Source organism: Burkholderia sp. JKS000303, assembly GCF_002563755.1.
Taxonomy (GTDB): Bacteria; Pseudomonadota; Gammaproteobacteria; order Burkholderiales; family Burkholderiaceae; genus Burkholderia; species Burkholderia anthina_B.
Map to the genome: position 1 here is coordinate 56,951 of NZ_PDBZ01000001.1, position 56,680 is coordinate 113,630.

Below are 56,680 nucleotides of genomic sequence, written 5' to 3' on the forward strand. Positions count from 1 at the left end.
TTATAAGTCGACCGCGCGATACCGTTTCCGATCCGTTCGGCCCTGCGCCGCAACCGTGCCGCCATCGCGCGCGAACCACGTTGCGACAGGCCCGCATGGGCCGGGCGATGGCTGGTCGATGTGCATCCATTTATAATTGTCAGATTCGGCATCCAATTCACGCATTTTTCGGCAGATTTCCAACCATGAGCGACAGCACGCTTGCGAAGAGTTTCGAACCCCACACCATCGAGTCCCAATGGGGGCCGGAGTGGGAAAAACGCGGCTATGCCGCCCCGGCATTCGACCCGGCGCGCCCCGATTTCGCGATCCAGCTGCCGCCGCCGAACGTCACCGGCACGCTGCACATGGGCCACGCGTTCAACCAGACGATCATGGACGGCCTCGCCCGCTACCACCGGATGCTCGGCGAGAACACGCTGTGGGTGCCCGGCACCGACCACGCGGGGATCGCGACGCAGATCGTCGTCGAGCGCCAGCTCGATGCGCAGGGCGTGTCGCGCCACGACCTCGGCCGCGAGAAGTTCGTCGAGCGCGTGTGGGAGTGGAAGCAGAAGTCCGGCTCGACGATCACCGGCCAGGTGCGCCGTCTCGGCGCGTCGACCGACTGGTCGCGCGAATATTTCACGATGGACGACAAGATGTCGGCCGCCGTGCGCGACGTGTTCGTCACGCTCCATGAACAGGGGCTGATCTACCGCGGCAAGCGCCTCGTGAACTGGGATCCGGTGCTGCTCACCGCGGTGTCGGACCTCGAAGTGGTGAGCGAAGAGGAAAACGGCCACCTGTGGCACATCCGCTACCCGCTCGTCGACGGTTCGGGCTCGCTGACGGTCGCGACCACCCGCCCGGAGACGATGCTCGGCGACGTCGCGCTGATGGTCCACCCGGAAGACGAGCGCTACGCGCACCTGATCGGCAAGCTCGTCACGCTGCCGCTGACGGGCCGCGAGATCCCGGTGATCGCCGACGACTACGTCGACCGCGAGTTCGGCACGGGCGTCGTGAAGGTCACGCCCGCGCACGACTTCAACGACTACCAGGTCGGCCTGCGCCACAAGCTCGCGCCGATCGAGATCCTGACGCTCGACGCGAAGATCAACGACAACGGCCCGGAGCAGTATCGCGGCCTCGACCGCTTCGACGCGCGCCGTGCGATCGTCGCCGACCTCGACGCGGAGGGCTTCCTCGACTCCGTGAAGCCGCACAAGCTGATGGTGCCGCGCGGCGACCGTACGGGCGTCGTGATCGAGCCGCTCCTGACCGACCAGTGGTTCGTCGCGATGACGAAGCCGGCACCGGAAGGCACGTTCCATCCGGGCAAGTCGATCACCGAGGTATCGCTCGACGTCGTGCGTGACGGCCAGATCAAGTTCGTTCCGGAAAACTGGACGACCACCTACTACCAGTGGCTCGAGAACATCCAGGACTGGTGCATCTCGCGCCAGCTGTGGTGGGGTCACCAGATTCCCGCGTGGTACGGCGAGAACGGCGAGGTGTTCGTCGCGCGCAGCGAAGAAGACGCCCGCGCGAAGGCCCACGCGCAAGGCTACACGGGTGCGCTCAAGCGCGACGAAGACGTGCTCGACACGTGGTTCTCGTCGGCGCTCGTGCCGTTCTCGTCGCTCGGCTGGCCGAACGAAACGCCCGAACTGAAGCACTTCCTGCCGTCGTCGGTGCTCGTCACCGGCTTCGACATCATCTTCTTCTGGGTCGCCCGGATGGTGATGATGACGACGCACTTCACGGGCAAGGTGCCGTTCCACACCGTGTACATGCACGGCCTCGTGCGCGACGCCGAAGGCCAGAAGATGTCGAAGAGCAAGGGCAACACGCTCGATCCGATCGACATCGTCGACGGCGTCGACCTCGAGACGCTGGTCGCGAAGCGCACCACCGGCCTGATGAACCCGAAGCAGGCCGCCACCATCGAGAAGAAGACGCGCAAGGAATTCCCGGACGGCATTCCCGCGTTCGGCGCCGATGCGCTGCGCTTCACGATGGCGTCGATGGCGACGCTCGGCCGTAACGTGAACTTCGACCTCGCGCGCTGCGAAGGCTATCGCAACTTCTGCAACAAGCTGTGGAACGCGACGCGCTTCGTGCTGATGAACTGCGAAGGCCACGACTGCGGCAGCGACAAGCCGGAAGTGTGCGGCGCGGGCGACTGCGGCCCGGGCGGCTACCTCGACTTCTCGGCGGCCGACCGCTGGATCGTGTCGCTGCTGCAACGTACGGAAGCCGACATCGCGAAGGGCTTCGCCGATTACCGCTTCGACAACATCGCGACCAGCATCTACAAGTTCGTGTGGGACGAGTACTGCGACTGGTACCTCGAACTCGCGAAGGTGCAGATCCAGAACGGCACGCCGGAACAGCAGCGCGCAACGCGCCGCACGCTGCTGCGCGTGCTGGAAACGGTGCTGCGCCTCGCGCATCCGATCATCCCGTTCATCACCGAAGCGCTCTGGCAGAAGGTCGCGCCGCTCGCCGGCCGTTATCCGCAAGGCAACGCGGAAGGCGAAGCGTCGCTGATGACGCAGGCGTATCCGCTCGCGAACCTGCAGAAGATCGACGAGGCGTCCGAACAGTGGGCGGCCGACCTGAAGGCGATCGTCGACGCATGCCGCAACCTGCGTGGCGAGATGAACCTGTCGCCGGCGACCAAGGTGCCGCTGCTCGCGGCCGGCGATGCCGAGCGCCTGCGCTCGTTCGCGCCGTACGTTCAGGCCCTCGCCCGCCTGTCGGAAGTGCAGATCCTCGCGGACGAAGCGACGCTCGACAAGGAAGCGCATGGCGCGCCGATCGCGATCGTCGGCCCGAACAAGCTGGTGCTGAAGGTCGAAATCGACGTCGCGGCCGAACGCGAGCGCCTGTCGAAGGAAATCGCGCGCCTGACGGGCGAGATCACGAAGTGCAATGCGAAGCTCGGCAACGAGGCGTTCGTCGCGAAAGCGCCGCCGGCCGTGGTCGAACAGGAGCAAAAGCGCGTCGCCGACTTCCAGAGCACGCTGGACAAGCTGCGCGCGCAGCTCGATCGGTTGCCTGCGTAACAAACGGTAAGGTCGTTTGCGTTCACTATAATGGGGACGTGAACATGGACTGTCTGACAAGCCGATTACAGGAATAAAGGTTCGATCATGTTGAAAGTCACCAAGGCGGTATTCCCCGTTGCCGGCCTCGGCACGCGGTTTCTGCCGGCAACGAAGGCGAGCCCGAAGGAAATGCTGCCGGTCGTCGATAAGCCGCTGATCCAGTACGCGGTCGAGGAAGCGATCGCCGCGGGCATCACCGAAATGATCTTCGTGACCGGGCGCAGCAAGCGCGCGATCGAGGATCACTTCGACAAGTCGTACGAGGTCGAGGCCGAACTCGAGGCGCGCGGCAAGGAGAAGCTGCTCGAGCTCGTGCGCAGCATCAAGCCGAGCCACGTCGACTGCTTCTACGTGCGTCAGCCCGAAGCGCTGGGCCTCGGCCATGCCGTGCTGTGCGCGGAAAAGCTGGTGGCCGACAACCCGTTCGCGGTGATCCTCGCCGACGACCTGCTCGACGGCAATCCGCCCGTGATGAAGCAGATGGTCGACGTGTTCGACCACTATCACAGCTCGGTGATCGGCGTGGAAGAGATCCCGCCGTCGGAAACGAAGTCGTACGGGATCGTCGACGGCAAGGAGTGGGAAGAGTCGATCGTCAAGATGTCGGCGATCATCGAGAAGCCCGCACCGGAAGTCGCGCCGTCGAACCTCGGCGTGGTCGGCCGTTACGTGCTCAAGCCGCGGATCTTCGAACACCTGCGCGCGCTGAAGCCGGGCGCAGGCGGCGAGCTGCAGCTCACCGATGCGATCCAGGCGCTGCTCGCCGACGAGCAGGTGCTGGCCTACAAGTATCAGGGCACGCGCTACGACTGCGGCAGCAAGCTGGGCTATCTGAAGGCGACGGTCGAATTCGCACTGCGCCACCCGGAAGTCGGCGCCGAGTTCGACGCATACCTGCGCACGCGCGGCAACGGCCAACCGGCCGCCTGAACGCGCACGGGCCGGCCTCGCCTCGCGGCGGGCCTGCTCGCTTTCCTGTTACGGCCGCCGCGTCAGTGCGCGGCGGCCGGCTTCACCGAGACGACGCCCGGCATTGCGCCCGCGTCGTCTTTTTTCGTCTTGACCAGCCAGCCACCGCCCGGCTCGAACGGCACCTTCGCGAGCGCGCTCTTCACGAGCGTCGGCGCGGCCTCCTGGGTGCCCGCATCGCGGTCGCGCAGCGACGCCGACACGCGGTAGACGTCGGCCCCCGACTTCGCATCGACGAAGCGCAGCGTCAGCACGTGGCGATACACCTTGCCCGCGAACGGCAGCGCGAACGGCGCCGGCCCGTCGACGCTCACGCACGCACTGCTCGCGGCGCCGCAGCGCTCGGCGGTCGCCGCGACCGACGCCGGTTGCGTGGCGTAGGCGATCGACAGCCGGTAGCGCGCGTCGTTCGTCGACTGCGCGTCGAAGCCGCGGCGCGCGAGTTCATCGCGCACGAGCGTCTCGATCCGCCCGTATTCGGGATCGCCGGCCTGAGCGGCCGTGCGGACGAAATCGTAACCGTGCGCACCGGATGCGAACGCATTCGGCTGCCCGAGCGCGCTCACGCCGGTCGTGACGCCAGCGCACCCCGTCAACAGCGACGCCGCCAGCGCGGTCGCTGCCCATTGCTTTCTCATGACTTTCCCCAAATGCTGCCGTCGTGCCCGGCCCTGTCAGGCGGACGGCTCGTCGATCGCGGGCAGCGACACCGTCACCGCGGTGCCCACCCCCACTTCGCTGTCGACCGTCACGCTGCCGCCGTGGCGCGTAACGACCGTCTTCACGAATGCCATGCCGAGCCCGGAACCCGAAATCTCGGGCCGCTCGCCGGCATGGAATCGCTTGAAACGCTCGAACAGATGCCGCTGATCTTCCGGCGCAATGCCGTACCCCTGATCGCGAATCGTACAGAACATCCGCTTCGATGCGTGCTCAACCGTCAGCGTACACGTGATCACCGTGTCGGACGGACTGTATTTGACCGCATTGTTCAGCAGGTTGACGAACGCGCGCGTGATCAGCGAGCGATCGGCGCGCATCCAGCACATGTCGGTGCCGACATCGGTATCGATGCGGATGCGCTTGGCCTGCGCCTGCGGCCAGACCTCGTCGCTCGCGTCGATCAGCACGTCCACGAGCCCCGTCGCTTCGAGCTGGTACACCTGCGACTCCGCGCGCGCCAGCTGCACGAACTCGTCGGCAAGCGACAGCGCGCGATGCGCATAACGCTCGATCCGTGCAAGCAGCCCGCGCATCGTGTCCGATTCGACGCGATCGCGCTCGATCTCGACCAGCGCGAGAATCGACGACTGCGGCGAGCGCATGTCGTGCGACAGCAGGTGCAGCGCCTCCTCGCGCTGACGCTCGGCCGCGTGCAGTTCCGTCACATCGACGAGGCCGGCGATCCAGCCCGTCACACGGCCCTGCGCATTCGTACACGCGGCGTAGCGTAACAGATGGTCGAGCCCGTCGCGATCGCGCACCTCGATGCCGCGCGCCATCGCGTCGTGTTCGGCCTCGAGCGTCGGGTCGAGCGCGGCCGGCCAGTGTTCGCGGATCGCGACGTCGTGTTCGGGATTGCCGTCGACGGTCTTCATGAAGATCAGCTCGCCGAGCGCCGCGCGCAGCGGCCGCCCTTCCGGCAGCGGCAGCGAGAGCCGCGACCCGTAGCGCTTCGCCGCGTGGTTCGCGATCAGCACGGTGCCGGCCAGATCGGTGACGAAGATCGGCTCGGGCATGCTGTCGAGGCTGTCCCACACGAAGCGCTTCATGTCCTGCACGCGCTGCGCGGCCTGCGCCATCAGCGCCATCTGGCGTTCGAGCACGTCGCCGCCGACGCTGCGCGTGCGCGGCGCCTCGGGCAGCAGGTGCGGCTCGTCGGCGAGCCGCTGCAGTTCGCGGCGCAGGTACGACATCGTCATTTCGAGGCGCCGCCAGTTCCAGATCGGGTACACGGCGATCAGCCCGAAGATCGCGGGCGCGGGCGACAGCCATATGCGCGCCTCGAACAGCAACGCCATGCTCGCGACCACGGCCAGCCCGGCCAGGCTCAGCGTCAACAGCAGCGCGCGCCACGGCGACAACATCAGGAAACCGCCCAGCAACGCGGCGAGCGGCAGCAGCGACGCGGCAAAGATCCCCGCGGGCGACGCGGGCGATATCGCGCTGCCGGTCGTCAGCATGTCGAGCACGTTTGCATGGATGTACACGCCGGCGAGCGGACCGAAATCGCCGGACACCGGCGTCGCGAAGCGATCGTAGAGCCCGGACGCCGTCACGCCGACGACGACGATCTTGCCGCGCAGCGCGTCGGGCTTCACGCGCCCTTCGAGCACGTCGTCAAACGACAGCGTCGGATATGCGGGCGTATTGCGGCTGAACGGGATCAGGTAACGGCCTTCGCCCGTCGCATCGCGCGACAGGTCGTGCGCGTTCGGGCCCGGCGCGCCGCCAACCGGATGCAGCCGGCCGGCCTGGATCGCGCGGTACACGGGCACCATCAGCTGCGGCCAGCGCACGCGGCCATCGCTTTCGAACAGCGCGACGCTGCGCACGATGCCGTCGGGATCGACTTCGAGATTGATGTGGCCGAGCCCCATCGCGCGCGCCGAAAGCTCCGGCACCGGCGGCTCGACGGTGCGCGTGCCGTCGGCCTGTTCGGGGCTCAGCAGCACGGGCAGGAAGGTCGGCACGTGGGACATCGCGTCCGCGAACGTGCGGTCCTCGGCCGACGGCTCGGTAAACAGCACGTCGTAGACGACGGCCGCAGGCTGCGCGCGCGCCAGCGTGTCGAGCAGCCGCGCATGAATGCTGCGCGGCCACGGCCAGCGGCCGAGCGCCGACACGCTCTGGTTGTCGATATCGACGACGACGACGTCGGGCGACAGCGGCAGGCTGCGCAGCATCAGCAGCCGGTCGTAGATCAGCCCGTCGACGCTCGACGACATCCGGCCGAGCGCGCATCCGAGAATCACCGCGATCCCGAGGCAGCCGATCGCGATCCACTCGATCAGAAAGCGGCGGCCGAGGCGCCGCCGCGGAGAAACGGAGTCGGGTTTCATGCGCCGCGGATCAGCGCGACAACGTGAACGCGCCGACCGGACTCGTCTTCTGATAGAACTTGCCGCCCTCGAACTCCTCTACCGTCACTGCCCAGTAGTAGTCGCCGGGCGGCAGGTGCGCGACCGTGATCTTGCGTGCCTGCAGGCCGACCTGGTCGACGACGGGCGCGCTCAGGTCCTTCGAGCGCGACAGCACGAACCGGTAGCGCGCGTCCTTGCCCGAACCGTTCGGCGACCAGCGGAATTCGTAGCCGGCGGCGCCGGGCGATGCGCTCGCGTCGAGCCCCATCTGGCGCCGCTCGAACGCGTAGGTGCGCGGCATGCCTTCGAGGCCATTGGCGTCGATCGCGGCGACCCGCACGAAATACGTGCCGTTCGGCACGTCGCGGAACACCGCGCGCGGCGCATCGGTGCGCGTTTCGCGGAACAGGTCGAGCATCCCCGCGTCGTGCGCGAGCTGCAGCCGATACGCGTGCGCATCGGCCTGCGGTGCGACCTCGAACGACACGTCGGGCTCGTCCTGCACCTTGTCGGGATGCGCGAGCGCCGGTGCCGGCAGCAGCTGGACCGGCGCACCGACCGCACCGGACGACGTCGCGACGCTGCCGAAGTTCGCATGCACGAGCGTCGGGTCCGGCTGCCGCTTGCCCGCGACGCCGACGGTGCCGTCGAGCACTTCGACGCGCGTCGACTCGTTGCCGGACGCGTCGTAGTTCACGCGGAACCGCGTGCCGCGCACGCCGGCCACGACCGACGGCGAGCGGATCTGGAAGCGGTCGTCGCGTTTCTTCAAATGCGTGACTTCGCTGTCGACCGAGCCGCGCGTGAGCTCGAACTCGCGGTCGAGCGTGCCGGTCAGCACGGTGCGACGCAGCGTCTTCAGGTCGAGCTGGCTGTCGGGCGGCAGGCTCATGTGCGTGCCGTCGGCCAGCTCGAGCGTCAGGAACCCGTTCGGGCCCGTGCGCACGCGATCGCCTTCGGCGAGCGTCGCATCGTCGGCGAGCGGCGCGTAGGTGTCGCCGGACGCGCGTTCGGCCGTACCCTGCACCGCGACGACGCGCGCGGTCAGCTTTTCCTTGCGCAGCCGGGCGGCGGGCAGCTTCAGCGCGACGCCGGGCTGCAGGTGCTTCGGCGCGGGCACGCCGTTGATCTGCTGCAGCAGTTGCCAGTCGTCCGGACCCTGCAGGTAGCGTGCGGCGACGTCGTACAGCGTGTCGCCGGCATGCGTGCGGTAGACGACCATCTTGCCCGCGGCAGCAGGCGGCTGCGCGCCGGCGTGCTGTGCCGCGAACGCAAACGCGACCGCGCAAGCCGCGCGCAGCGCCACCGTGCGCACCGCGGCCGTGTGCTGCGTGATTCGCGTGGTCACTCCGGTTCCCCCTGGCCGACCCGTTCGAGCCGGTAGCCGTAGCCGTAGATCGGCGCGAGGCGATAGCCGTTCTCCGGGCGCAGGCCGAGCTTCGTCCTCAGCATCGAGATGTGCGTATCCATCGTGCGCGACGGAATGTCGGTCGCCTGCTTCCATACGAGGTCGAGGATGTGCGCGCGCGACAGCGGCCGGTCGAGGTGCTGGAACAACAGCAGCGCGAGTTCGAATTCCTTCTGCGTGAGGCTCACGGCCTTGTCGCCGACGTAGGCCTGCTTCAGGTTCACGTCGAAGCGGAACTGGTCGAATTCGCGCACCGTCGCCTCGGCGTTGACCGGATACGCACGGCGCAGCAGCGAGCCGATGCGCGCGCGCAGGATCGGGCCCGACACGGGCTTGACCACGTAATCGTCGGCGCCGGCGTTCAGGATCTGCGTGATCCCCGCCTCGTCGTCACGGCTCGTCATGAAGATGATCGGCAGGCTGTGCTCGGTCTGGTTGGCACGCACCCACTTGAGCACTTCCTCGCCGGACATGTCCGGCACGTTCCAGTCGAGCACCAGCAGATCGAACGTCTCGCGTTGCAGACGCTTCTTCAGGGCCTTGCCTTCCTTGAACGCATAGCACGTATGGCCGACGGCCGTCAGCGTTTGACTGACGAAATCCGTCTGGGCCGGATCGTCATCCAGTACAGCAATTCTCATAGCACCCCGCAAATCGAAATCGATTCGTCCTGTAACAGCCCCGCATGCTCAACGCGCCGCGCGCGCGACCTCCGACATCGGCCGGGAGCCGTCGTTTGCCGCCGCGCAACGGGCGCGATACGGCGCCCCTGGCAAAATATCTCAAAAACGGGGCACGGACGAACCGGCGATTTCATCATAGTAGTATGAAATACGCCAAGAAATTGCGCGCACTACGGCACTTCCTTCGAATAATCCTTCCGTCGCGCGATCGCTCGCCTAGTCTGCACCGGCCATGCCGGCCACCGGCTCGGCCAGATCATCGGCCGCCGCGCGCCGCCGCAACCCGGGCTGGCGCGGTGCCGGCTGCGTCAGCATGCGCGCCAGCTGGGTGCGCACGCGCTCCCACGCCGTCGCCGCATAGTCGGGCTGGCTCGCCGCCCAAGCCTGCGCGAGATCGAACACCCGCTCGACCGTCGCATTGCAATAAGTGAAGCCCGAGCCGTCGTGCTGCGCGGCGTCGCGCAGCCGCTCGTCGAGCGATTCGGCCAGCCACGGCATCTCGGCTGCCGCCGAATCGGCATACGCCTCCAGCGCGGCACGCGCGTGGCGATCCCGTTGCGGGTCGAGCTCGATCCGGCTCAACCCCGCCGCGCGTGCGGGCGCAATGCATTCCGCTGCGGACGGACTTCGAATGGTCCCTGGTCTGAAGGACATGTCCTCTCCCCGTTTGTACGACGGCAGCGTCAGGCATGGCCCCCGAGCCCGCCCATATGACGTACCGTGGCCGGCGCATCCGTCGAGTACGGACGACCGGCCGGGTCAGTATACGCAGCAGGTGGCACAACGAGGTTTAAGAATTGTCAGAGGCGGCCAAGGCTTTCGAAGCGCGGCCGGCATCGGGCCGGCCGGGTGCCGCAAGGGACGCGTGATGCGGGCCGTCAGCGGCGGCGCATCAGGAACACGAAGGTCTTGTCCTGGGTCGTCACTTCGACGATCTCGTTGCCCGTCTGCTTCGCGAACGCGGCGAAGTCGCGCTGCGAGCCGGGATCGGTCGCGAGCACCTTGAGGATCTGCCCGCTCTCCATATCAGCGAGCGCTTTCTTGGCGCGCAGGATCGGCAACGGGCAATTGAGCCCGCGCGCGTCCACTTCCTTGTGAATCTGCATCGGCTGTCGACCTTCGAATGACGCGCCACACGGGGCGCGGGAGGAAGCGGCGATTTTACCGCAGCACGGGCCCGCCTGCCCGCGCGGACCGCGGCGTGGTGCGGCCGCGGGCCGCGGGAGCCGGGCCGCGAAGAAGGCGCACTCACCGGCGGGACACCGCGCGGGCGGAAGGCAAACGAAAGGCCGACGTCAGCCGGCCTTCGTGCCGTGTGCACCGTCGACCGTCGGCAGGTACGACAACTCGAGCCGGTACGCGAGCGCGACGAACAGGCTCTGCGCGAGGCCCATCGTCGCGGTCAGCGCGCGGAATCCGAACGTCGCGCTCTCCTGCACCATCAGCGTCACCTCGGCCTCCCGCGCGAGCGGGCTCATCCGGCTGTCCGTGATCGCGATCAGGCGCGCGCCGCGCTGCACGGCCTGCTGCGCGACCTGCACGGTCTCGTCCGCATACGGCATGAACGAGATCACGATCATCACGTCGCCCTCGCGCACCGAGCGGATCTGCCCGAGATGCATGCTGCCGAGCGCGCTGAACAGCCCGATGCGCTTGTCGGTGTGCTGCAGCGCGTAGTCGAGATAGGCGGCGATCGGAAAGGCGCGGCGCGAGCCGGCAATCCAGATCGCCTGCGTGTCGGCGAGCAGGTCGACGGCCTGCGCGAGCGCCTGCGAATCGAGCGTCTGCCGCAACTGCTGCATCCCGGCAATGCTGCCCTTGATGAATTCGTCGGCGATCTGCTCGGGCTGCAGGCTCGACGACCCCGATTCGATCACGTCGCGCAGCCGCAGGTTGTACGCGCGGCCGGGCGCGATCTGCTGCGCGAGCCCTTCGCGGAACAACCGCTGCATTTCGGAGAAACCGGAGAAGCCGAAGTGCTTCGCGAACCGCACGACGGCCGACGGCTGGACGCCGCACGCCTCCGCAAGCGACTGGATGCCTTCCAGCCCAAGCTGGTCCCGATGCGTTTCCACGTGACGCGCAATCACCTTCAGGCGATTGCTGAGGCCGTCGTACTCCTGCGTCAGATGCTGCAGGAATTGCTCGACGGTGGCGGGAGGTTTCTCGGATGAACTCATCGGATAGCGCGAAGTTGACGGCCCCGCTGCGCGCGCGATGCTGACCGACGCGGCCCGGGACTCACCTGGAAACATGCATGAAGGGCGAATTTAATCACGTTTGCGGCACGGGCCGTGCCGCACGCTCGCTCCCACGCGCTCGATCATCACCTGCACACGCTCCACTGCACGGCTGGAAACGATTTTCCAACGGCCTTGCGACGCCGTAAAGATTAGGGCGTCTACCGAGGCCGGCGCCCGGCAATCGCCGCGCCGGCCTGCGCTGCTCAACGATAGTCGACCCACACGCCGCCCGCGTCGGCCGAGCGCACGCAGTGCTCGACCCAGCGCACGCCCTCGACGCCCGCATGGATGTCGGGAAAGCGGATCTGCTTCAGCGCGTCGGTGTCGCCGCGATCGGCCGCATCCATCGCGAGCGCGAAACGTGCATAGAGGTTCGACCACGCTTCGAACAGCCCTTCCGGATGCCCGGCGCCGATGCGGTCCTCGCGCAACGCATCCGGATGCAGATAACCCATCCCGCGATCGAGCACCTGCGCGGGCTGCCCCTGGATCTCGTAGCGCAACTGGTTCGGGTGCTCGTCCCACCATTCGACGCTCGCCTTCGAGCCGATCACGCGCACCTTCTGCCCGTGCATCGAACCCGCGTTCACCGCGCTCGACCAGACGTAGCCGATCGCGCCGGTGTCGTACTCCATGATCGTGAACGCGTTGTCCTCGAGCGGCGCGCGGCTCTTCACGAAGCTCTGCCGCGAGCACATCAGCCGGCGGATCTTCAGCGCCGGCGCCATCACTTCCGAGATGTACAGCGGATGCGTGCCGATGTCGCCGAGCACGTAGCTCGGCCCCGCGAACTTCGGGTCGACACGCCAGCGCGCGGCCGCGCTCGCGGCCTCGACGCCTTCGCTGTGAAAACCGTGCGCGAACTGCATCTGCACGATGCGGATCTCGCCCAGATCGCCGCGCGCAATCATCTCGCGCGCCTGCTCGATCATCTGGTGGCCGGAATAGCCGTACGCGACGCCGACGACCCGGTTCTTCTCGACCGACAGACGCTGCAGCGCTTCGGCCTCCCCGGTCGTGAAGCACAGCGGCTTCTCGCAGACCACGTGCAGCCCGGCGTTCAGCGCGGCGCGGCAGATCTCGAAGTGCGTGTTGTTCGGCGTCGCGATCGACACCGCGCGAATGCCGTCCGCGCGGCTCGCCTCGGCTTCGAACATCGCCCGGTAGTCGGCATAGCAACGCGCGGCGTCGACGCCGAGCTTCACGCCGAACTGCCGGCCGCGTTCGGCGTCGATGTCGAACGCGCCGGCAACCAGCCGGAAGCTGCCGTCGCGCAGCGCGGCCGACCGGTGGCTGTAGCCGATCTGGCTGCCGAGCCCGCCGCCGACCATGCCCCACGGAATCGAATGTCCCAGCAGAATCTGTCCGTCGATCATGATTGTTCGTGTTCCTGGTTCGTCTTCATGTGTTCAGGTATCCGTACTGTCCGTCGCTCGGGAAAAACCGGCCGACGCGAGAAACGCGCGGCTCGCCGCCACGTCGCGCAGGCTCGTGCCGGCGTTGCGCGGATCGCGCCCCTGTTCGATCGTGATGCAACCGGCATAGACGATATCGTCGCGCGCGCGGCGGATCGCCGGGTAGTCGAGCGCGCCGGCACCGATCGGACACATCGCGCCGCGCGCGCAGGCCTTGTACGACGCGCGACGGGCTCGCCCATCACCGCGTCGTACAAGGCCGCGTCGATGTCCTTGAAATGCACGTAGTCGACGGTCATTCCCGCAGGCAGGCGGCGCGCGGTCGCGGGCGTGGCGACGGGTTCAGCCGCAATAGAACGCGGGACGTTCGGCCATCGTGATCGGCTCGACTGCCCCGCTCTGCTGTGCACGCACGCAGGCATCGGCCGCGACCGCCGCCGCGTAGCCGTCCCATGCAGACGGGCCGGTGAGCGTGCCCTGCCGCACGCCGTCGATGAACGCCTGCAGCTCGACGTCGTACGATGCGATGAAGCGCTCCTTCCAGTCGGTCATGATCTCGACCGAGCGCCGCGCCGCGTGCTTGAGGCCGACGGCCGGCGGATCGGGCAGCTTCGCGATGCCGTTCTCGCCGACCACCTCGCACTGAATGTCGTAGCCGTACTGGCAGTTGACGAAGATCTCGACGTCGATGCGCACGCCGCTCGCGGTTTCGAGCAGCACGATCTGCGGATCGGCAAGATGCGCGCTCGCGTGGCGCGTCTTCCTCGGATAGACGACCTGCGCACTCACATAGTCCTCGCCGAGCAGCCAGCGCAGCACGTCGAGTTCGTGGATCAGCGTATCGGTAATCGCCATGTCGGTGGTGTAGCGCTCGCCGACCGACTGATTGCGGTGCGCGCAATGCAGCATCAGCGGCGCGCCGATCTCGCCGCTGTCGATCACGCGCTTGAGCGCGCGATAGCCTTCGTCGTACGGACGCATGAAGCCGACCTGCACCAGCCGCTTGCCGTGCGCGCGCTCGGCCTCGACGATCCGCATGCAGCCGTCGGCCGTCACCGCGAGCGGCTTCTCGCAGAACACCGGCTTGCCGTGCGCGATCGCATCGAGCACGAACGCTTCGTGGGTCGGCCCCCATGACGTGACGAGCACGGCCTGCACGCCGGCCGCCGCGACCACTTCATGGCCGTCGCCATGGATTTCCGCGTCGAGCCCGTATTTCGTCACCGCGTCGCGCGCCTGCTGCGCATCGATGTCGGTGACCGCCACCACGCGCGCGCCGGACAGCGTGCGCGTCAGCCTGCGAATATGGTCCTGGCCGATCGCGCCGCAGCCGATCACGCCGATTTGCAAGGTCATCCGGATATCTCCCGTCGTTCGTTCATCAGCGGCGCGGCCCGCGCCGCGCTCGTCAGTCATGCGTCCGTGCACCGCCGCCGATCGCGAAACCGGCAGCCGGCGCTCAGCGACGCGTCTTCTTGTTGCGATACTGGTCGGCGATCACGGCCGCGACGATGATCGCGCCCTTGACCATCTCCTGGTAGTACGCGTCGATCCGGATGAACGTGAAGCCCGACGTCATCACGCCGAGGATCAGCACGCCGATCACGGTGCCCGTCACGCGCCCGAGGCCGCCCGACAGCGACGTGCCGCCGATCACGACCGCCGCGATCGCATCGAGCTCGTACATCACGCCCATGCCCGACTGGCCGGAGATCGCACGCGCGGCCGTCACGGTGCCGGCGATCCCGCTCAGGAGGCCGGCGATCGCATAGACGAACACCAGGTGACGCGTGACGTTGATGCCCGACACGACGGCCGCATGGCGGTTCGCGCCGATCGCATACGTGTACTTGCCGAAGCGCGTGTAGCGCAGCACGACGTGGAAGATCGCCGCCACCACCAGGAAGATGATCACCGGATTCGCGCCCGCGCCGATCGCCGCGAACTGGTCGGTCAGCATCGACACCGGCATCCCGTTGGTGAACCACTTCGCGAAGCCGCGCGCGGCGACCATCGTGCCGAGCGTCGCGATGAACGGCGGGATGCCCGTCAGCGCGATCAGCGAACCGTTCAGCAGGCCCACCAGCAACCCGACGCACACGCCGGCCAGCACCGGCCAGATGATCGGCAGGTCGGTCAGGTGCGGGAACACCGCGCGCGGAAAATCGGACACCTGCGCGAGGCTGGCCGACACGACGGCGGCGGCCGCGACGACCGACCCCGACGACAGGTCGATCCCGCTCGTGATGATCACGAGGTTCACGCCGACCGCGATGATGCCGATCACGGCCATCTGCAGCACGATGATCTCGAGCCGCTCCGCGTTGAACAGGAAACTCTGGCCGACCACGACCCAGCCGATCACCTCGAAGAACAGGCTGATGCCCACCAGCACGAGAAAGATGCTCAGTTCGGGCGGCCATTTGGCGTGCCGCGTCTTGATCGCCATGGACTGCGCGTCCGCGACCGGATTCAGATTGCTCATTGCCTTGTCTCCATGCTTGTTTCGGCTCAACGCGACGCGAGGTCCATGATGCGGACCTGGTCGGCATCCTTGCGCTCGACGATGCCGGTCATGCGGCCTTCGTGCATCACCATCACGCGGTCGCTCATGCCGAGCACCTCCGGCATCTCCGACGAAATCATCAGGACTGCGACACCCTTGCCGGCGAGCGCGCTGACGAGCCGGTGAATCTCGGCCTTCGCGCCGACGTCGATGCCGCGCGTCGGTTCGTCGAGGATCAGGATGCGCGGCTGCGTCAGCAGCCAGCGGCCGATCAGCACCTTCTGCTGGTTGCCGCCCGACAGGTTCTGGATTTCCTCGTGCAGCCCCGGCGTCTTCACGCGCAGCATCCGGCTCATTTCCTCGCAGTCGCGCCTGAGCTGCGCCTGCTGCACGAAGTTGAACTTCACGTAGCGGTTGCTGAGCACCGCCGCTTCCATGTTCGCGAGCAGGTCGAGATTCAGGAAGCAGCCAGTGTCCTTGCGGTCTTCGGTCAGGAACGCCATCCCGTGCTTCATCGCCTGCGCGGGCGTCGCAATCCGCACCGGCTTGCCGTCGATCAGGATCTCGCCGGAGGTGGCCGGCACGACGCCGAACAACGCCTCGGCGACGTTCGAGCGCCCCGAGCCGACGAGGCCCGCGACGCCGAGGATCTCGCCCGCGCGCAGCTCGAAGCTCACGTCGCGGAACACGCCGTCGACGCCGAGGTTCTTCACCGCCAGCACGACCTCGCCGATCGGCACGTCTTCCTTCGGGAACATCTGCGTGATCTCGCGGCCGACCATCATCCGGATGATGTCGTCGCGCGTGACGTCGGTCGATGCGTGCGTGCCGATGTACTTGCCGTCGCGAAACACCGAGAACTCGTCGGCGATCTCGAACAGCTCGTTCATCTTGTGCGTGATGTAGACGATGCCCTTGCCCTGCTCGCGCAGCTGGCGAATGATCCGGAACAGGTGCGTGACCTCCTTGTCGGTCAGCGCGGAGGTCGGCTCGTCCATGATCAGCACGTCCGAGTCGAACGACACGGCCTTCGCGATCTCGACCATCTGGCGGCTGGCGACCGTCAGCGTGCGCACGTCGGCCTCCGGGTCGATGTCGATCGACAGCCGCTCGAACAGCGCGGCGGTGCGGCGGCGCAGTTCGGCGTGATCGATCAGGCCGAAGCGGTTCTTCGGTTCGCGGCGAATCCAGATGTTCTCCGCGACCGTCATGTACGGCATCAGGTTGAGTTCCTGGTGGATCATCGCGATGCCGCGGTCGAGCGCGTCGAGCGGGCCGTTCAGCGTGACGGGCGTGCCCCTGATCAGGATCTCGCCCTGGTCGGGCGTATAGACGCCCGCGATGATCTTCATCAGCGTCGACTTGCCCGCGCCGTTCTCGCCCATCAGCGCATGCACGGTGCCGGGGCGCACGCGGAACTGCACGCCGTCGAGCGCGACGACGCCTGGAAACGACTTGCCGACGCCGCGCACCTCGAGCAGGCAATCGGAAACGGGCGCGGCGAACGACGCGGCCGGCGCGTCGTCGCTGGCCATCGCGCGCGCCATCCTGGCTGTAAACATGGACGCTCCTCGAAAATCACACGCGAGCCCGGACATGCCGGGCCGCGCAGTTCAGCCGAAAAGCCGGTCAGTGCTTCGCGTACTGGTTCATGTTCTCGGGCGTGACCAGCTCGAACGGCACGTTCACGTAGCGGTCGACGGGCTGCTTCTTCGCGAGCTTGAGCGCGGCCGCGACGGCCTGCGCGCCCTGCCCGGCCGCGTTCTGGTACACCGACACCTTCAGGTCGCCGCTCTTCATCGACGCGAGCCCGTCCGGCGTCGCGTCGATGCCGGCGACGACCGTCTTCGGCGTCCACTTGCGCGCGGCCTTCAGCGCATTGATCGCGCCGATCGCCATCTCGTCGTTGTTCGACACGATCGCGTCGAACTTCATCCCGGAGCTCAGCCAGTTCATCGTGATGTCCTGGCCCTGCGTGCGGCTCCACTTGCCTTCGCGCTTGTCAACGATCTTGATGCCGGCGCATTCCTTCGTCGCGATCACGTCCTGGATGTCCTGGGTACGCGCGCGCGCCGATTCGTTGGACAGCTCGCCCATCAGCACGAGGATGTCGCCCTTGCCGCCGAGCAGCTTGCACACCTGGCGCGCCTGCAGCGTGCCCGACTGCTTCTCGTCGGACGCGACCACCGCGACGCCGGCCGGCAGCTTGTCGAAATCGACCGGCTTGCGGTTCACGTAGACGAGCGGGATCTTCGCGGCGGTCACCATCCTGGTGATCTTCGGCGTCGCGTCGGTGTCGACCGCGTTCACGATGATCGCGTCGACCTTCTGCGCAATCATGTTCTGGACCTGGCTCAACTGCTTGCCGACGTCGTTGCCGCCGTCCTCGATCTGCACGGTCGCGCCGTCCTTCTTCGCGGCATCGCTGATGCTGTTGCGCAGGATCGTCAGGAACGTGTCGTCGAACGATGCCATCGTCACGCCGATCTTCTCGGCATGCGCGAGCGGCATCGCCAGGATCGTCGCGGCCGCGGCGGCCATCAGCTTGGTCTTCATGATCACTCTGTCTCCTCATCTCCGGGGGGCGGAAAGCGGCACGTTGCGCGCCGCCGGGCCGAGTCCGATACGGACTGAAGCATCCGGATGAAACTGTAGATCACTTCCTCGAAAATTTGGAAATTTATTTCTACGTGATTTCACCTAGGGAACTGGATTTCCAAAAAGTCTAGACTCCGTTCCGTAGCCCGACTCCTTGCGGCAGGCGCTCCCGCGTCACGCCGCGCAGGTGACGCACCATCGTCGCTGGATCGGTCCCCAAATCTGCCGGCAGGGTCGACGTGCCGGCCGCGAGCGTGATACGTGATATGAGCCCGTTGAACTTTCCGCCTGACCGCCCCATCGATCTCGCCTGCCTCGGCCGCGTCGCCGTGGATCTTTACGCGCAGCAGTACGGCAGCCGCCTGGAGGATGCGCGCAGCTTCCAGATGTATCTCGGCGGCTCGTCGGGCAACGTCGCGTTCGGCGTCGCCCGGCTCGGGTTGAAGACCGCGATGATTTCGCGCGTCGGCGACGAGCAGATGGGCCGCTTCGTGCGCGAGACGCTCGAGCGCGAAGGTTGCGACACGAGCCAGTTGCAGACCGACCCCGAGCGCCTGACCGCGCTGGTGCTGCTCGGGCTGAAGGATCGCGATACGTTCCCGCTGCTGTTCGTGCGCGAGAACTGCGCGGACATGGCCGTGCGCGCCGACGAGATTCGCGAGGACTTCATCGCCAGCTGCCGCGCGCTCGCGATCACCGGCACCCACCTGTCGACGCCGGCCACGCGCGAAGCGTCGCTGACGGCGCTGGCGTATGCGCGCCGCCACGGCGTCGTGCGGATCCTCGACATCGACTACCGGCCCGTGCTGTGGGGGCTGACCGCGCGCGGCGCCGGCGAGAACCGCTATGTGCCGGATGCGCAGGTCACGCGGCAGTTGCAGCAGGTGCTCGGCGAATTCGACCTGCTGGTCGGCACCGAAGAGGAATTCCTGATCGCGGGCGGCGTGCCGCACGACCTGATCGCGTCGCTGCAGGCGGTGCGCCGCGCGAGCAGCGCCGCACTGGTGGTCAAGCGCGGCGCGCTCGGCTGCTGCGTGATCGAGGGCGACATCCCGGCGCGCATCGACGATGCGCCGACCTTCCACGGCGAACGCGTCGACGTGCTGAACGTGCTCGGCGCGGGCGATGCGTTCCTGTCGGGCCTGCTGTCCGGGCTGCTGCGCGGGCGCAACTGGGCCGAATCGACGCGCATCGCGAATGCCTGCGGCGCGATCGTCGTGTCGCGTCACGCATGCTCGGCCGCGATGCCGACGCCGGACGAGCTCGCACACTGGTTCGGCGGCAGCCGCAATCCGCAGGTGGACGCCGATCGCACGCTCGCGCACCTGCATCGCGTGACGGTGCCGCGCCGCGAATGGGACGACCTGTGCGTGATGGCGTTCGACCATCGCAGCCAGTTCTACGCGCTCGCGGTGCAGGCAGGCACGGACGAAGCGCGGATCAAGACGCTCAAGCGCCTGCTCGTGCGCGCGGCCGAACAGGTCGAGCGCGATCGCCATATCGAAGGCCACGTCGGCGTGCTGATCGACGGCGGCGCCTACGGCAGCGACGCGCTCGCGTCGGCGACCGGGCGCGGCTGGTGGGTCGGCCGTCCGGTCGAGTTGCCCGGCTCCCGGCCGCTGTGTTTCGACGACACGCGCTCGGTCGGCTCGGCGCTCACGCACTGGCCGACCGAACAGGTCGTGAAGTGCCTCGTCCACTACCACCCCGACGACGACGTCGACCTGCGCGTCGCGCAGGAGCAGCGCGTGCTGGAGCTGTGGGAGGCGACGCGCGCGAGCGGCAACGAGCTGCTGCTGGAAATCATTCCGCCGCTCGCGGTCACGCCGGCCGGCACCGAAGACGACGCGGTGCTGCGCACGGTCGCGCGCTTCTACAACCTCGGCGTGAAGCCCGAATGGTGGAAGCTCGCGCCGATGAGCGCCGACGGCTGGGCGCGGCTCGCCGCGCTGGTGGCCGAGCGCGACCCGCACTGCCGCGGCGCGGTGATCCTCGGGCTGAACCAGCCGCTGCAATACCTGGTCGACAGCTTCCGCTCGGCGACCAACCCGATCGTCAAGGGCTTCATGGTCGGGCGCACGCTGTGGGCCGATGCGTCGCTGCAGTGGCTCGCCGGCCGGATCGACGACCAGGCGCTGATCGACGAAGTCGCCGGCAATTTCGCGCAACTGGTCGACGCGTGGCTCGGCCGCCGGGCCGCCGCGCGCGCCGCCGCCGCAGCCTGATGCCGGTGCCCGTGATGACCCACCGACTCCTCCTGATCGACAGACGATGACCACTACCGTAAGACTGACCGTCAGCCAGGCGCTCGTGCGCTACCTGGCCGCCCTGCGCGCCGAAGTCGTCCAGCCGGACGGCCGCACCGAGATCCTGCCGTACTGCGGCGGCGTGTTCGCGATCTTCGGCCACGGCAACGTGGCCGGGCTCGGCGAAGCGCTGCAGGCCGAGAAGGATCGACTGCCGACGTTTCGCGCGCACAACGAGCAAGGGATGGCGAACGCGGCCGTCGCGTTCGCGAAGGCCAACTTCCGCCAGCGGATGATGGCCGCGACGTCGAGCATCGGCCCCGGCGCGACCAACATGCTGACCTCCGCCGCGCTCGCGCACGTCGGCCGGCTGCCGCTGCTGCTGCTGCCCGGCGACGTGTTCGTGTCGCGGCTGCCCGACCCGGTGCTGCAGCAGGTCGAGGATTTCGAACACGGCGACGTCAGCGCGAACGACTGCTTCCGGCCCGTCACGCGCTACTTCGACCGGATCACGTCGCCCGAGCAGTTGCTCGTCGCGCTGCCGCGCGCGATCCAGGTGCTGACCGACCCCGCGCAGTGCGGCCCCGTCTGCCTCGCGCTGCCGCAGGACGTGCAGACCTTCGCGTACGACTGGCCCGCGGACTTCTTCGCGCCGCCGGTGATCCGGATGCGCCGGCCGCCGGCCGACGCGCTCGAACTCGCCGATGCCATCGACGTGCTGAAGGCCGCGAAACAGCCGCTGATCGTCGCCGGCGGCGGCGTGCTGTACAGCCAGGCGTGGGACGCCCTGCGCGCATTCGCCGACACGCACGGCGTGCCGGTCGCCGAATCGCAGGCCGGCAAGGGCAGCCTCGCGTGGGACCACCCGCTGAACCTCGGCGCGATCGGCGTGACGGGCTCGCCCGCCGCGAACCGCGCGGCCGCGCAGGCCGACGTGGTGTTCGCGGTCGGCACGCGGCTGCAGGACTTCACGACCGGCTCGCATGCGCTGTTCGGCCACGCGACGCTGCTGAGCCTGAACGTGCAGCCGTTCGATGCGGGCAAGAAACGCGGCCGGCAATTGGTCGCCGATGCGCGCACGGGCCTCGGCCAGTTGTCGGCCGCCCTCGCCGGCTGGCAGGCGGAGCCGGCTTGGACGGCCGCGAACCGCGAGCAGGCCGACGCGTGGAACGCGCGCGTGACCGACCTGACGACGCGCCTCCCGAAAGACACGCTGCCGTACGACGCGGAAGTGATCGGCGCGGTGCGCGACTCGGCTGCCGACGCCGGGCGCGACAGCGCGCGCGACGATCTCGTCGTGTGCGCGGCCGGCACGCTGCCGGCCGAACTGCACAAGCTTTGGCGCAGCGGCGTGCCGGGCAACTATCACATGGACTACGCGTATTCGTGCATGGGCTACGAAGTCGCGGGCGGCCTCGGCGCGAAGCTCGCGCGGCCCGAGCGCGAGGTGATCGTGATCGTCGGCGACGGCTCGTACATGATGCTCAACGCCGAACTCGCGACCTCCGTGATGCTCGGCCGCAAGATCATCGTCGTGATCCTCGACAACCGCGGCTACGGTTGCATCGAGCGGCTGCAGCTGAACTGCGGCGGCACGAGCTTCAACAACATGCTCGACGACTGTGTGCCCGAAGGCGGCGAACGCTCGACGATCGACTTCGCGATGCATGCGCGCGCGATGGGCGCCGAAGCCGTGCACGTGCGCGACGTCGCCGAACTGCGCAGCGAGATGAAGCGCGCACGCGCGGCGAAGACGAGCCAGGTGCTCGTGATCGACACGACCCACGAACGCACGACCGAAGACGGCGGCGCGTGGTGGGAAGTCGCGGTGCCGCAGGTGTCCGCGCGCGCCGGCGTCGAGCGCGCGCACCAGACGTATCTCGACGAGAAGACCCGGCAGCGGCGCTGACCCGTATCGCGCCGCCCTGCCCGCATCGCTACAACACCATTCGACCCAAGGACGCACGTCATGAGCTGGAACGTTCGCATCGGTATCAATCCCCTGTCGTGGATGAACGACGACCTGCCGTCGCTCGGCGGTGAAACGTCGCTCGAGACGGCGCTGAAGGAAGGCGCCGAAATCGGCTATGCGGGCTTCGAGCTCGGCAACAAGTTTCCGAAGACGGGCCCCGAGCTGAAGGCGAAACTCGCGGAATTCGGGCTCGTGTGCGTGTCGGGCTGGTATTCCGGATTCCTTGCGGAAGTCGAGCCGGGAATGAGCGACGACGATGCGCTCGCCGCCGAGATCGAACGCTGCCGCGCGCACATGACGAAGCTGCAGTACAACGACGTGAAGGTGGTCGTGTACGGCGAATGCGCGGGCACGATCCAGGGCAGCATCGATACGCCGGTCGCGAAGCGGCCGCGCTTCGTCGACGACGACGCGTGGCGGCGCTACGCGGCACGCCTGAACGCCTTCGGCGCGCATCTGCTCGATACGTACGGCATCAAGCTCGCCTACCATCACCACATGGGCGCGTACGTCGAGTCGCCGGACGACGTCGACCGGCTGATGGCGCTGACCGATCCCGCGAAGGTGTTCCTGCTGTTCGACACGGGCCACGCGTATTTCGGCGGCGCGGCCGATCCCGTCGCGCTGCTGAAGAAGCACGTGTCGCGCGTCGTGCACGTGCATTGCAAGGACGTGCGCCCGCAGGTCGTCACGCAGGCGCGCAACGGCGGCTGGAGCTTCCTGAACGGCGTGATCAACGGCACCTTCACGGTGCCGGGCGACGGCGCGCTCGACTACGAAGCCACGCTGCGCACGCTGAAGGACGCCGGCTACGAAGGCTGGCTCGTCGTCGAGGCCGAGCAGGATCCGGCCGTCGCGCCGAGCTATCAATATGCGAAGAAGGGTTACGAGTCGCTGCGCACGATCGTCGACCGGTTGAGTGCGTGAGCCCGGTCATCCCCGCTGTCACCCCATTGCGGAGCCCCACTCCATGACGATTTCTCCCCTGCTGGTCAAAGCGTCGCCTGAGCGCGAAATCTGCAACGTCACGCCGGAATCGGCCGGCTGGAAGCATGTCGGCTTTCGCGCGCTGCGCCTCGCGGCCGGCGACACCGAAACGGTCGATACCGGCACGCGCGAGCTGTGCGTCGTCGTGCTCACCGGCACGGTGCGCGCCGAGGTCGACGGCGCAACCTACGATGCGCTCGGCAAGCGCGGCAGCGTATTCGAAGAAGTGTCTCCCGACGCGCTGTACGTGCCGGGCGGCAAGACCGTCACGCTCGTCGCGACGCGCGATTCGGAAATCGCGCTGTGCACCGCGCCTTACGTGAGCGGCGACAAGCGCGTGCAACGCCTCGACGGCGAACGGATGCGCCGCGCGGTGCGCGGACAAGGCACCAACACGCGCTACGTATGCGACATCCTGATGGGCGACAACCCGGCGGCCGACCGGCTGCTGGTCGTCGAAGTGGTGACGCCCGCGAGCCATTCGAGCAGCTATCCGCCGCACAAGCACGATCGCGACGCAGCGCCCGACGAAACGTCGCTCGAGGAAACCTATTACCACCGAATCGATCCGCCGCAAGGCTTCGCGTTCCAGCGCGTGTATACGGACGATCGCAGCCTCGACGAAGCCTGCGCGGTCGAGAACCACGACGTCGTGATGGTGCCGCGCGGCTATCACCCGGTGGTCGCGCCGCACGGCTACACCCTGTACTACCTGAACGTGATGGCCGGGCCGAGCCGCGCGTGGGCGTTCAAGAACGATCCCGCTCACGAATGGATGCTCGATGCGGCGCCCGGGCGCTGAAGCATCGGCATGCCGAGTTGTGCTGAAACGCTGAACGATCGACAGCCGGCGCGCGACGCAGGACACGCGCGCAAGCCGCTGTTGCGACGACCCGGAGCTGACATGGCAACGCCCTTCCCGCACATCGCGCACCGGCCTCCCGGCGACGGTCCGTCGGCCCCGATGCTGCCGCGCTTCGATGCCGACGTCGCGCGCCGGCTTGGCGACATCGCGGTCAACCTCGCGTCGCGCCGCGGGCTGCCGATCGCGGTCGGCATCGTCGGCGAAGCATTACCGCTCTTCTACTGCGCGCTCGACGGCAGCCGCGCAAGCGACAGCGACGCGATCCGCCGCCGACAGAACACGGTGTTCCGTTTCGGCGTCAGTTCGCTGGAGGTCGGTGAGCAATTTCGCCGCGCCGGCTGGTCGCTGCAGTCGCAGGGCTTGTCGGACGACGACTATGCGCTGGATGGCGGCGGCGTGCCGTTGCGGATCGCCGGTGGCGGAATCGTCGGCGCGATGACGATCGCGGGGCTCGACGACGCACGCAATCACGCGCTCGTCGTCGAAAGCCTGCGTTGGCACGTCGGCACGAATGCGCTCGAGATGATCACGTAGCGCACCCGCCGACTCGCCGGATCAGCGCAGCCCGCCGCTCGCGACGATGCGCTCGCCGGTGAGCCAGCGCGCATCGTCCGAGGCGAGGAACACGGCGATCGATGCGATGTCGTCCGGCTCGCCGAGGCGGCCGAGCGGCGTCTCGCTGCGCACCTGCTTGTCGAGATCCGACCCGATGATGCCCGCGCTGTGCGTGCCTTCGGTCACGATCATCCCCGGATTGATCGAGTTCACGCGAATCTTGCGCGGGCCGAGTTCGAGCGCGAGCACGCCGGTGATCGCGTCGACCGCGCCCTTGGTGCCGCTGTACACGGCGCTCGCGGGCGGCGTGACGCTCGTCACCACCGAGCTGATGTTGATGATGCTCGCCCCTTCGCCGAGATGCTTGACGGCAGCCTGCGTCGTCAGCAGCACGCCGAACACGTTCGTGTCGAACTGCCGGCGATAGTGTTCTTCGGTGATCGCTTCGATCGGCGCGAATTCGTACACGCCGGAATTGTTGACCAGCACGTCGAGACGGCCGTACGTGTCGATCGCGGTATCGACGATGCGCTGGGCGTCCGCGGCCTTCGACACGTCGCCGCCGACCGCAACGGCCCGGCCGCCCGCCTCGACGATCGCGCTCACGACCGCGTCCGCACCGGCCTTGCTGCTCGCGTAGTTGACGACGACCGACGCGCCTTCGGCGGCCAGCGCCTTTGCGATCGCGGCGCCGATCCCTTTCGATGCGCCCGTGACGATCGCTACCTTGTTTGCCAGCTTGCTCATGATTTCTTTCCTCAGTCGGAAGACCTTCGATGGATGGTCACCGGTTGCCGCCTTCGCGACGCACCGGCCATGCTGGCAATGTTGGCGGTTCGCGCCGCGACGATAAAGCGGCTCGACACGAATTGAGTGGCGGGATCTGCCGAACAATCGGCGGGGTGTGTTCTGCCGGCGCTCAGTTGGCAGTCAGCCGGCGCTGAGCCATGCACCGACGACATCGCTGCCGAGCCCGTCGAGCGCGCCGTCGTAGACGATCCGGCCGCGCCCCATCACCGCGACGCGCCGCGCGAGCCGCGGCGCGAGCTGCAACCGCTGCTCGATCAGCAGGATCGCGACGCCGTCGGCCTGCAGCGCGGCGAGGCACGCGCCGACCTCGTCGACCGCGAGCGGTGCGAGCCCTTCGGCCGGCTCGTCGACGATCAGCACGCGCGGGCTGCCGGCGAGCGCGCGCACCAGCGCGAGCACCTGCTGTTCGCCGCCCGACAGGCGGCCGGCCTTCACGTCCGCCCGCGCGGCCAGCAGCGGAAACCGCGCGAGCAGCCGTTCGAGCGCGTCACGCCCCGCCGCGCCGCTCGCGCCGCGCAAGCCGAGCCGCAGGTTGTCGCGCACGCTCAGCAGCGGAAAGACGTCGCGGCTTTCGGCCACGTAAGCGACGCCGCGCCGCGCAATCTCGAACGTGCGTGCGCCCGCGCATTCGACCCCGGCGATGCGCACCGCGCCCTCGGTCTGCACCAGCCCCATCACGGCCTTCGCGAGCGTCGAGCGCCCGGAGCCGTTGCGGCCGAGCAGCGCGAGCGTTTCGCCGGGTGCGAGCGCGAGATCGACGCCGTCGAGTACGGGTTGCATCCCGTACCACGCGCGCAGCCCGCGAATGTCGAGCAGCGCGCTCATGCATGCTCCCCGAGATACGCGCGGCGCACGGCCGGATCGGCGCGGATCGCGTCGGGCGCGCCGGTCGCGACCACCGAGCCGCGCACGAGCACCGTGATGCGCTCGGCGAAGCCGAACACCGCGTCCATGTCGTGCTCGATCATCAGCACCGTGCGGCCCTGCGTCGTCGCGCGGATCAGCGCGATCATCCGCGCCGCCTGTTCGCGGTTCATGCCGGCCGTCGGTTCGTCGAGCAGCAGCGTGCCCGCGCCGCTCGCGAGCGCGATGCCGAGATCGAGCGCGCGTTGCTCCGCATAGCCGAGCTCGCCGGCGAGCGTGTCGCGCCGCGCATCGAGGCCGATGTCGTGCAGCACGCGCGCGGCCGCGAGATCGACCGACGCCGATTCGCGCAGCCGGTTCCACCAGCGCCGCCGCTCGGCCGGCGCATGCAGCGCGGCGCAGCGCAGGTTGTCGAACACGCTCAGCCGCGCGAACGCGCTCGTCTGCTGGAAACTGCGGCCGATGCCGAGGCGGCTCGCCGCGACCGGCCCGCGCCCGCGCAGCTCGACGCCGTGCAGCACGACGCGCCCGCGCGTCGGCCGCGTCGCGCCGGCGATCACGCCGAACAGCGTCGACTTGCCCGCGCCGTTCGGCCCGATCAGCGCATGACGCTCGCCGGCCGAGACGCTCAGGTCGACACCGTCGAGCACCGTCTGCGCACCGAAGCGCTGCACGATGCCGTGGAGCGCGATCGCGTTGCCGTTCATCGCCGCGCCTCCCGCTTGCCGCGCCGCGCGCCGGCGCCGCCGTTCGCGAGCCGGGCGCGCCAGCCCCACAGCAGCGTGCCGATGCCCGCCGCCGAGCACGCGACGGCCCAGCCGGCCGGCGCATCGGCGTCGATGCCCCACGCGCCGAACGCGACGCCGGCGGCACCGTCGTCCTGCGCGAAGCGCCACGCATAACCCAGCTCGGCCGCGCAGACGATCGCGACGCCCCAGAACACGCACGCGCCGACGCCACACAACATGCGCCAGCGCTCGACGGCCGGCGCGTCGCGGCGCAACGCGTGCGCGACATCCTGCGCGAGGCCGGCGATCCCGCGCGGCGCGGCGACGACGACCGCGACGAACAGCACGCCGAGATACAGCGCCCACGCCCGCGATACGCCCGCGACGACGATGCTCAGCGCGGTCAGCACGGCCGCGCCGGCCGCCGGCCCGAAGAACGCGCCGGTGCCGCCGATCACCGCGGCGATCAGCACGGTCGCCGAGCGCGCCATCGACACGCTGTCCTGCGTCGCGATTTCGACGTCGATCAGCGTCAGCGTGCCGGCGATGCCCGCGAAGAACGACGCGCAGGTGACCATCGCGAGCCGCACGCGGCGCGGCTCGGTGCCGAGGGCGGCGACGCGCGCGGGGTTGTCGCGCACCGCGTTCGCGAGCCGCGCGAGCGGCGTGCGCGTCAGCGCCTGCATCGCGATTGCCGACGCGATGCACCACGCGCCGATCACCGTATAGGCCTGCAGCGGCGCGCCGAAATTCCAGCTGCCCCACGGCGTGCCGCTCGCGCGGTCGATCGGCACGCCGCCGAGACCGCCGAACCACGCGGGCACGCTCCACGCGGCCGCCGCGACGCATTCGCCGAGGCCGAGCGTGATCATCGCGAACACGGTGCCTGCGCGGCGGGTCGCGAGTAGTCCGGCAACGAACCCGAAGCCCGCGCCGGCCACGCCGCCGACGAGCGGCAGCAGCGGCAACGGGCCGCCGAAACGATTGAACCAGTGCGCGGCCGCGAACGCGCCGAGGCCGGCGAACGCCGCATGGCCGAACGACAGCAGCCCGGTCGTGCCGAGCTGCAGGTTGTATGACAGCGCGAGCACGACGAGCGCGGCCGTCTGCGCGAGATAGCCGAGCATCGCGCCATGCGGCCACAGCCACGCGGGCAGCATCACGCACGCGGCGAACGTCACCCAGCGCAGCACGCCGGCGAGCGCGCGGCTATCCATCGACACGCTCGCCGAACAATCCGCGCGGACGCGCGACCAGCACCGCGACGAGCAGCAGATACGGCACCAGCGGCGCGAGCTGTGCGATCGACACGGCGGCCACGCTGTCGGGCAGCGCGACACCCGCCCATTGCGCGAGTTCGCGCAGCGACGTGTCGCTGGACGCCGCGAAGGTCTGCGCGAAGCCGACCGCGAGCGATGCGACGAACGCGCCGCCGAGCGAACCGAGCCCGCCGATCACGACGACCGCGAACACCACCGACCCGACCGTCTCGGCCAACGCCGGCTCGATCACCGCGAGCGGCGCGCCGATCACGCCGGCCAGCGCCGCGAGCGCGGTGCCGGCACCGAACAGGCCCGTCATCACGCGCGGCACGTCGTAGCCGAGCGCCTCGACGGCGTCGCGATGCGTGAGCGCGGCGCGCACGACGAGCCCGATGCGCGACGCGCGCAGCAACGCGCCGAGCGCGATCAGCATCGCCGTGGACATCGCCATCATGAACAACCGGTAGCGCGGCAGCGCGAGACCGAACACGGTCACGGGCGCGCCATCGAAGAACGGCGGCACCGGCGCCGGCAGCGGCGCGAGGCCCCACAGCAGTTTCGCGCCTTCGCCGATCAGGTACGCGAGCCCGAAGGTCAGCAGCAGCTCGCTCGTGTGCCCGCGGGCCTGGACCCGGCGCAGCAGCGTGCGCTCGCAGCCGGCGCCCAGCAGCCCGACCACGAGCGGCGCGAGCACGAGCGCGGGCCAGAAGCCCACACGCGCCGCGATGCTGTAGCCGACGTACGCCCCGAGCATGTAGAAGCTCGCATGCGCGAAGTTGAGCACGCCCTGCACGCTGAAGATCAGCGTGAGGCCGGCCGACAGCATGAACAGCAGCAACCCGTAACTGAGGCCGTTGAAGGCCTGGAGCGCGAACGCGTGCACCGCCGCGCGCCTGTCAGCGGGCGAGCGGTTCGAGCGCCGCGCGCAGCGCGTCCGGCAGTGGCACCGGGCGGCGCGTGCCGCGATCGACGTACACGTGCACGAAATGCCCTTGCGCGGCCGGTGCGGATTCCCTGGCCGCGAACAGCCCGATCTCGTAGCGCACGCTCGACGTGCCGAGCTTCGCGACGCGCAACCCCGCGTCGACCGACTGCGGGAACACGAGCGGCGCGAAGTAGTTGCACTGCGTCTCGACCACCAGCCCGATCGTCTGTCCGTGCTCGACGTCGAGCACGCCCGCGCGGATCAGGTACGCGTTCACGACGGTGTCGAAGTAGCTGTAGTAGACGACGTTGTTCACGTGCCCGTAGACGTCGTTGTCCATCCAGCGGGTCGTGATCGGCAGGAAGTGGGGATAGGCGTCGCGCGAACGCGGCTGCGGCTTGTCGGACATGGCGATGGCGGTCAGGACGAAGATGGCGACGCGCGCCGGCGCACGGCAGGCTGCCGTGGCGGCGCGAATGGAACGGCGGGAGCCGGGCGGGCGGTCACTGCCCCGCTCGATCGACGAATTCGAAATCGAGGCCGCGCGCGCGCATCCAGTCGGCGAGCGCATAGCCGGTGCCGGCGCGCCACGGGCGCAGCAGCGGCGGATCGACAAGCCGGTATTCGAGCAGCTCCGGCGACAGCGCGACGGTGCCCGATGCGCGCACGTGGTACGCGATGATCAGTTCGTTCTTGCGGATGAACTCATAGACGCCGACCAGCGTGACCTGCTCGGCCTTCAGCGCGGTTTCCTCGAGCACCTCGCGCGCGATGCCGTCCTCGGGCGTTTCGCCGTTCTCGAGGAAGCCGGTGATCAGCGCGAACATCCCTTCCGGCCAGGCCGCGTTGCGTGCGAGCAGGATCTTGCCGTCGAGCTCAACGATCGCGGCCACCACCGGCAGCGGATTGTTCCAGTGCACGTAGCCGCACACGTCGTCCGGGCAGGCCTGCCGGACGCGGCCGCCCTCGTGTTCGGGATCGGCGCGCTCGGTCAGCGCTCGCGCGCAACGCGGGCAAAAACGGTAGTCGGTAGGGGTCATCGTCGGGGATCTGGCGAGCGTCCGGCGGCCGCGTGCAGGCCGCCTGGCGCCCCGCTCGGCGCTGGAAAGGCTTCATTCTAGCGAGTTTGCCGCGCCGCAGATAATCCGGCCCCGACGCCGTCAGGGTCGCGCGCGCCCGCGTGCGGCGGTCGCCGCGAAACCGGCCGCGCCGACCAGCAACGCAGCCGCTGCGCCCCCCAGCGCGGGCGAGAACGACCCGAAGTGCGCGGTGAGCGGCGCCGCGACGAGCGGGCCGAGAATCTGCCCGACGCCGTACGACGCAGTCGCATAGCCCATCAGCCCGGCCGCGCGCTCGCCATGCAGCCGGCGCGCTTCGCGCATCGCGAACAGCGTGATCGCGGTGAACGGCAGCCCGAGCAGCGCGCTGCCGACCGAGAAACCGGCCGCGTTCGGCCACACGATACCCGCCGCGATGCCGAGCGCCTGCGTCGCGCAGCCAGCCGCGAGCAGCAGCCGGTTGTCCCAGTGGCCGGGCAGGCGCGCGGCGGCGATCGCGCCGACGATCAGCGCCGCGCCGAACATCGGCCAGAACAGGTCCGGCCACGGCGAGCCGGCCGGCAGCGCGGCGCGCGCGATCACCGGCAGGAACGTCGCGGTGATGATGTAGCCGAAGCCCGGCATTCCATACAGCACGACGAGCCACGCGGCGTCGGCCCGGTGGCGTCGCGCGTCGGCCGGCGCGGCAGCGGTCGCCGCCTGCCGCGCAACCGCGGCCGGCTGCCCGGCGGCGGCGGCGGCCACCGGCGCGTCGCCGAAGATGCGCCAGATCACGACGGAAAGCACCGCCGACAACGCCGCGAAGCCGAGCCAGCCGGGCGCCGCGCGGTGTCCGGCCAGCGCGCTGCCGATCAGCCCCGTCAGCACGATCCCGACGCCGGGCCCCGCGTAGATCACCCCGCCCCACTCGGGCGCGTGCAGCTCGGTCAGCCGCCGCAGCCCCCATTGCGACACGAACACGAAGGTCCACGCGCTGACGACGCCCGCGACGAAGCGCACGACGAGCCATACGGGCAGCAGATGACCGACGCCCATCGCGGCGGTCAGCAGCACCGTTGCGGCGAGCCCGATGCGCACCATCCGCGCGGGCGCGATCTTCAGCGCCGCGCAGCTGACCGCGCCGACGAAATAACCCGCGTAGTTCGCCGACGCGAGCCAGCTGCCGGCTTTCAGGCCGATCGAGCCGTCGGCGAGCATCAGCGGCAGCAACGGCGTGAACGCGAAGCGGCCGACGCCGAGCGCGACCGCCAGCCCGATCATGCAGGCAAGCGCCGCCGTGCGTGCGCGGCGGTCGGCAGCGTCGGACAGGTGCGCGCCGGGAACGGCGCTCGGAGCATCGGAACGGGACATGGCGGCATGGGCCGCGCGCAGCGCGCCGGCCGGAACGGGAATCGGAATGCTTGTATCGTAGCTTGACCAAACGTTCTTGAAAAATGAATAATCAAGATTCCAACTATCTCCCAGAGAGAATCATGGATCTGGCGGCGCTGGCGATTTTCCGGGCCGTCGTGCGCGAGAACGGCGTGACGCGCGCGGCGGCGAAGCTCAATCGCGTGCAGTCGAACGTGACGACACGCATCAAGCAGCTCGAAGAGGAGCTGGGCGCGGCGCTGTTCGTGCGCGACGGCCGCCGGCTCGTGCTGACGCCGGCCGGCCACACGTTGCTGCCGTACGCGGAACGGCTGCTCGCGCTGGCCGACGAGGCGCGCGATGCGGTGCGCGAGGACACGCCGCGCGGGCGGCTGCGGCTCGGCACGATGGAAAGCACGGCCGCGAGCCGTCTGCCGACCGTGCTCGCGCGCTATCACCATGCGTGGCCCGACGTGTCGCTGGAACTCGTCACCGGCACGACCGGCTGGCTGATCGACAAGGTGCGCGATTTCGAGATCGATGCGGCGCTGTTCGCGCGGCCGCCCGCGCCGGACACGCTGCCCGACACGTTCGAAACCGTGCCGATCTACCGCGAAGAGCTGGTGCTGTTGACGCCGCGCGGCCATCCGCCGGTGCGCACGCCGCGCGACGTGATCCTGCCGACGCTGATCGCGTTCGAGCGCGGCTGCACGTACCGGAAATACGTCGAGCAATGGTATGAGCAATACGGGATGAAACCCGCGCGCGTGCTCGAACTCGGCTCGTATCACGCGATCGTCGCGTGCGTCGCGGCCGGCGCGGGGATCGCGGTCGCGCCGCGCTCGGTGCTCGACCTGCAGCCCGAGACCGGCAACGTCACCGCGCACACGATCGCCGAGCTCGAAGGAATCGACACGCTGCTCGCGTGGCGGCACGGTTATGCGTCGGCAGCGCTCGCCGCGCTGCGCGATGCGCTGGGCGACGCCGCGCAGCAGGCAGCCGATCCGGCCCGCGCGCCGGCGGTGGTGCCGGCCTGAGCCGGCAGTGCTGGCGAGCGGCGCGCGTTCACTGCGCGCGCCACCCCGCCCCCCAAAACAAAACGACCCGACCGGCCAACGCCGATCGGGTCGTTTTTCATCGAATGCGATGCGCTCGGCGAGCGCATCGCATTCGCCGTGACGATCAAAGACGCGCTTCGATCCAGCCCTTGACGCCTGCGAGCGCGCCCGGCAGGTTCGCCGGTTCCGTGCCGCCTGCCTGCGCCATGTCCGGACGGCCGCCGCCCTTGCCGCCGACCTGCTGCGCGACGAAGTTCACGAGCTCGCCGGCCTTGACCTTCTTGCTCGCGTCGGGCGTCACACCCGCGATCAGGCTGACCTTGCCGCCTTCGACGGCCGCGAGCACGATCGCCGCGCTCTTCAGCTTGTCCTTCAGCTTGTCGACCGTTTCGCGCAGCGTCTTCGCATCCGCGCCGTCGAGCGTCGCGGCCAGCACGAACACGCCGCCGATTTCGATGGCCTGCTGTGCGAGCTCGTCGCCCTGGTTCGATGCGAGCTTCGACTTCAGCGCGCCCAGTTCCTTCTCGAGCGACTTCACCTGGTCCTGCACCTGCGCGATACGCTGCGTGAGTTCCGACGGCTGCGCCTTCAGCGCCGCGGCGGCTTCGTTCATGCGCGCGTCGAGGTCCTGCACGTAGCGCACCGCGTTGTCGCCGGTGATCGCCTCGACACGGCGGATGCCGGCCGCGACGCCGCCTTCGACGACGATCTTGAACAGGCCGATGTCGCCGGTGCGGTGCACGTGCGTGCCGCCGCACAGTTCGCGCGAGAAGCCGAGGTCGAGCACGCGCACTTCGTCGCCGTATTTCTCGCCGAACAACGCCATCGCGCCACCCTTCACCGCTTCGTCGTACGGCAGCACGCGCACGATGCCCGGCGCGTTCGCGAGGATTTCGTTGTTGACGATCTGCTCGACGCGACGGATTTCATCGTCGGTCAGCGGTGCGTTGTGCGCGAAGTCGAAGCGGGTTTTCTCCGCGTCGACGAGCGAGCCCTTCTGCTGCACGTGCGCGCCCAGCACTTCGCGCAGCGCCTTGTGCATCAGGTGGGTCGCCGAGTGGTTGCGCTGCGTGCGGGCGCGGCGGTGCGCGTCGATTTCCGCGCGCAGCACGTCGCCGACCTTGAGCGTGCCCTGTTCGAGCGAGCCGTGATGACCGATCACGTCGGCCTGCACCTTCAGCGTGTCGGCCACCGCGAAGCGCGTCGCGGCGTTCGCGAGCACGCCCTGGTCGCCGACCTGGCCGCCCGATTCCGCATAGAACGGCGTGTGGTCGAGCACGACGACCGCATCCTGGCCGGCCTTCACGTCGTTGACCGATGCGCCGTCGACGTACAGCGCGACGACCTTCGCGTCGTCGAACGCGATTTCTTCGTAACCGTGGAAGGTGGTCTTCGCGCCCGTGTATTCGAGGCCCTGCGCGGCCTTGAACTTGCCGGCCGCACGCGCCTGCTCGCGCTGACGCGCCATCGCGTCGTCGAACGCCGGCTCGTCGACCGTCATCCCGCGCTCGCGGCACACGTCGGCCGTCAGATCCAGCGGGAAGCCGTAGGTGTCGTGCAGCTTGAACGCGAGTTCGCCGTCGAGCACCTTGCCGCCCTTCGCTTCGACGTCGGCCAGCGCGGCGTCGAGGATCGACATCCCGTGCTCGATCGTCTCGAAGAAGCGCTCTTCTTCCTGGCGCAGCACGTCGGTCACGCGCTGTTCGGCTTCCTTCAGTTCCGGATACGCCGCGCCCATCTCGGCGACGAGGTCGGCCACCAGCTTGTGGAAGAACGAACCCTTGCGGCCGAGCTTGTAGCCGTGGCGGATCGCGCGGCGCACGATGCGGCGCAGCACGTAGCCGCGGCCTTCGTTGCCGGGGATCACGCCGTCGACGATCAGGAACGAGCACGCGCGGATGTGATCGGCGATCACCTTCAGCGAGTTGTTCGTGAGGTCGCTGATCTCGGTCACGCGCGCGGCGGCCTTGATCAGGTTCTGGAACAGGTCGATCTCGTAGTTGCTGTGCACGTGCTGCAGCACGGCGGCCAGGCGCTCGAGGCCCATGCCGGTGTCGACCGACTGCTTCGGCAGGCGCGTCATGTTGCCCTGCGCGTCGCGGTTGAACTGCATGAACACGAGGTTCCAGATCTCGATGTAGCGATCGCCGTCTTCTTCAGCCGATCCCGGCGGGCCGCCCCACACGTCCGGGCCGTGGTCGTAGAAGATTTCGGTACACGGGCCGCACGGGCCGGTGTCGCCCATCGTCCAGAAGTTGTCCGACGCGTAGCGCGCGCCCTTGTTGTCGCCGATCCGGATGATCCGCTCGGTCGGCACGCCGACTTCCTTCGCCCAGATGTCGTACGCCTCGTCGTCTTCCTGGTAGACGGTGACCCACAGCTTTTCCTTCGGCAGCTGGTAGACCGTGGTCAGCAGCTCCCACGCGAAGCGGATCGCGTCGTGCTTGAAGTAGTCGCCGAACGAGAAGTTGCCGAGCATCTCGAAGAACGTGTGGTGGCGCGCCGTATAGCCGACGTTCTCGAGGTCGTTGTGCTTGCCGCCCGCGCGCACGCTGCGCTGCGCCGTGGTGGCGCGCGAGTACGGACGCGGGTCCGTGCCGAGGAACACGTCCTTGAACTGGACCATGCCCGAGTTCGTGAACATCAGCGTGGGGTCGTTACCGGGCACGAGGCTCGACGAGCGGACGATCGTGTGGCCCTTCGATTCGAAGAATTTGAGGAATTTCTCGCGGATTTCGGCAGCTTTCATGGCGTGCGGGGAATGTCTGGCTGAGCGGCTTCAAACGCCGGCCGTCCTCGCGGACGCACGGCGGGCAAATATCGTAAACGGTCGATTATACGATAGAGACTGCCGCCCCAGACGGCAGCGGCCCGGCCGGCCGGACGAGCGGCCTGGGCCACCGGTGCGGCCGATTCGCCTTAAGATGTCCGGCATGCCAATCCGCCTTGTCCTGCAAGGCGAGCCATGAAAGGAGACGATTCGACGATGGGTGCCCTGAGCCATATCCGCGTGCTGGACCTGACCCGCGTGCTCGCGGGCCCGTGGTGCGCGCAGACGCTTGCCGATTTCGGCGCGGACGTGATCAAGGTCGAGCGCCCCGGCGCCGGCGACGACACGCGCCACTGGGGGCCGCCGTACCTGAAGGACGCGGCCGGCGCCGATACGGCCGAGGCCGCGTACTACCTCGCCGCGAACCGCAACAAGCGCTCGGTGACGGTCGACATCGCGACGCCCGAGGGCCAGCAGATCGTGCGCGAGCTCGCCGCGCAGAGCGACGTCGTGCTCGAGAATTACAAGGTCGGGCAGTTGAAGAAGTACGGGCTCGATTACGACTCGCTGCGCGCGGTGAAGCCCGATCTCGTCTACTGCTCGGTCACGGGTTTCGGCCAGACCGGCCCGTACGCGCACCGCGCGGGCTACGACTTCATCGTGCAGGGGATCGGCGGCTTCATGAGCATCACCGGCGAGCGCGACAGCGAGCCGGGCGGCGGCCCGCAGAAGGCCGGCGTCGCGATCGCCGATCTCGCCACGGGCCTCTATTCGACGATCGCCGTGCTCGCGGCGCTCGCGCACCGCGACCGCACGGGAGAAGGCCAGTACATCGACATGGCGCTGCTCGACGTGCAGGTCGCGTTGCTCGCGAACATGAACACCAACTTCCTCGCGAGCGGCAAGGCGCCGGTGCGCTGGGGCAACGCGCATCCGAACATCGTGCCGTACCAGACGTTCCAGACGAGCGACGGGTGGATCATCGTCGCGGTCGGCAACGACGGGCAATTCCGCAAGTTCGTCGAAGCCGGCGGGCGCCCCGAGCTGGCGGACGACGAGCGGTTCGCGACGAACCCGTCGCGCGTGCGTCACCGCGACACGCTGGTGCCGATGCTTGCGGAAATGGTGAAGACGCTCGGCAAGGCGCACTGGATCGCCGCGCTGGAGGCGGCCGGCGTGCCGTGCGGGCCGATCAACGAACTCGACGAGGTGTTCGACAACGAACAGGTGATCGCGCGCGGGATGCAGGTGTCGTTGCCGCACCCGTGCGGCGCGGACGTGCAGCTCGTGCGCAATCCGATCCGGATGAGCGCGACGCCGCCCGATGCGCGCACCGCCCCGCCGCTGCTCGGCGCGCAGACGGAAGACGTGCTGCGCGACATGCTCGGCTACGACGCCGCGCGGATCGCCGCGCTGAAGGCGAAGCAGGCGATCTGATCGGAGCGGCACGGCAGCCGCGCGGCGCCCGTCGGGCACGCGCGGCGATGTGCACGGACGCCGCCTGGCGACGAGCGGACCGGTTTGCTGAACGGTCGACGCGAACGCACGCCGACTCGCTGACGCCGACTCATCCTGACGAATGCCGACTTCCCCAAATTAACGCGCCAGCGCGTCGAGCCAGCCGCGCGCGGCCGGCCAGTCGCCGAGCCCGCTGTCCGCGTTGATGTGGCCGCGCGGGCCGAGATCGCGAAAGGTGCTGCCCCATGCGTGCGCGCAGCCGCGCGCGAACGCGATCGAGCCGTACGGATCGTCGCTGCTCGCGACGACGCAGGTCGGAAACGGCAGTCGTTCGTGCGGTACCGGCCCGAAGCCGTGCGCATCGGCCGGAAACGCCGGCCCCGCCGGATCGGGCAACGCGACGAGCAGCGCGCCGCGCACCTTCGCGAGCGCGGCCGGCCGCGCATAGCGGGTCGCCCACCACGCGGTGGTCAGCGTGCCGAGGCTGTGCGCGGCGATCGTCACCGGGCCTGGCGCGGCTTCGACCGCGCGGTCGAGCGCGAGACACCAGCCGTTGCGCAACGCACGGTCCCAGTCGGGCATCGCGACGCGCACGCAACGCGCGTCGGCGCGCTCCCAGCGGCTTTGCCAGTGGAGCGGACCGGAGTTGCCGTAGCCCGGCAGCACGAAAACGAGAGAATCGCTCATGGAAGATTCGTCGACGAAGGGTGTCGTGATATGACGTCGACGCAGTGTCGCACACCCGCCTCTCCCTGAGGCTGCCTGTCGAATCGCGGAATGAGTGTGCGAGGAATGAGCGGGTCGTGGCGCGTCGCAGACGCCGTCACGACCCGCCGGCGCGCATGCGCGCCGGTGTCGGTCAGCGCACGCCGGCGCCGACCAGGCCGCCTGCTGCCGCGCCGGCGACCGTGCCGACCGGGCCGCCCGTGATCAGGTAGCCGAGCGCGCCGCCCGCGGCCGCGCCGATACCGGCATTACGCTGCGTATGCGTCATCGCGCATGCGCCGAGTTGCGACAGAGCCGCGACGATGACTGCGGTACGAACGAGAAAAGTGGTCTTCTTCATCATGATTGTTGGCTTCCTCCCGCCAGGAAAAAATTACGGATGGCGGCATTGAATCGGTAAAGCCATCATAGGAAAACCCCAACGGCGCCGGCAATCCGATTTACCTCGTGTTACAGCCGACACACTATCGAGATATTGCGCGACACATCCCGAACCGTCCCCTGCCATGCCGCAACCCGCGCGGGACGGACCCCGGTCAGGTAGAATTGCAGGATTAAACCGGCGCGACGCGCCGACACAACCTGACGCCATCCGCATGAGCACCGAACGCAACGACGCCCCCGCGGCTTCCAATTTCATCCGCAACATCATCGACGACGACAACCGCACCGGTAAATGGAGCGGGCGCGTCGAGACGCGCTTCCCGCCCGAGCCGAACGGTTATCTGCACATCGGCCACGCGAAGAGCATCTGCCTGAACTTCAGCGTCGCGCGCGACTACGGCGGCGTGTGCCACCTGCGCTTCGACGACACGAACCCGGAAAAGGAAAGCGTCGAATACGTCGACTCGATCGTCGACGCGGTGCGCTGGCTCGGCTTCGACTGGCGCAAGGATGCGGTCGATCACCAGTATTTCGCGAGCGACTACTACGACAAGCTGTACGAGTTCGCCGAGCTGCTGATTCAGCGCGGCCGTGCGTACGTCGACAGCCAGAGCGCCGATGAAATGCGCGCGAACCGCGGCTCGCTGACCGAAGGCGGCAAGCCGTCGCCGTTCCGCGAGCGCTCGCCCGAGGAAAACCTCGACCTGTTCCGCCGGATGAAGGCCGGCGAGTTCAAGGAAGGCGAGCACGTGCTGCGCGCGAAGATCGATATGGCTTCGCCGAACATGAACATGCGCGACCCGGTGATCTACCGGATCCGCTACGCGCATCACTACCGCACCGGCGACGCCTGGTGCGTGTATCCGATGTACGACTACACGCACTGCATCTCGGATGCGCTCGAAGGCATCACGCATTCGCTGTGCACGCTCGAGTTCGAGGATCACCGCCCGCTGTACGACTGGGTGCTGAACGAACTCGCGGAAGCCGGCATGTTCACGCGTCCGCTGCCGCAACAGATCGAATTCTCGCGACTGAACCTCACGTATGCGATCACCAGCAAGCGCAAGCTGCTGCAGCTCGTGACCGAAGGCCACGTCGAAGGCTGGGACGATCCGCGCATGCCGACGATCGTCGGGATCCGTCGCCGCGGCTTCACGCCGGAGAGCATCCATCTGTTCTGCGAGCGCATCGGCGTGACGAAGGTCGATTCGTGGATCGACATGAGCATCTTCGAAGGCGCGCTGCGCGACGACCTCGACGACAAGGCGCCGCGCTCGGTCGCCGTGCTCGAACCGCTGAAGCTCGTGATCGACAACTATCCGGAAGACCTCGAGGAAGCGTGCACGGCGCCCGTGCACCCGCACCACCCGGAGCGCGGCGTGCGCACGTTCCCGATCTCGCGCGAGCTGTGGATCGAGCGCGAGGACTTCGTCGAGAACCCGCCGAAGGGTTATTTCCGTCTGTTCCCGGGCAACAAGGTGCGTCTGCGCTACGGCTACGTGATCGAATGCACGGGCTTCGACAAGGACGCCGACGGCAACGTGACGGCGGTGCACTGCAACTACTTCCCGGACAGCAAGTCGGGCACCGAAGGCGCGAACAGCTACAAGGTCAAGGGCAACATCCACTGGGTCAGCGCGAAGCACGCGCAGGCGGCCGAAGTGCGCATCTACGACCGGCTGTTCAAGGAGCCGCATCCGGACGCGGGCGGCGCGAACTTCCTCGAGGCGCTGAACCCGGACTCGAAGAAGATCACGCAGGCCTACGTCGAACCGGGCGCCGGCGACGTCGCACCGGAAACGCGCCTGCAGTTCGAGCGTCACGGCTATTTCGTCGCGGACCGCGTCGATTCGAAGCCGGGCAAGCCGGTGTTCAACCGGATCGTCGGGCTGCGCGACAGCTGGGGCAAGCCGGCCTGACGGCCTGCTCCGCGCGCGACGCGGGCCGCGAGGCTCGCGGCGCACGACGATAAAAAAACCGGCCTGCGGGCCGGTTTTTCATTGCGTGCCGACGATCGCGGCGGCAGCGGGCATCGCCGCGCTCACGCGCCGGTCAACTGCCGATGCAACTCCGCGAGCGACAGCGTCGTACGAAACAGCCGCGCGAGGCTGCGGCTCGCATACGCGTCGACGTCGCCCGGGGCGGTCCAGCGATACGCGTCCATCTCCGGAATCAGCGAGCCGTCGCGACGGCTCGGAAACAGCGACGTGCACGTGCAGTGCGCAGGGTCGATCTCGTCGTCCGCGACCTGCACCGCGAACAGGTGCAGATCCTTGTCGTGACGATAGGCGAAGCGGCCGAGATCGCGCAGCCGCGCGGGCGCGAATTCGAGGCCGGTTTCCTCGCGCAATTCGCGCAGCGCGGCGTCGACCGGCGTCTCGCCGGGCTCGCCCTGCCCCTTCGGGATGTCCCAGTGCGTGGTGTCCGTCGCATGCGCGAGGAACACGCGTCCGGCCGCATCGAGAATCACGATGCCGCACGACACCGTGCGCGACGCACCGCTGCGCTTCATTGCACGCGCGCTCAGCGCTTCTGCAACTGCCACTTGCCCGCGGCCGTCTTGCAGAAGACCGGCTTGAGCGTCATCGTCTGGCCCTTCGCGGAAATGTCGGTGGCGATCTCGCGGCAGGTCTTGCCGTCGCTCTCGGACGTCGACGGCGTGAGCTTCGCATCAATCTGCGTGCCGCGGCCGCTGCTCTGCCACGTCGTGGTCTCGCCGTCCTTGCCTTCGTCGCGCACCTGCGCGACGGCCTTGGTCAGCGACGCACGGTCGGTCTTGCTGAAGTACGTCAGCGGCGTGTCGTTCAGGAAGCCCAGGTTGCTTTGCGCATGGGCGGGCAGCATCGCGACTGCACACGCGGCGCCGGCCAGCACGCGCGTAACGATGGAAACGGATGCACGCATCGACATGTGTTGTTCTCCTTGGATGTTCGATCGAACGGCGTGGCGCGCGGCCGGCGAACCGGGGGCCGGCCCTCCGGCACGCACCACGCCTGTCAGCGAGCGAGCATAGCATGCGTGCCGCAAGGGCCGTCTTCTAGCGCGCAGCGGACGTGGCCGCCGGTTGATATCCGTCGGTCAGCGTGTTCAGGAACGCGATCACGTCCTTGATCTCGGCCGCATTCAGCGCGGGGGCGTCGCCGCGCTTGCGGTCGAACGGCGGCTCGCGGTTGATGTTCGGCCAGTAGCGCTTCGGCAGGTCGTCGTAGATCTGCACCTTGCCGTGCACGACCGGATAGAACTTCTCCGGATGGATGTCGCGCTCGGCGTAGAAGCGCATCACGTCCTCGAGCGAGTGATACACGCCGTTGTGGAAGAACGTCTTGCGCAGCGCGACGTTGCGCAGCGACGGCGTGCGGAACAGCCCGCAGAATTCGTCGCGGCCCTTCAGGTCGGTGCGCTCGGGGCCGCATGCGCCGAGATCGTGGAAGCGCGGATCGCGATTGACCGGCAACGCGCGGTTGCGCGGCACCGCGACCGCGATCAGGCCGAAATCGCTGAACTGCGGCGGCGTGCCGTCGAGCGCGCGCTGGCTGACGTGGCAGCTCGCGCAATTGCCCTTCTTCTCGTCGTTGAAGAGCTGCAGCCCGCGCAATTCGGCCGGCGTGAGCGGCGCCCGGCCCGCGAGGTACGCGTCGTACTTGCTCGTATAAGGCGAAAACAGCTCGGGCGTCTGCTCGAAGGTCTCGAGCGCGCGCAGCACGGCCTTGAACGTGCTCGCGTCGTCGTCGAGCACCTTCACGCCGAACACCGCGCGAAACTCGTCCGCATACGGCGCGGCCTTCACGGCCTGCGCGACCCTCGCGGGCGTGCTGTTCATCTCGAACGGCGACGTGAGCGGAATGCGCGCCTGCTCGGCGCCCGTGTCGACGCGGCCGTCCCACGTGAGGCCGCCGGTCGGGCCGGCGTCGACGCTCTCGTCGCCTTCATCGTCGGAGTCGTGGAAGTGCTCGGTGAATTGCGGCACGCCCTGCAGGTACTTGAGCGACGGCACCGCGCGAAAGCCCGAACGCTTCATGTCGTCGCCGCCCAGTTGCACGGCCAGCGCATTCGGCGGCCCGAACGCATGGTCGGGGCTGTGACACGACGCGCACGCCAGCTTGCCGGAACCTGACAGCGTAGGGTCAAAGAAAAGTTGCTTGCCGAGCGCCGTCATCCGGCGCACGCCTTCGTAAACTTGCGCGCGGGTTTGCGGCTGGTTCGCGGCGACCACCGGGCCGCTCGCGGCAATCGTTGCGGACGCAACCTGTTGTACGGCGCCCGAGGCATTGGATGCGCTCGCAACCGGTACGGCCGGCGTGCCGGCACCCGGCTGCGCGTCACAGCCGGCAAGGGTTACGAGCGCGGTGGCCAGCGCGAGCGCGCCGGTCAGATGCAGCCGCGAGCGCACAAATGCGCCGGCTGCCGGTTGGCGAGGCTTCATCGATTCGAAGGAAAGTGGGTTCATGAGCGGCCGGAGTTTATGTCAGCCGCATGACCATTACATGACGCCGCATCGACAGCTAATCGAAAGGACGCCTACACTTGACTGTCAAATCGCGCCCTCAAAATGCTGGCAGCCGGACACGCGACGGTCATCTTCAAGAACCGGCCGCAAACCGATGCTCCGGTCCCCCACGCGACAAGAGAGAGATGAGAGTACAACGCATGAAAACCCACGCCTGGATTCGCTTTACGCCGATCGCCGTCGCCGCGGCGGCCGCCCTCACCGCCTGTGGCGGCGACGACGTGCAACCGCAAGGCCTGTCGACGGTGAAGAACGTCGTCGTGATCTATGCGGAAAACCGCAGCTTCGACAACCTGTACGGCAACTTCCCGGGCGCGAACGGCCTGCAGAACCTGGCGGCTGCCAGCACGCAGCAGAAGGACCGCAACGGCCAGCCGCTCGCGACGCTGCCGAAGGTCTGGGGCGGCCTGACCGCGAAGGGCGTGACGCCCGCCGTGACCGAAGCGATGACGGCCAACCTGCCGAACGCACCGTTCGCGATCGACGACCCGAACGGGTTCAACACGTCGATGAGCGTGACGACGCGCGACCTGTATCACCGCTTCTACGAGAACCAGATGCAGATCAACGGCGGCAAGAACGACATGTTCGCCGCCTGGGCCGACTCCGGCGGCCTCGTGATGGGCCACTACACGCCCGACGCGACGAAGCTGCCGCTGTGGAAGATCGCGCAGCAGTACACGCTCGCCGACAACTTCTTCATGGGCGCGTTCGGCGGCTCGTTCCTGAACCACCAGTACCTGATCTGCGCGTGCGCGCCGTTCTACGCGAACGCCGACAAGAGCCCGGCGTCCGGCTCGATCTCGGCCGTCGCGGCAGACGGCAAGTCGCTGCAGCTCGCGAGCAACTCGCCGGCGTCCGCACTCGACGGCATTCCGAAGTTCGTGAACTCGGGCAACCTGACGCCGGACTTCTACGCGATCAACACGATGCAGCCGCCGTACCAGCCGAGCGGCAACAAGGCCGCATCGGGCGGCGACCCGAACCTGGCCGACCCGTCGGCCGCGACGACGCTGCCGGCGCAGACGCAGCAGAACATCGGCGACCTGATGACCAACGCGGGCGTGTCGTGGGCCTGGTACGGCGGTGCGTGGAGCCAGGCGCTGCAGGCCGCGCAAAGCGGCACGGCGAACGTGATCTACGGCCCGAACATGACGGCGCCGAACTTCCAGCCGCACCACCAGCCGTTCAACTACTACGCGGACCAGGCGCCGGGCAGCACGAGCCGCGCGCAACACCTGCTCGACGGCGGCACCGACGGCAGCGAGTTCATCAAGGCGATCGACGCGGGCACGCTGCCGCAAGTGTCGTTCTACAAGCCGCAGGGCAACCTGAACGAACACGCGGGCTACACGGACGTGTCGAGCGGCGACCAGCACATCGCGAACGTGATCGCGCACCTGCAGGCGAGCCCGCAGTGGAAGAACATGGTCGTGGTCGTCACGTACGACGAAAACGGCGGCTTCTGGGATCACGTGTCGCCGCCGAAGGGCGATCGCTGGGGCCCGGGCACGCGGATTCCGGCGCTGATCGTGTCGCCGTTCGCGAAGAAGGGTTTCGTCGACCACACGCAGTACGACACGGCGTCGATTCTGCGCTTCATCACGCGCCGCTTCTCGCTGCCGCGCCTCGCGGGCCTGCAACAGCGCGACGATGCGCTGAAGGCCAACGGCGCGCAGCCGATGGGCGACCTGACGAACGCGCTCACGCTGTCGCCGAACCTGTAACGGTACGACGAGGCACGGCCGGCGCGATGCCGGCCGCGTATGACAAAGGGCGGCTTCGGCCGCCCTTTGTTCGTTCTGCCTGCGCGCATCGCCCCGGCGTGTCCGGCGTCATGCCCGCCTCCCGCTCATGCTGGCGCGAGGTCTGCGCCATCGAGCGCGACGGCGATGGCCAGAATCATCGCGCCGGCATTCGGCGGCATCGGCCGTCCGCTCGGGCGGAACACGTCATCTCCGCACGCAATCCGCGCGCCCGTCAGCGCGCAGACACCCGCATGCCGTGCGCGTCCGGGCTTCCAGTGCTGCTCGCCGAAGTGCGCACGCCCCGGTTCGACCCAGCGTACGACCAGCAGCTGCGCCGAGCGCTCGAGCACCTGCACGTGCGGACGAACCTTCGGCGCGAGCGGACTGCCGAGCGCCGCGGCGAGGACCATCGCGTTCGGATCGACCGGCGCCCGCCCGCGCGGGCTGAAAACGACGTCGCCGCATACGATCTTCTCGCCGGACAGCGCGCAGCGGCCCGAACGGCATGCGCGCCTGGGCGTCCAGCGCTGTTCCGTGCCGCCCGACGCCAGCCAGCGCACGATCAGCACCTCGTCCGAATAGGCGAGCACCTGCACGCGTGCATTCGATCGCGCACGGGCCGCCGTACTCACCCTACCACCCATACTTCAGTTCGACGCCCGCATAGTCGGCGTTGTGCCCGCCCGCCTGCCGGATCGAGTCGCCGACCTGGAAGTGCACGGCCTCGACCGAACCGATCAGGTTCGCGGCAATGGTCCAGTCCGCGCGCAGCTGCACGTACATCCCCGTCCACAGGCTGCCCTTGCCCGCCGTGCCCGGAACCGGGATGTTCGGCTGCTGATAGACGGCATCGCCGGTCGTCTCGCGCCACTGGAAGCCCAGCGCGCCGAGCAGCGTCAGGTTCGCCGACGGCTTCAGCGTCACGGACGGCTTCACGTGAATCAGGTTCGCGTAACTCGTATAGCCGGCGAGCGTGAAGTAATAGCCGTTCGGGAACAGCGGGTTGAAGGTGCCGACGCGACCGTCGCCCGGATGCCGGTCGCCCGACGCCGCATCGACCTGCATCGCGATGCGCGGCGACCACGGCGCGTCGAGCGTGTAGCCCGCGATCGAACCGACGGCCCACGCGCCGATCGTGCTGTTGCCGACCGTGCCGCTCTGCAGCATCGTTTCGAGATCCCAGTCAAAGCGCCCTTGCGTCCCGCTGTAACGCAGGTCCCACACGTCGCGACGCTCGGGGCCGCTCGCATCGAGGTAACGCGCGTTGGTGCGGTTATAGCGCGACCAGTAGCCCGACAGGTCGCCGGGCCCGACCGACTGTCGCTCGAAGCGCACGCCGCTGAACGTGAGATCGCGATTCGACACGTCGTCGAAATCGGACGCGTTGCGGTTCTGCACCGGCTGCGTCGCATAGCCGATGAAGCGCCACTTCCCGTATTCGTAGTCGGCCCAGACCGCATCGAACGCCTGCCGCACGTTCGGACCGTCGCGCGCGGCGATGAAGCGCTGCAAGTCGAACGCCATCTCCTGCCGGCCGACGCGGAGCTTGAACGTGCCGCCGCCGAGCTTGCTCGTGTAGGTCGCGAACGCCTGTTCGAGATCGAGCGGGTTCTGGTCGACCGGCGACACCGCGTTCTTGCCGTACGCACGCGCGTCTTCCAACTGCACGAAGAACTGCCAGTGCTGGCCGAGATGCGCATCGGCATGCACTTCGACGCGCTGGATCAGGTACGTATCCGATTGCGACGAACCGATCCCGAACAGCGGCGCGTTGTTGGTCTCCATCCGCTCGCGCAGGTTCACGCCGAGCGACAGATAGGATGCCGGATCGTTGCCGAGCGGAATGTATTTCAGACCGTCGAGCGGCCGGCGCGGCACGCACGGATTCGCGAGCACCGACCAGTCTTCCTGCCAGCGGTTGAACAGCACGGTCGGCCGCTTGGCCGTGCAGGTCGAAGCCGTGCCGCCGGCCGCGGGTGGCGAGGTCGATGTTTCCGATGTCGATGTCGATGTTGCCGGTGCCGCCGGTGTCGACGTAGTCGTCGCTTGCGCGAACGCCGCATCGGTGCCCGCGAACAGCAGCCCCGCGACGATCGACAGGCGCGCGGCCCGATCGACGCGACGGCCGCGGTGTCTCCCCTGTCTTACCGGAATCATGCATGCTCCTGCTTCACGGAGCCAGCTGCTTGCGCCGCACACACCGCGAGCAGCGCGAGCGCGCCGACGGGCAACAGCAGCGCCAGGAATCCGACGTGGCGAAACCCGAGCGCACCGCCCATCGCGCCGAGCGCGAACGCGACGATCGCCGGCAGCATCTTGCCGAAGCGCGCCCGCGCCGTCGCACGCGCGCTGTCGGCCGTGCCGGCCGACAGCATGTCGACGACGTCGAGGATCGCCTGCGTCACGTTGCCCGTCATCACGGTGTTCGGCACGCCGCCTGCACGCGGGATCACGCGCGGATGCGCGTTCTGCACGCCCATCGCGAACGCGCCGACGATGCCGGCCACGAGCGCCGGCAGGCTGTCGGGCTGCGTGACGGGCGTCGCCCACACGCCGGCCACGCAGAAGCCGAGCAGCAGCACGGCCTGCACCGCATGCAACGCGCGCGTGCCCTGCCACGCCGGCCGCGCGGACATCGAGCGCGCGATCAGGCTGCTCGCGATCACGCCGCACACGAACGCCGGAAACACGCTCAGTTTCAGCACGACGCCCTGGCCGAAGCCCGCGACGCCCGCGCCGATCAATACGAAGTTGCCCGTCACGTGCGCGGTGAACAGCCCGAACAGCGCGACGAAGCTCAGCGTGTCGACGAAGCCGGCCACCGCGGCAAGGATCGTGTCCTCGTGCTTCATCGTGCCGCGCTCGCGTGGATCTCGGCGACGTAGCCGCCCGGGAACTGCACGAGCGCCGCGTCGCGGCCGTCCGACGTGAACGGCGGCACCAGCACGGTCACGCCCGCGGCCTGCGCCTTCTTCAGCGTCGCGGCGAGATCGGGCACTTCATAGCCGGTCATCTCGCGGCCGAACGGGTAAGGCAGGTGGCCGTCGGTCACGAGCACGGTCATCTTGCCGAAGCCCGATTCGATGCGGATACGGCGGTAGGTCTCATTCGGCCGGCCGATCTCGATGCCCGGCGCCTTGAGGGTGTCGGATACCACCTTGCCGTTCGAGAACTTGACGAAATCGTGGACCAGCTTGCGCACGCTTTCCGGCGATACGTACACGCGGTTCTCGGGCACCGTCTCCAGCGCATCGTAGTGCGGCGCTTCGGTATGCCAATAGAGCTGCATGCTCAGCCCGCCGGTCCAGCGGATGATCGCGTCGCGGCCGATCGGATCGGGGAACGTGTCGACGATCACGTCCGCGCCGTGCGCACGCGCCGTCTTCATCGCGACGTCGAGATCGGTGACGAGGTAGCCGGTGCGCTCCGAGCAGAACGGATACGGGATCGGCGTCTTGAAGCCGAACACCGAGACCGTGCCGACCGGCGTGAGCACGAGCTGCGACATCGTCTGGCTCGGCGTGGGCGTGACCTGGAACACACCCTGCTTCGACTTCTTGCCGCCGAAGGTCGCGACGAAGCTGTCGGTGAAACGGTCGAAATCGTCCGGCGACACGCACACGTGCGTCGTGTCGTACTGCGGCCCGACGGCCAGCACCGGCACCGGCGCAGGGACGACCGGCGGCTTCGCGAACACGACCGGCGCGACGGCAAGACCGCCAGCGATCATCGCGGCAAGCAACACGGAACGAAGGGTTTTCATGACAGGGTTTCCTGGTTGTTTCATCGTCATCGAGTAGTACGGCCGTCACCGGCCAGGTGCTTCGCATCGTCGAGCGCGGTCGCGAGCACGAGTGCCGCGATCAGCCCGAGATGCTCGAAAAAACTGTTGAGCGCCATGAAGTGTTCGGCGCCCGAGCGGTTCCAAAAATCGTTGGCGACGACCATCGCGACGAGCGTCAGCATGCCGAGACTGCCGGCGCCGAGCCACGTGAAGCGACGAAACACCACGCAAAGCGAGCCGACGATCTCGACCGCGATCGCGAGCACCGCCCACAACGCGGCCGGATGCAGGCCGAAACGCGCCTGCTCCGCGACCGCACCGTCGAAATCGAGCGCCTTCGCGATGCCGCCGATCAGAAAGGCCGACACCAGCGCGAGACGCGCGAGCAGCAAGGTCCACGGCTGCGACAGCAGCGCACGGACCCAGGCCGGATTGCCGTAGACGGTGCGCGTCGTCATCAGACCGCCCAGCACGAACAGCCGAACGCGCCCCAGAAGCCCTTCGCATCCGAGGTCGGCAACGTGCGGCTCCATGCGCTCGCATGCGCATGGCCATGCATGCCGCACGCGGTCGAACAACCGCACGCGGCTGCGGCCGCCGCCGCACGCTGCAGCGGCGCGCCCTCGCGCTGCGTCGCGCCCCAGCCGCCGTAACCGCCGTATGCGCGCACCGGCGACCAGTCCGGCATCGCGGGCGGAATCGGCGCGTCGTGCGAAGAGAACGGCCCGGCGCCCCACACGATCCGGCCGCCCACCACCGTCAGCAATGCCGTCGTGTCGACGATATCGTCCTCCGCACACGTGAAGAAATCGCGATCCGGGACGACCAGGTCGGCGAGCTGCCCGACCGCGATACGCCCTTTCTTGCCTTCCTCGTTCGAGAACCACGTCACGTACTCGGTCCACATGCGCAACGCGGTTTCGCGATCGAGCAGGTTGCGCTGCGGATACATGCGCATCCCGCCGACCGTCTTGCCCGTCACGAGCCATGCGAGCGACACCCACGGGTTGTACGACGCGACGCGCGTCGCGTCGGTGCCGGCCGAAACCTTGAGCCCCTTGCCGAGCATCTTCGCGACCGGCGGCGTCGCTTCCGCTGCCTGCGCGCCGTAGCGCTCGACGAAGTACTCGCCCTGATACGCCATCCGGTGCTGCACAGCAACACCGCCACCGAGCGCGGCGATCCGGTCCATCGACTTCTCGGAGATCGTTTCCGCATGATCGAAGAACCAGTTCAATCCGTCGAGCGGAATATCGCGGTTCACCTTCTCGAACACGTCGAGCGCGCGGCTGATCGTTTCGTCGTACGTGGCATGCATGCGCCACGGCCAGCGGTTCTGCGCGAGCACGCGCACGACGCCTTCGAGATCGTCTTCCATCTGCGCGGGCAGATCCGGACGCGCGACGCGGAAGTCCTCGAAGTCGGCCGCGGAAAACACCAGCATCTCGCCCGCGCCGTTGTTGCGGAAATAATCGGTGCCGTCGTGATACTTGACGCTCTTCGTCCAGTTGACGAAGTCTTCCTTCTCCGCATTCGGCTTCTGCGTGAACAGGTTGTACGCGATGCGCACCGTCATCTCGCCCGCATCGTGCAGCTTGCGGATCACTTCGTAATCGTCGGGATAATTCTGCGAACCGCCGCCCGCGTCGATCACGCCGGTCACGCCGAGCCGGTTCAGCTCGCGCATGAAGTGACGCGTCGAGTTGTACTGATATTCGAACGGCAGCTTCGGCCCCTTCGCGAGCGTCGCATAGAGGATCGACGCGTTCGGATTCGCGAGCAGCAAGCCCGTCGGGTTGCCCGCTTCGTCGCGCAGAATCGTGCCGCCCGGCGGCTCCGGCGTGTCCTTCGTATAGCCGACGACGCGCAGCGCGGCCGCGTTCAGCAGCGCACGGTCATACAGGTGCAGAATGAACACCGGCGTATCGGGCGCGGCTGCGTTGAGTTCGTCGATCGTCGGCAGGCGCTTCTCCGCGAACTGATGCTCGGTGAAGCCGCCGACCACGCGCACCCATTGCGGCGCCGGCGTGATCGCGACCTGCTGCTTGAGCATCTCCATCGCGACCGCGAGCGAGCGCACGCCGTCCCAGCGCAGCTCCAGGTTGTAGTTCAGCCCGCCGCGAATCACGTGCGTGTGGTTGTCGATCAGGCCCGGCAGCACCGGGCGCCCGTCGAGGTCGACCACCTTCGTCGCACGGCCCGCGAGCGGCATGATTTCCGTGTTGCTGCCGACCGCGACGAAGCGGCCGTCCTTGATCGCGACGGCCGTCGCGACGGGGTTCGCACGATCGAGCGTCGTGATGCGCCCGTTGTGCAGGATGAGATCCGGTTGAGTATCGGTTGCGCTCATGGTGTGTCCTCGATGTGGTCAGAAGCCGAGCCAGTGACGGACGGAGCCGATGGCCTGTGCGCCGATCAACATGCCGGCGAGGCCGATCAGCGCGATCAGCGGCGGCGCAGGAGAGCGCACCTTGATCACGCTGTACACGACGCCGATCAGCACGCCGGCAGCCAGTGACAATAGATAAGATTCCATAACGATTTTTCCTCCCGGCCGGATTAGAATGATCCGCATCGCAACGGCCGCTCGATTCGCTGCCGCCACATTCACTTCGCATTCCTGTCACGCTGTCCGACCATGCAAACCCTTCCTGACCTCGAAGCCTGGGCCATCTTTGCGCGCGTCGCGGAGACGGGCTCGTTCGCGAAAGCCGCGGAACTGCTCGGCATATCGCAACCGACCGTGTCGAAGGCCATCGCGCGCCTCGAAAAGCGCCTCGGCGCGATGCTGCTGTACCGCACGTCGCGCAAGATCTCGCTCACGCCGACCGGCGAACTGCTGCGCGACCGCGCGATCCGCCTGCTCGCCGATGCCGAACTGATCGAGAGCGAAGCGTCCGCGCAAGCACTCGAACCGCACGGCCTCGTGCGCGTGAACGCGCCGATGTCGTTCGGGCTGCGCCATCTGTCGCCGCTGCTGCCCGAGTTTCTCGAACGCCATCCGCAAGTCGACATCGACCTCGTGCTGACCGATCACATCGTCGACATCGTATCCGGCGGCTTCGACGTTGCGATCCGCATCGCCGAGCTCAGCGACTCGTCGCTGCGCTCGCGCAGGCTGTGCTCGGTGCGCCGGCCGCTCGTCGCGTCGCCCGCCTATCTCGACCGGCACGGTCGGCCCACGCATCCGCGCGACATCGAACAGCACGTCTGCCTCACCTACACGAACCTGCCGACGCCCGAACACTGGCGCTTTCGCCACCCGGTCTCGGGCGAGGATTTCGGCGTGAACGTGCATGGACGCATTCGCACCAACAATGCCGACGTGATCGTGCCCTCGCTCGTCGCCGGTCACGGGCTCGCCCTGCAACCCGAATTCCTGGTGTGGGACGAACTGCAGCGCGGCGCGCTCGAGGAAGTGATGCACGACTGGAAGATCGCGGACATCAACGTCAACCTCGTCACGCCGCCCGGCATGCTGCGCGCCGCGCGCGTGACGGTATTGCTCGAGTTCCTCGCCGAACATTTCTCGCATGCACCGTGGGCGCTGCCAGCCTGAGCGGACGGCGGCCTGCGCATTCCGCAGGCCGCCGCGGGCATTGATCGCGTCGCCCGTTACTTCGCCGGAACGGCCGGGATCGACTCGTGCGGCGTCGCGGTACGTTGCGCGGCCTTGTGGACCATCGTGTACGCGTAGTCGACGCCCATCCCGTACGCGCCCGAGTGCTCCCGGACGACGCCCATCACCGCTTCGTACGTATCGCGACGCGCCCAGTCGCGCTGCCATTCGAGGATGACCTGCTGCCACGTGACCGGCACGGCGCCGGCCTGGATCATTCGCTGCATCGCGAAGTCGTGCGCGTCCTTCGACGTGCCGCCCGACGCATCGGCGACCATGTAGATCTCGTAGTCGCCTTCGAGCATCGCGCACAGTGCGAAGGTCGTGTTGCAGACCTCGGTCCACAGGCCCGACACGATCACCTTCTTGCGGCCGTTCGCGGCCAGCGCGTCGCGCACCTTCTGGTCGTCCCACGAATTCATCGACGTGCGTTCGAGCGTCTTCTGGTTCGGGAACACGTCGAGCAGTTCCGGATAGGTATGGCCCGAGAAGCTCTCGGTCTCGACCGTCGTGATCGTGGTCGGGATGTTGAACGCCTTCGCGGCTTTCGCGAGGCCGACGACGTTGTTCTTCAGCGTCTGGCGATCGATGGACTGCACGCCGAACGCCATCTGCGGCTGCTGATCGATGAAGATCACTTGGCTGTTCTGCGGAGTAAGTACTTCAAGCTTCGGATTGCTCATGGCGCATCGAGTCCTGTGAACGAAGAAAAGGGGGCCTGCCTCGACCGCGATAACGGGAGGAGCCGGAGATACGCCGGATCGTCATCCGGCTCGAAATATTTAATCCGCAAACGCGCGGCGCGAACACCCAAGAAACGGAATTGATGCAATTCCGTAAACGACGTCCGTTCGGGGCTACCGGCACTTTTTTTCTTCACGCAAACCCGATACGCTTTCAAGACTTTGACGGCGCCGTTGCGGTGCCGCCCGGCTACCACGAGGCGCTCGACCATGAAACCGTATGTTTTCTCGCTGCTCGCCGGCATCCTCGCCGGCGTCATCTACGGCGCGATCGGCGTGAATTCGCCCGCGCCGCCGATCATCGCGCTCACCGGCCTGCTCGGCATGCTGGCCGGCGAACAGATCCTGCCCGTCGCGCGGCGCATGCTCAAGGGACACCGGCTGAATACCGCATGGCGCGAGGCGAAGTGCAGCCAGCACATGTTCGGCCCGCTGCCGGGCGGCAACACGAACGAGCGCAAGCCGTCGTGATGCAGCGCGTCGGGAACCGCCGCGCGTGAGCAACGTCGAGCTGTTCCATTACCTGCTGCTGTTGATCTGCGGCGCGGGGGCGCTCACGTGGCTCGCCGAGCGGATCTCGATTCCGCCTGCCGTCGTGCTGCTGCTCGGCGGCTGCGCGGTGGCCGTCGCCGGCAAGCGCGTGCCGGACATGGATCCGGCGCTGCTGCTCGCGGCCGTGCTGCCGCCGCTGCTGATGTCGAGCGGCTTCTACACGGCGTGGAAGGAGTTCCGGCGCGAACTCGCGTCGATCGCCTCGCTCGCGCTCGGCGCCGTGGCATTCACGACCGTCGCGGTCGCGCTCGCCGTGCATGCGGTGAATCCCGCGCTGCCGTGGGCCGCCTGCTTCACGCTCGGCGCGATCGTGTCGCCGCCCGATGCGGTCGCCGCGGAGGCGATCCTGAAACGTCATCCGTTGCCCGCGCGGCTCGTCGCGGTGCTCGAAGGCGAAAGCCTCGTCAACGACGCGTCGGGCCTGCTGCTCTATCAGATGGCCGTGTCGGCCGCGCTCGCGGTCACGATCACGACGGCCAGCGCCACCGGCCTGTTCTTCTCGCTCACGCTGATCGGCATCGCGGTCGGCCTCGCGTGCGGCCACGCGATGTGCTGGGTGCTGCAACGCCTGCGCGAACCGATGCTCGGCATCGTCGTGACCTTCGCGATGGCGTGGGGCAGCTACGGGATCGCGGAAGCCGTGCACGGCTCGGGCGTGCTGTCGGTCGTCACCTGCGGCCTCGTGCTCGGCGTGCGCCAGCATCGCGTGTTCGACGCCGACATGCGGATCAAGGCGAAGGCGACGTGGGAAGCGATCGTGTTCGTGCTCGACGCGCTCGTGTTCATCCTGATCGGTCTCGCGCTGCACGCGATCCTCGCGCGCGTGAACCACGAAGGCGCGGTGCTGATGGACGGGCTGCGGGTGGCGCTGCCGGCCACCGCCGCCGCGATCGCCGCGCGCGTCGTGTGGGTGTTCGTCGCGATGTGGCTGCCGGGCCGCCTGCGCGCGGCGCGCACGGGCCATCCGTCGTGGTCGTGGCGCGAGGCCGTCGTGCTCGGCTGGTCCGGCATGCGCGGCGTGGTGAGCCTCGCCGCCGCGATCGCGCTGCCGAACAACTTCCCCGGTCGCGACCTGATCCTGTTCAGCACGTTCCTGCTGATCATCGCGACGCTCGTCGTGCAGGGCGGCACGCTCGCGCCGCTGATCCGCGTGCTGAAACTGCAGCCGGCCGCCCGGCACACGATGTCCGAGCATGCCGTGCGCGCGCACGCGTTCGGCGCGGCGCTCGCCGAGCTCGACGCACGCGAGCAGCGCGGCTCCGGCCTCGAGCGTGCGTCGCTCGACAGGCTGCTGACCGAATACCGCGGCCGCGTCGCGTTCAACGAGCACGCGCACCGCGACGGCGCCGAACCGGCGGACGTGCGCGCACGCATGCTGCGCGTGGAACTCGAACTGGTCGGCGTGTCGCGCGATGCGCTGCTCGAGCTGCATCGCGACGGCCGGGTCGACGACGCGGTGCTGCACCGCATAGAATCCGAACTGGACTTCGAGGAACTGCGGCTGCAGCGCCTGCTCGAACCCTGACGTCCGGCCGTGCGCGGCCGGTCGCCGGCCCGCCCCCTTCCCCATATGGAATTGCAATGAGCGAACTGTCCGTCGAAGCGAGCATCGGCTCGGTCGATTACCTGGTCCATTTCACCGACGGCGTCCATCAATGGCGCGCCGACGAACCGGCGTCGCTCGGCGGCGGCGACGCGGCACCGACGCCCGTCGCGCTGCTGCTGTCGAGCCTCGGCGCATGCACCGCGATCACGCTGAAGATGTACGCGCAACGCAAGGGCTGGCCGCTCGCCGAAGTGCACGTGAAGCTCGCGCACGAATCGGGCAGCGCGGGCAGCACGATCATGCGCCGCATCACGCTCGACGGCGACCTGTCCGACGAGCAGCGCGAGCGCCTGCTGCAGATCGCGAACGCGTGCCCGGTGCACAAGATCCTGTCGAACCCGATCTCGATCGACACGGCGATCGCCTGACGTATCGCCCCCTGAACACGAGAGTCTCACCATGTCCGCATCGATCAAGACCCTGCTCACGCCGCGCGAGAGCGACATCGGCAATCTCGTCGTGCGCCGCGTGCTGCCCGCGCGCGCCGCGCGCCTCGTCGGCCCGTTCATCTTCTTCGACGAGATGGGGCCGGCCGTGCTGCCGGCCGGCAGCGGCATCGACGTGCTGCCGCATCCGCACATCGGCCTCGCGACCGTCACCTACCTGTTCGACGGCACGCTGATGCATCACGACAGCCTCGGCTTCCGGCAGAAGATCGTGCCCGGCGACGTGAACTGGATGACGGCCGGGCGCGGCATCGTGCACTCGGAGCGCTCGCCCGCTGAAGACCGGCCGCTCGCGCAGCCGGTGCACGGGATCCAGACCTGGGTCGCGCTGCCGGTCGAGCACGAGGACACCGAGCCCGCGTTCGTGCATCACGCGGCCGACACGCTGCCGTCGTTCACGCGCGACGGCACGCACGTGCGCGTGATCGCGGGCACCGCGTTCGGGCTCACGTCGCCGGTCGAGGTGTTTTCGCCGACGCTCTATGCGTACGCGGAATTCACGGCGGGCGGCGCGCTCGCGCTCGACGCGGAGCACGACGAGCGCGGCGTGTATCTCGTCGACGGCGACCTCGCGATCGACGGCACGCCGCTCGCCCCCGCGACGATGGCCGTGCTCGAACCCGGCGCACGCGTCGCGCTCGCGAGCGCGAACGGCGCACGCGTGATGCTGCTCGGCGGCGCGCACCTGCCGGGCGAGCGGTTCATCGAATGGAATTTCGTGTCGAGCGAACGCGCGAAGATCGAGGCGGCCCGCAACGCGTGGGCCGCGCAGACCTTCGGCAAGGTGCCCGGCGAAGAAGATCAGTGGACGCGCCAGCCGGAACGCAACGCGCACTGACGTCTCGATCGTCTCAAGCGTCTCAATCCGTCGATCGATGCAACGCGGCCGGCAGTCACGCCGGCCGCGTTGCGTTTACCGCGTCAATCCCATCAGCTTCGCGAGCACCGGCCAGCGCTCGAGCGATTCGATGAACGCGCGCCGCGCCTGCTCGTCGACATAGTGCGCCGGGTCCAGCGCGGGCAGATGCCGCGCGAGGCCGAGCACGTCGTTCGGTTGCGACAGGCGGCCTTCGTCGCCCTCGCCGATGTTTATTGTTCGTCGATCCATACACCGTCCGGAGTCTTGACCGCATAGCCGGCAGGCGTCTGCATCGTCACCGTGCCCTCGTTCTCGCCGACCATCCGCGTGCGCGGCAGATCGGCCGCGTATTGCGCGAGCGTCACGCCGGGCTTGAACGGGCTGTTCGACACGAGGTTCGACAGCAGTTGCGCGAGCGCGAGGAAGCTCGTCGGCTGGTCGATCACGGTGGTCGTGCCGTGATTGCCGGCGAAGCCGACGAGCCGCACGCCGACCGGGCCGTGAATGATGCGCGGCGTAGGGATCTCGCGCAGGCCCGCGACCTGGTTCTTGTCGCCGCGCAGCGCGGCGCCGTGCTCGGGCACGAACACGATCACCGCACGCCGGCCCGACTGCGCGACCAGGTCGGCGAGCCGGTCGAAGTCGTCCATCAGCTTGGTCGCGCGCTGCGGATACGAGTCGATGCTGTTCAGCGAGCTGCCGATCACGCGGTTGCCGTCATGCATGCTGATCGTGTTGTAGTACAGCGCGACCGGCCCCGGCACCGACGCGCGCTGCGCGTACCAGTTCGCGAGC

At 68.2% G+C, this 56,680-nt stretch carries 52 protein-coding genes and 2 pseudogenes (1 of these 54 only partly in view); 16 read left to right on the forward strand and 38 right to left on the reverse strand.

Features of this window, described 5'->3' with window-relative positions:
- Positions 1-185 precede the first annotated feature (185 nt).
- The gene (locus tag BX604_RS00260) at positions 186-3,053 is read left to right on the forward strand and encodes a valine--tRNA ligase (protein ID WP_098549050.1); all 2,868 of its coding nucleotides are present in this window, start codon (positions 186-188) and stop codon (positions 3,051-3,053) included.
- An 87-nt stretch (positions 3,054-3,140) separates the two neighbouring features.
- On the forward strand, positions 3,141-4,025 hold the full coding sequence (gene galU, locus BX604_RS00265) for a UTP--glucose-1-phosphate uridylyltransferase GalU (protein WP_098549051.1): 885 nt from the start codon (positions 3,141-3,143) through the stop codon (positions 4,023-4,025).
- Positions 4,026-4,087: 62 nt separating this feature from the next.
- On the opposite strand, the gene BX604_RS00270 is transcribed toward galU, so the two are convergent.
- The 13 genes and pseudogenes from BX604_RS00270 to BX604_RS00330 form a co-directional block, all read right to left on the reverse strand.
- Positions 4,088-4,702, reverse strand: coding sequence for a DUF4136 domain-containing protein (locus tag BX604_RS00270; RefSeq protein WP_098549052.1), 615 nt, complete (start codon positions 4,700-4,702; stop codon positions 4,088-4,090).
- 36 nt (positions 4,703-4,738) lie between these two features.
- Entirely contained in the window at positions 4,739-7,126 is a 2,388-nt protein-coding gene (locus tag BX604_RS00275; RefSeq protein ID WP_098549053.1) for a CHASE2 domain-containing protein, read from the reverse strand.
- 10 nt (positions 7,127-7,136) lie between these two features.
- Entirely contained in the window at positions 7,137-8,495 is a 1,359-nt protein-coding gene (locus BX604_RS00280; protein WP_098549054.1) for a FecR family protein, read from the reverse strand.
- Positions 8,492-9,196 (reverse strand): response regulator transcription factor, encoded by a 705-nt coding sequence (locus BX604_RS00285; RefSeq protein WP_006490421.1) that lies wholly within the window; start codon positions 9,194-9,196, stop codon positions 8,492-8,494. The genes BX604_RS00280 and BX604_RS00285 overlap by 4 nt, the downstream gene beginning before the upstream one ends.
- 258 nt (positions 9,197-9,454) lie before the next feature.
- Positions 9,455-9,892, reverse strand: a complete 438-nt coding sequence (locus BX604_RS00290) for a peptidase (RefSeq protein ID WP_098549055.1) — start codon at positions 9,890-9,892, stop codon at positions 9,455-9,457.
- A gap of 224 nt (positions 9,893-10,116) precedes the next feature.
- Positions 10,117-10,344: a sulfurtransferase TusA family protein gene (locus tag BX604_RS00295; RefSeq protein ID WP_006753156.1), complete on the reverse strand. Its 228-nt coding sequence runs from the start codon at positions 10,342-10,344 to the stop codon at positions 10,117-10,119.
- 189 nt (positions 10,345-10,533) lie between these two features.
- Positions 10,534-11,418, reverse strand: a complete 885-nt coding sequence (locus tag BX604_RS00300; RefSeq protein WP_098549056.1) for a MurR/RpiR family transcriptional regulator — start codon at positions 11,416-11,418, stop codon at positions 10,534-10,536.
- Positions 11,419-11,684: 266 nt separating this feature from the next.
- On the reverse strand, positions 11,685-12,857 hold the full coding sequence (locus BX604_RS00305) for a Gfo/Idh/MocA family protein (RefSeq protein ID WP_098549057.1): 1,173 nt from the start codon (positions 12,855-12,857) through the stop codon (positions 11,685-11,687).
- Positions 12,858-12,890: 33 nt separating this feature from the next.
- Positions 12,891-13,189: pseudogene (locus BX604_RS00310) on the reverse strand (AP endonuclease); the annotation flags it as partial.
- Between the two features lie 49 nt (positions 13,190-13,238).
- Entirely contained in the window at positions 13,239-14,252 is a 1,014-nt protein-coding gene (locus tag BX604_RS00315) for a Gfo/Idh/MocA family protein (RefSeq protein WP_098549058.1), read from the reverse strand.
- A 103-nt stretch (positions 14,253-14,355) separates the two neighbouring features.
- The gene (locus BX604_RS00320; protein ID WP_098549059.1) at positions 14,356-15,381 is read right to left on the reverse strand and encodes an ABC transporter permease; all 1,026 of its coding nucleotides are present in this window, start codon (positions 15,379-15,381) and stop codon (positions 14,356-14,358) included.
- 26 nt (positions 15,382-15,407) lie between these two features.
- Positions 15,408-16,964, reverse strand: coding sequence for a sugar ABC transporter ATP-binding protein (locus BX604_RS00325; RefSeq protein WP_098549060.1), 1,557 nt, complete (start codon positions 16,962-16,964; stop codon positions 15,408-15,410).
- 67 nt (positions 16,965-17,031) lie between these two features.
- Complete coding sequence (locus BX604_RS00330) at positions 17,032-17,958, reverse strand: sugar ABC transporter substrate-binding protein (protein ID WP_098549061.1); 927 nt, start codon at positions 17,956-17,958, stop codon at positions 17,032-17,034.
- 308 nt (positions 17,959-18,266) lie between these two features.
- Between BX604_RS00330 and BX604_RS00335 the strand changes: the two genes are divergently transcribed.
- From BX604_RS00335 to BX604_RS00355, 5 genes are all read left to right on the forward strand, one after another.
- Positions 18,267-20,225: a bifunctional 5-dehydro-2-deoxygluconokinase/5-dehydro-2-deoxyphosphogluconate aldolase gene (locus BX604_RS00335; protein WP_098549062.1), complete on the forward strand. Its 1,959-nt coding sequence runs from the start codon at positions 18,267-18,269 to the stop codon at positions 20,223-20,225.
- Positions 20,226-20,271: 46 nt separating this feature from the next.
- Positions 20,272-22,155 (forward strand): 3D-(3,5/4)-trihydroxycyclohexane-1,2-dione acylhydrolase (decyclizing), encoded by a 1,884-nt coding sequence (gene iolD / locus BX604_RS00340; protein ID WP_098549063.1) that lies wholly within the window; start codon positions 20,272-20,274, stop codon positions 22,153-22,155.
- Between the two features lie 60 nt (positions 22,156-22,215).
- Positions 22,216-23,145: a myo-inosose-2 dehydratase gene (iolE, locus tag BX604_RS00345; protein WP_098549064.1), complete on the forward strand. Its 930-nt coding sequence runs from the start codon at positions 22,216-22,218 to the stop codon at positions 23,143-23,145.
- Between the two features lie 43 nt (positions 23,146-23,188).
- The gene (gene iolB / locus BX604_RS00350; protein ID WP_098549065.1) at positions 23,189-24,007 is read left to right on the forward strand and encodes a 5-deoxy-glucuronate isomerase; all 819 of its coding nucleotides are present in this window, start codon (positions 23,189-23,191) and stop codon (positions 24,005-24,007) included.
- Positions 24,008-24,109: 102 nt separating this feature from the next.
- Complete coding sequence (locus BX604_RS00355; protein ID WP_098549066.1) at positions 24,110-24,604, forward strand: heme-degrading domain-containing protein; 495 nt, start codon at positions 24,110-24,112, stop codon at positions 24,602-24,604.
- Positions 24,605-24,625: 21 nt separating this feature from the next.
- Here the strand turns inward: BX604_RS00355 and BX604_RS00360 are convergent, their stop codons facing one another.
- The 8 genes from BX604_RS00360 to BX604_RS00395 all read right to left on the reverse strand — a co-directional run bounded on the left by BX604_RS00360 (position 24,626) and on the right by BX604_RS00395 (position 31,622).
- Positions 24,626-25,372 carry a glucose 1-dehydrogenase gene (locus BX604_RS00360; RefSeq protein ID WP_098549067.1) on the reverse strand — a complete coding sequence of 249 codons (747 nt, stop codon included), beginning with the start codon at positions 25,370-25,372 and terminating at the stop codon, positions 24,626-24,628.
- Positions 25,373-25,555: 183 nt separating this feature from the next.
- Positions 25,556-26,260, reverse strand: a complete 705-nt coding sequence (locus BX604_RS00365) for an ABC transporter ATP-binding protein (protein WP_098549068.1) — start codon at positions 26,258-26,260, stop codon at positions 25,556-25,558.
- Positions 26,257-27,006: an ABC transporter ATP-binding protein gene (locus BX604_RS00370; RefSeq protein ID WP_098552652.1), complete on the reverse strand. Its 750-nt coding sequence runs from the start codon at positions 27,004-27,006 to the stop codon at positions 26,257-26,259. The genes BX604_RS00365 and BX604_RS00370 overlap by 4 nt, the downstream gene beginning before the upstream one ends.
- Positions 27,003-28,244, reverse strand: a complete 1,242-nt coding sequence (locus tag BX604_RS00375; protein WP_098549069.1) for a branched-chain amino acid ABC transporter permease — start codon at positions 28,242-28,244, stop codon at positions 27,003-27,005. Before BX604_RS00375 ends, BX604_RS00370 begins: the two co-directional genes overlap by 4 nt.
- A complete protein-coding gene (locus BX604_RS00380) occupies positions 28,237-29,172 on the reverse strand; it encodes a branched-chain amino acid ABC transporter permease (RefSeq protein WP_098549070.1) in 936 nt (311 codons plus the stop codon). Before BX604_RS00380 ends, BX604_RS00375 begins: the two co-directional genes overlap by 8 nt.
- 13 nt (positions 29,173-29,185) lie before the next feature.
- A complete protein-coding gene (locus BX604_RS00385) occupies positions 29,186-29,623 on the reverse strand; it encodes an acyl-CoA thioesterase (protein ID WP_098549071.1) in 438 nt (145 codons plus the stop codon).
- A 94-nt stretch (positions 29,624-29,717) separates the two neighbouring features.
- The gene (locus BX604_RS00390) at positions 29,718-30,254 is read right to left on the reverse strand and encodes an NUDIX domain-containing protein (RefSeq protein ID WP_098549072.1); all 537 of its coding nucleotides are present in this window, start codon (positions 30,252-30,254) and stop codon (positions 29,718-29,720) included.
- A 120-nt stretch (positions 30,255-30,374) separates the two neighbouring features.
- Positions 30,375-31,622, reverse strand: a complete 1,248-nt coding sequence (locus BX604_RS00395; protein WP_098549073.1) for a YbfB/YjiJ family MFS transporter — start codon at positions 31,620-31,622, stop codon at positions 30,375-30,377.
- A gap of 122 nt (positions 31,623-31,744) precedes the next feature.
- Here BX604_RS00395 and BX604_RS00400 point away from each other — a divergent pair, with 122 nt between their 5' ends.
- A complete protein-coding gene (locus tag BX604_RS00400; RefSeq protein WP_098549074.1) occupies positions 31,745-32,659 on the forward strand; it encodes a LysR family transcriptional regulator in 915 nt (304 codons plus the stop codon).
- A 145-nt stretch (positions 32,660-32,804) separates the two neighbouring features.
- Here the strand turns inward: BX604_RS00400 and alaS are convergent, their stop codons facing one another.
- Positions 32,805-35,429 carry an alanine--tRNA ligase gene (gene alaS, locus BX604_RS00405; RefSeq protein ID WP_098549075.1) on the reverse strand — a complete coding sequence of 875 codons (2,625 nt, stop codon included), beginning with the start codon at positions 35,427-35,429 and terminating at the stop codon, positions 32,805-32,807.
- Between the two features lie 237 nt (positions 35,430-35,666).
- Between alaS and BX604_RS00415 the strand changes: the two genes are divergently transcribed.
- A complete protein-coding gene (locus tag BX604_RS00415; RefSeq protein WP_098549076.1) occupies positions 35,667-36,887 on the forward strand; it encodes a CaiB/BaiF CoA transferase family protein in 1,221 nt (406 codons plus the stop codon).
- A 159-nt stretch (positions 36,888-37,046) separates the two neighbouring features.
- On the opposite strand, the gene BX604_RS00420 is transcribed toward BX604_RS00415, so the two are convergent.
- Both BX604_RS00420 and BX604_RS00425 read right to left on the reverse strand, forming a co-directional pair.
- Positions 37,047-37,595 (reverse strand): RBBP9/YdeN family alpha/beta hydrolase, encoded by a 549-nt coding sequence (locus BX604_RS00420; RefSeq protein WP_098549077.1) that lies wholly within the window; start codon positions 37,593-37,595, stop codon positions 37,047-37,049.
- Between the two features lie 172 nt (positions 37,596-37,767).
- Positions 37,768-37,977: an ornithine acetyltransferase gene (locus BX604_RS00425; RefSeq protein ID WP_006497729.1), complete on the reverse strand. Its 210-nt coding sequence runs from the start codon at positions 37,975-37,977 to the stop codon at positions 37,768-37,770.
- A gap of 253 nt (positions 37,978-38,230) precedes the next feature.
- On the opposite strand from BX604_RS00425, the gene BX604_RS00430 reads away from it, so the two are divergent.
- Positions 38,231-39,940: a glutamine--tRNA ligase/YqeY domain fusion protein gene (locus BX604_RS00430; RefSeq protein ID WP_098549078.1), complete on the forward strand. Its 1,710-nt coding sequence runs from the start codon at positions 38,231-38,233 to the stop codon at positions 39,938-39,940.
- A 122-nt stretch (positions 39,941-40,062) separates the two neighbouring features.
- On the opposite strand, the gene BX604_RS00435 is transcribed toward BX604_RS00430, so the two are convergent.
- From BX604_RS00435 to BX604_RS00445, 3 genes are all read right to left on the reverse strand, one after another.
- Complete coding sequence (locus BX604_RS00435; protein ID WP_098549079.1) at positions 40,063-40,533, reverse strand: NUDIX hydrolase; 471 nt, start codon at positions 40,531-40,533, stop codon at positions 40,063-40,065.
- An 11-nt stretch (positions 40,534-40,544) separates the two neighbouring features.
- Positions 40,545-40,931 (reverse strand): hypothetical protein, encoded by a 387-nt coding sequence (locus BX604_RS00440; protein WP_098549080.1) that lies wholly within the window; start codon positions 40,929-40,931, stop codon positions 40,545-40,547.
- A 127-nt stretch (positions 40,932-41,058) separates the two neighbouring features.
- Complete coding sequence (locus BX604_RS00445; protein ID WP_098549081.1) at positions 41,059-42,444, reverse strand: cytochrome-c peroxidase; 1,386 nt, start codon at positions 42,442-42,444, stop codon at positions 41,059-41,061.
- A 209-nt stretch (positions 42,445-42,653) separates the two neighbouring features.
- On the opposite strand from BX604_RS00445, the gene BX604_RS00450 reads away from it, so the two are divergent.
- Positions 42,654-44,255, forward strand: a complete 1,602-nt coding sequence (locus tag BX604_RS00450; protein ID WP_373562408.1) for an acid phosphatase — start codon at positions 42,654-42,656, stop codon at positions 44,253-44,255.
- A gap of 125 nt (positions 44,256-44,380) precedes the next feature.
- On the opposite strand, the gene BX604_RS39400 is transcribed toward BX604_RS00450, so the two are convergent.
- From BX604_RS39400 to BX604_RS00485, 8 genes and pseudogenes are all read right to left on the reverse strand, one after another.
- On the reverse strand, positions 44,381-44,686 hold the full coding sequence (locus BX604_RS39400; RefSeq protein ID WP_257146375.1) for a DUF3331 domain-containing protein: 306 nt from the start codon (positions 44,684-44,686) through the stop codon (positions 44,381-44,383).
- Positions 44,681-44,920: pseudogene (locus BX604_RS39405) on the reverse strand (DUF3331 domain-containing protein); the annotation flags it as partial. The pseudogene BX604_RS39405 and the gene BX604_RS39400, both read right to left, overlap by 6 nt.
- On the reverse strand, positions 44,910-46,433 hold the full coding sequence (locus BX604_RS00460) for an alginate export family protein (RefSeq protein WP_098549084.1): 1,524 nt from the start codon (positions 46,431-46,433) through the stop codon (positions 44,910-44,912). The gene BX604_RS00460 and the pseudogene BX604_RS39405, both read right to left, overlap by 11 nt.
- Positions 46,430-47,128 (reverse strand): YoaK family protein, encoded by a 699-nt coding sequence (locus BX604_RS00465; RefSeq protein WP_098549085.1) that lies wholly within the window; start codon positions 47,126-47,128, stop codon positions 46,430-46,432. The genes BX604_RS00460 and BX604_RS00465 overlap by 4 nt, the downstream gene beginning before the upstream one ends.
- Positions 47,125-48,039 carry a VOC family protein gene (locus BX604_RS00470; protein ID WP_098549086.1) on the reverse strand — a complete coding sequence of 305 codons (915 nt, stop codon included), beginning with the start codon at positions 48,037-48,039 and terminating at the stop codon, positions 47,125-47,127. Before BX604_RS00470 ends, BX604_RS00465 begins: the two co-directional genes overlap by 4 nt.
- Before the next feature lie 26 nt (positions 48,040-48,065).
- Entirely contained in the window at positions 48,066-48,518 is a 453-nt protein-coding gene (locus BX604_RS00475) for a DoxX family protein (RefSeq protein WP_098549087.1), read from the reverse strand.
- Positions 48,518-50,410 (reverse strand): amidohydrolase, encoded by a 1,893-nt coding sequence (locus BX604_RS00480; RefSeq protein WP_098549088.1) that lies wholly within the window; start codon positions 50,408-50,410, stop codon positions 48,518-48,520. The genes BX604_RS00475 and BX604_RS00480 overlap by 1 nt, the downstream gene beginning before the upstream one ends.
- An 18-nt stretch (positions 50,411-50,428) precedes the next feature.
- The gene (locus tag BX604_RS00485; RefSeq protein WP_098549089.1) at positions 50,429-50,596 is read right to left on the reverse strand and encodes a DUF1427 family protein; all 168 of its coding nucleotides are present in this window, start codon (positions 50,594-50,596) and stop codon (positions 50,429-50,431) included.
- 102 nt (positions 50,597-50,698) lie between these two features.
- Between BX604_RS00485 and BX604_RS00490 the strand changes: the two genes are divergently transcribed.
- On the forward strand, positions 50,699-51,619 hold the full coding sequence (locus tag BX604_RS00490; RefSeq protein ID WP_098549090.1) for a LysR family transcriptional regulator: 921 nt from the start codon (positions 50,699-50,701) through the stop codon (positions 51,617-51,619).
- A gap of 56 nt (positions 51,620-51,675) precedes the next feature.
- Here the strand turns inward: BX604_RS00490 and BX604_RS00495 are convergent, their stop codons facing one another.
- On the reverse strand, positions 51,676-52,362 hold the full coding sequence (locus BX604_RS00495) for a hydrolase (protein WP_098549091.1): 687 nt from the start codon (positions 52,360-52,362) through the stop codon (positions 51,676-51,678).
- A gap of 270 nt (positions 52,363-52,632) precedes the next feature.
- On the opposite strand from BX604_RS00495, the gene BX604_RS00500 reads away from it, so the two are divergent.
- From BX604_RS00500 to BX604_RS00515, 4 genes are read left to right on the forward strand one after another with little or no spacing between them, the layout of a single operon-like run.
- A complete protein-coding gene (locus BX604_RS00500; RefSeq protein ID WP_098549092.1) occupies positions 52,633-52,893 on the forward strand; it encodes a XapX domain-containing protein in 261 nt (86 codons plus the stop codon).
- Between the two features lie 25 nt (positions 52,894-52,918).
- Positions 52,919-54,499, forward strand: a complete 1,581-nt coding sequence (locus BX604_RS00505; protein WP_098549093.1) for a cation:proton antiporter — start codon at positions 52,919-52,921, stop codon at positions 54,497-54,499.
- A gap of 56 nt (positions 54,500-54,555) precedes the next feature.
- Positions 54,556-54,948, forward strand: coding sequence for an OsmC family protein (locus BX604_RS00510; protein WP_098549094.1), 393 nt, complete (start codon positions 54,556-54,558; stop codon positions 54,946-54,948).
- Between the two features lie 31 nt (positions 54,949-54,979).
- A complete protein-coding gene (locus tag BX604_RS00515; RefSeq protein WP_098549095.1) occupies positions 54,980-55,864 on the forward strand; it encodes a pirin family protein in 885 nt (294 codons plus the stop codon).
- Between the two features lie 75 nt (positions 55,865-55,939).
- Here BX604_RS00515 and BX604_RS00520 read toward each other — a convergent pair whose 3' ends face one another.
- Positions 55,940-56,134 carry a hypothetical protein gene (locus BX604_RS00520; RefSeq protein WP_098549096.1) on the reverse strand — a complete coding sequence of 65 codons (195 nt, stop codon included), beginning with the start codon at positions 56,132-56,134 and terminating at the stop codon, positions 55,940-55,942.
- Positions 56,116-56,680 carry the end of a cellulose biosynthesis protein BcsG gene (bcsG, locus tag BX604_RS00525; RefSeq protein WP_098549097.1) on the reverse strand. It continues 992 nt past the right edge of the window, so only the last 565 of its 1,557 coding nucleotides appear in the window; its start codon lies off the right edge, out of view; its stop codon occupies positions 56,116-56,118. Before bcsG ends, BX604_RS00520 begins: the two co-directional genes overlap by 19 nt.

Excerpts from the sequence above, each read along its gene's own strand:
- BX604_RS00260 (WP_098549050.1), top strand. The coding sequence starts at position 186 with ATGAGCGACAGCACGCTTGCGAAGAGTTTCGAACCCCACACCATCGAG.
- galU (WP_098549051.1), top strand. The coding sequence starts at position 3,141 with ATGTTGAAAGTCACCAAGGCGGTATTCCCCGTTGCCGGCCTCGGCACG.
- BX604_RS00270 (WP_098549052.1), bottom strand. The coding sequence starts at position 4,702 with ATGAGAAAGCAATGGGCAGCGACCGCGCTGGCGGCGTCGCTGTTGACG.
- BX604_RS00275 (WP_098549053.1), bottom strand. The coding sequence starts at position 7,126 with ATGAAACCCGACTCCGTTTCTCCGCGGCGGCGCCTCGGCCGCCGCTTT.
- BX604_RS00285 (WP_006490421.1), bottom strand. The coding sequence starts at position 9,196 with ATGAGAATTGCTGTACTGGATGACGATCCGGCCCAGACGGATTTCGTC.
- BX604_RS00290 (WP_098549055.1), bottom strand. The coding sequence starts at position 9,892 with ATGTCCTTCAGACCAGGGACCATTCGAAGTCCGTCCGCAGCGGAATGC.
- BX604_RS00295 (WP_006753156.1), bottom strand. The coding sequence starts at position 10,344 with ATGCAGATTCACAAGGAAGTGGACGCGCGCGGGCTCAATTGCCCGTTG.
- BX604_RS00300 (WP_098549056.1), bottom strand. The coding sequence starts at position 11,418 with ATGAGTTCATCCGAGAAACCTCCCGCCACCGTCGAGCAATTCCTGCAG.
- BX604_RS00305 (WP_098549057.1), bottom strand. The coding sequence starts at position 12,857 with ATGATCGACGGACAGATTCTGCTGGGACATTCGATTCCGTGGGGCATG.
- BX604_RS00315 (WP_098549058.1), bottom strand. The coding sequence starts at position 14,252 with ATGACCTTGCAAATCGGCGTGATCGGCTGCGGCGCGATCGGCCAGGAC.
- BX604_RS00320 (WP_098549059.1), bottom strand. The coding sequence starts at position 15,381 with ATGAGCAATCTGAATCCGGTCGCGGACGCGCAGTCCATGGCGATCAAG.
- BX604_RS00325 (WP_098549060.1), bottom strand. The coding sequence starts at position 16,964 with ATGTTTACAGCCAGGATGGCGCGCGCGATGGCCAGCGACGACGCGCCG.
- BX604_RS00330 (WP_098549061.1), bottom strand. The coding sequence starts at position 17,958 with ATGAAGACCAAGCTGATGGCCGCCGCGGCCGCGACGATCCTGGCGATG.
- BX604_RS00335 (WP_098549062.1), top strand. The coding sequence starts at position 18,267 with ATGAGCCCGTTGAACTTTCCGCCTGACCGCCCCATCGATCTCGCCTGC.
- iolD (WP_098549063.1), top strand. The coding sequence starts at position 20,272 with ATGACCACTACCGTAAGACTGACCGTCAGCCAGGCGCTCGTGCGCTAC.
- iolE (WP_098549064.1), top strand. The coding sequence starts at position 22,216 with ATGAGCTGGAACGTTCGCATCGGTATCAATCCCCTGTCGTGGATGAAC.
- iolB (WP_098549065.1), top strand. The coding sequence starts at position 23,189 with ATGACGATTTCTCCCCTGCTGGTCAAAGCGTCGCCTGAGCGCGAAATC.
- BX604_RS00355 (WP_098549066.1), top strand. The coding sequence starts at position 24,110 with ATGGCAACGCCCTTCCCGCACATCGCGCACCGGCCTCCCGGCGACGGT.
- BX604_RS00360 (WP_098549067.1), bottom strand. The coding sequence starts at position 25,372 with ATGAGCAAGCTGGCAAACAAGGTAGCGATCGTCACGGGCGCATCGAAA.
- BX604_RS00365 (WP_098549068.1), bottom strand. The coding sequence starts at position 26,260 with ATGAGCGCGCTGCTCGACATTCGCGGGCTGCGCGCGTGGTACGGGATG.
- BX604_RS00370 (WP_098552652.1), bottom strand. The coding sequence starts at position 27,006 with ATGAACGGCAACGCGATCGCGCTCCACGGCATCGTGCAGCGCTTCGGT.
- BX604_RS00375 (WP_098549069.1), bottom strand. The coding sequence starts at position 28,244 with ATGGATAGCCGCGCGCTCGCCGGCGTGCTGCGCTGGGTGACGTTCGCC.
- BX604_RS00385 (WP_098549071.1), bottom strand. The coding sequence starts at position 29,623 with ATGTCCGACAAGCCGCAGCCGCGTTCGCGCGACGCCTATCCCCACTTC.
- BX604_RS00390 (WP_098549072.1), bottom strand. The coding sequence starts at position 30,254 with ATGACCCCTACCGACTACCGTTTTTGCCCGCGTTGCGCGCGAGCGCTG.
- BX604_RS00395 (WP_098549073.1), bottom strand. The coding sequence starts at position 31,622 with ATGTCCCGTTCCGATGCTCCGAGCGCCGTTCCCGGCGCGCACCTGTCC.
- BX604_RS00400 (WP_098549074.1), top strand. The coding sequence starts at position 31,745 with ATGGATCTGGCGGCGCTGGCGATTTTCCGGGCCGTCGTGCGCGAGAAC.
- alaS (WP_098549075.1), bottom strand. The coding sequence starts at position 35,429 with ATGAAAGCTGCCGAAATCCGCGAGAAATTCCTCAAATTCTTCGAATCG.
- BX604_RS00415 (WP_098549076.1), top strand. The coding sequence starts at position 35,667 with ATGGGTGCCCTGAGCCATATCCGCGTGCTGGACCTGACCCGCGTGCTC.
- BX604_RS00420 (WP_098549077.1), bottom strand. The coding sequence starts at position 37,595 with ATGAGCGATTCTCTCGTTTTCGTGCTGCCGGGCTACGGCAACTCCGGT.
- BX604_RS00425 (WP_006497729.1), bottom strand. The coding sequence starts at position 37,977 with ATGATGAAGAAGACCACTTTTCTCGTTCGTACCGCAGTCATCGTCGCG.
- BX604_RS00430 (WP_098549078.1), top strand. The coding sequence starts at position 38,231 with ATGAGCACCGAACGCAACGACGCCCCCGCGGCTTCCAATTTCATCCGC.
- BX604_RS00435 (WP_098549079.1), bottom strand. The coding sequence starts at position 40,533 with ATGAAGCGCAGCGGTGCGTCGCGCACGGTGTCGTGCGGCATCGTGATT.
- BX604_RS00440 (WP_098549080.1), bottom strand. The coding sequence starts at position 40,931 with ATGTCGATGCGTGCATCCGTTTCCATCGTTACGCGCGTGCTGGCCGGC.
- BX604_RS00445 (WP_098549081.1), bottom strand. The coding sequence starts at position 42,444 with ATGAAGCCTCGCCAACCGGCAGCCGGCGCATTTGTGCGCTCGCGGCTG.
- BX604_RS00450 (WP_373562408.1), top strand. The coding sequence starts at position 42,654 with ATGAGAGTACAACGCATGAAAACCCACGCCTGGATTCGCTTTACGCCG.
- BX604_RS39400 (WP_257146375.1), bottom strand. The coding sequence starts at position 44,686 with ATGGTCCTCGCCGCGGCGCTCGGCAGTCCGCTCGCGCCGAAGGTTCGT.
- BX604_RS00460 (WP_098549084.1), bottom strand. The coding sequence starts at position 46,433 with ATGATTCCGGTAAGACAGGGGAGACACCGCGGCCGTCGCGTCGATCGG.
- BX604_RS00465 (WP_098549085.1), bottom strand. The coding sequence starts at position 47,128 with ATGAAGCACGAGGACACGATCCTTGCCGCGGTGGCCGGCTTCGTCGAC.
- BX604_RS00470 (WP_098549086.1), bottom strand. The coding sequence starts at position 48,039 with ATGAAAACCCTTCGTTCCGTGTTGCTTGCCGCGATGATCGCTGGCGGT.
- BX604_RS00475 (WP_098549087.1), bottom strand. The coding sequence starts at position 48,518 with ATGACGACGCGCACCGTCTACGGCAATCCGGCCTGGGTCCGTGCGCTG.
- BX604_RS00480 (WP_098549088.1), bottom strand. The coding sequence starts at position 50,410 with ATGAGCGCAACCGATACTCAACCGGATCTCATCCTGCACAACGGGCGC.
- BX604_RS00485 (WP_098549089.1), bottom strand. The coding sequence starts at position 50,596 with ATGGAATCTTATCTATTGTCACTGGCTGCCGGCGTGCTGATCGGCGTC.
- BX604_RS00490 (WP_098549090.1), top strand. The coding sequence starts at position 50,699 with ATGCAAACCCTTCCTGACCTCGAAGCCTGGGCCATCTTTGCGCGCGTC.
- BX604_RS00495 (WP_098549091.1), bottom strand. The coding sequence starts at position 52,362 with ATGAGCAATCCGAAGCTTGAAGTACTTACTCCGCAGAACAGCCAAGTG.
- BX604_RS00500 (WP_098549092.1), top strand. The coding sequence starts at position 52,633 with ATGAAACCGTATGTTTTCTCGCTGCTCGCCGGCATCCTCGCCGGCGTC.
- BX604_RS00510 (WP_098549094.1), top strand. The coding sequence starts at position 54,556 with ATGAGCGAACTGTCCGTCGAAGCGAGCATCGGCTCGGTCGATTACCTG.
- BX604_RS00515 (WP_098549095.1), top strand. The coding sequence starts at position 54,980 with ATGTCCGCATCGATCAAGACCCTGCTCACGCCGCGCGAGAGCGACATC.
- BX604_RS00520 (WP_098549096.1), bottom strand. The coding sequence starts at position 56,134 with ATGGATCGACGAACAATAAACATCGGCGAGGGCGACGAAGGCCGCCTG.